Source organism: Novosphingobium sp. ST904 (assembly GCF_001298105.1).
Lineage (GTDB): Bacteria > Pseudomonadota > Alphaproteobacteria > Sphingomonadales > Sphingomonadaceae > Novosphingobium.
In genome coordinates, this window is record NZ_LGJH01000123.1 from 1 (window position 1) to 48,478 (window position 48,478).

The window sequence follows — 48,478 nt, forward strand, 5'->3', positions numbered from 1 at the left end:
TTGATCGAAGAAGGCAATCCGCAGTGGCGCGATCTCGCCATCGACTTTGGCTTCGAAGCGTTGCGTTGACTGGATTCCCGCCTTCGCGGGAATGACGAATATCTGGGTGCGGATTTGGCATCAGCAACTGGTGTTTTAAAATCCGAACCCGACAGTCCGCTATCCACCCGTTTTCGCCATTCCCAGCGGTGAGCGCTGCGCTCTATAGCCGTCCGTCCGGTGCTCGCCGCTCTCGAAGAAATGCAGCCTGACCCGACACGCCCCTGTGAGGACATTCGAGTGGCTTGCTGAATTACCGGAAAGCGGCCAACATCACGCACATGGTTCGCAGGTGAGTGAGATGAAAGCAGCATTCTGGCGGTTTGCGCATAAACACTATCACAGCAAATCGCTGTCGAGCCTGACAGACCTCGCAGCGCTAACGTGGGTGCTGTTTTTTGTTCTCGTTTACGGCACGGCCTTGCTGGCGGGTTGGTCGCCAAACGTTTCCGAGGCGATGGTAGGTGTCAGCCTAATTGGCGTTCCGCTGATGTTCGGTATCGCGCATCGACGTATCCGACTTGAAGCGTCTAAGGGGCCGACCGCCCTTTATCGTAAGAGGGTGGAGACAAATCGGTAGGGCCGCTTATCCGGGCCGCGATGCTCAAAGCCGCTATTCAGGTTTCCACCCTTTCCGCCGCTAGTAAGTGTCTACCCCATAGCGGAAGTCGATTCATGCCGGATCACCCACCGCGCAGAAGCTGCACGCCCCAGTCGCGCTCGAACAGGTAGAGCAGCAGCCGTGCCGCCTCTCCGCGCGGTCCAGCGAGGCCGCCGTCGCGCTCGATCAGCAGGCGCGCATCGTCGTGAGCGAGCGGCAGCAGCTTGGTGATCTGTTCGAGGCTGGCGATGCGGAAAGGCGTGTCGCCCGACTGGCGGGTGCCGAGCAGTTCGCCGCCGCCGCGCAGTTCCAGATCTTCCTCGGCCAGCCGGAAACCGTCCTGCGTCTCGCGCATGAGGGCGAGGCGCTGGCGCGCGGTTTCGCTGAGTTGCTGGCCGCGCAGCAGCAGGCAGGTCGATTTCTCACTGCCGCGCCCCACCCGGCCGCGCAACTGGTGAAGCTGGGCAAGGCCGAAGCGCTCGGCCTGCTCGATCACCATGAGCGTGGCATTGGGCACGTCCACACCGACCTCGATCACCGTCGTCGCCACCAGCACCGCCGCCTCGCCGCTGGCGAAACGCTCCATGCCGGCGTCCTTGACCTCGGGCTTGAGCTGGCCGTGGACGAGTGCGACGCGGTCTCCGAAGCGTTCCTTCAGCGCCGCGTAGCGTGCCTCGGCCGCGGCGAGGTCGTCGTTCTCGCTTTCGCTGACCATCGGGCAGACCCAGTAGGCCTGCTGCCCGGTCTCGATATGGCGGGCGATGGCGCCGGCCACATCGTCCATGCGCTCGACCGAGACGACGCGGGTATCGATCGCCTGCCTGCCGGGCGGGAGTTCATCAAGCTTGGACACTTCCATCTCGCCGTACTGGGCCAGAGTCAGCGTGCGGGGGATCGGCGTGGCGGTCATCGCCAGGGTATGCGGCGTGCGGCGCCCCTTCCGCGCGAGCATGAGACGCTGGCCGACGCCGAAGCGATGCTGCTCGTCGATCACCACCAGCGCGAGATTGCGGTAGGAGACCGTATCCTGGAAGATCGCATGGGTGCCCACGACGATATCGATGGCGCGCTCACCAGCCCCATCAGGATCGCCTCGCGGGCCTTGCCCTTGTCACGCCCGGTCAGCAGCGCGATCTCTACCCCGGTTCCCGCGAGCATCCGCGCCAGAGTCTCGTAATGCTGGCGGGCGAGAATCTCGGTCGGTGCCAGCAGCGCCGCCTGCGCGCCGGCTTCCACCGCGATCAGCATGGCATTGAGCGCCACCACCGTCTTGCCCGCGCCGACATCGCCCTGAAGCAGGCGCAGCATCGGCGCGTTCTGGCCGACGTCGCCCTCGATCTCGTCGATGGAACGCTTCTGCGCGCCGGTCAGCGCGAAAGGCAGCTTCAGTTTCGCCCGCAGCGAACCGTCGCCCTTCAGCGGCGTGCCCGATTGCTTGCGGTTGCTCTCACGCACCAGCATCAGCGCCAGCGCGTTGGCGAGCAGTTCGTCATAAGCCAGCCGGTCCCGCGCCTGGGCATGGACGCCGCGATGCACCTCGCGGACGGCCTCGTGCCAGACCGGCCACTTCATGCGGTCCACCAGGCTGGCCTCGGTCCATTCGGGCAGTTCCGGCAGGGCCTTGAACGCCTGCTGCACGAGCCCGGCGACGCGCCCCTGCGTCAGCCCTTCGGAAAGCGGGTAGATCGCCTCGCAAAGCTGGCCGACCGGGGCGGCGCTGTCCTCGGAGACATGCTCGGGATGGACCATCTGGAGCATCTGCCCGTACTGGTCGAGCCGCCCGGCCACCCAGCGGGTCTCGCCGATCGGAAGCTGCTTGCGGGCGGTGAAGGACGAGCGGCCGAAATAAGTGAGCGTGCAGACGTTCCCGGCGGCATCCTCGGCCAGCACGCGAAACGGGCCGCGCCCGGCCGGCGCGCGGTGATCGCGCACGGTGAGCTGGACGATCACGTTCTCGCCCACGCTCGCCTCGTCCAGATCGGTGATCGCGCGGCGCTCCACGAAGCGGTCGGGCAAGTGGTAGATCAGGTCGCGGATACGGGTAAGCCCGAGTTTTTCCAGCGGACGCTTGAGCTTGGGGCCCACGCCATCAAGGGAATCAGTCTCGGTGAACAGGCAATTCAGTGCTTCGGGCCGCATGAGCAGCCTCTTAGCGCGAGAACGGCTCGTTTCGCCAGACCGGCGGGGAACGGATTTGCGGACAGCCACGTTGCCTTGGGTGTTCCCACCCCAGCATAGGAGAAATGCATGCTTCTTCCGCCCGGAACCGTGTTCGCGATCGTCGATGGTGAAAACTTCGAGCTCTATCGCAACTCGGGACGCGAAGCCGCACCAAGGCTCACTTCGCTGGAGACGCCCGATCTGGAGGCGACCAACTTCAGCGCCGGTTTCCGTCGGCATGACGCGCAAAAGCGCCATCAGGCCCGCACCGGCGACGGCAGCAACGATGCCCTGGACGAAAGCGCCCATGCCGCCGCGGTGGCGGGCTGGCTCAACCAGCAGGTACTGGAGCGCGAGATCGATCAACTGGTCATCGTTGCCGACCCGCGCTCGCTGGGCGAGATGCGGCGGCATTATCACAAGGAGCTTAAGGGCGCCCTCCTCACCGAAGTGCCCAAGACGATGACCGGGCGTCCGGGTGACGAGATCATCAAGGTGTTCCAGAGGTAGGCACCCAAAACTTGCTCATGACCGCGCCGTATCGTAACGGCGCGGTCATGACCGAACTCACATCCCAGGGGCAGGCCCGGCTGGCCCGCCTCAAGTTCCGCGCCTGGCATCGCGGCACGCGCGAGGCCGACTACATGATCGGCTGCTACTTCGACCGCTTCCACGCCGAATGGTCCGAAGCCGAGATCACCCTCTTCGAAACGATGATCGAGGAAGAGGATGTCGACATCATGGCATGGGCGCTCGGCACGCAGAGCATTCCCGAAGAATATCGCGGCCCGCTGCTCGACCGCATGATGAAGCTCGATTACGTCGAGATTCCGCGCTGATGCTGCGATTCCCCGACACGTTCGGGACTCTGCATGCGCGGAGAATGAAGCACACTCCCGAACCCGCTCAGCCCGAGCCTGTCGAAGGCCCCGCACGACACGCATGATCGACCTCAATCGCATTCTCGCGGCGACCACGCCCCTCACGCTCTCGTCGGTAACGCGGGGTGCCCAGCCGCTGGTCATGGCCGACATAGCCCGGGCGGCCGATGCTTCCGCGAAAGCCGGCCGCGCGGTCTTCATTGCCGACAATGAAAGCGCCATGCGCGCCGTGGCGGATGCCGCCCAGTTCTTCGCGCCGGAACTGGATGTGGTCGAGTTTCCCGCGTGGGACTGCCTTCCCTACGACCGCGCCAGCCCTGCCCTTTCGGTCAGCGCCCGCCGACTGGCCGCGCTGCACCGGCTCCAGCTGAAGCGTACCGGCCCGCAGCTTCTGGTCACCACGGCCAATGCCGTGCTCCAGCGCGTGCTGACGCCGTTCCGCATCCGCGAATCGGTGCGGTTGCTGAAGCCGGGCCTCGATATCGGCCACGAAAGCCTGATCGCGCTGCTGCGCCGCCAGGGCTACCAGCGCAGCGACACCGCGATCGACGCGGGCGAATTCGCGGTGCGCGGGTCGATCTTCGATATCGTGCCTTCGGGGCTGAATTCCGAAAACGGTTCGGGCGGCCTGCGGCTGGATTTCTTCGGCGACGAGCTGGAAACGCTGCGCCTGTTCGACACCGGCACCCAGCGTTCCACCGGATCGGTGCCCGAACACCTGCTGCTCCCGGCAAGCGAGGCGCTGGTCGACGACGACAGCGTCAAGCGCTTCCGCAGCCGCTACCGCGAGATGTTCGGCGCCAATGCCACGGCAGACCCGCTCTATCAGGCGGTCAGCGACGGCCGCCGCCTTGCGGGCATGGAACACTGGCTGCCATTGTTCGAGGACCGGCTGGTCACGCTGTTCGATCACCTTTCGGACGACGACCTGCTGGTGATCGACAGTCCCGCGCTCGGCGCCGCGGACGAGCGTTTCACCGACATCGCGGACTATCACAAGGCCCGTCTCGAAACCTCGGGCCAGAAGGCGGGATCGTACCGCCCGCTGGCGACCGATGCGCTCTATCTCTCGCGCGAGGAATTCGAGCAGGCGGTATCCGCCTTCCCGGTCCACCGCGCCGATCCCTTCGCGCAGCCGGAAAGCGCCAGGGTCATCGATTTCGGCTTCGGCAATGCCCGCGACTTCACGCCGGAGCGTGCGCGCGGCGACAATGCCTATGAAGCGGCGTCCAGGCATCTCCATGCCGTGGCGAAATCCGGCCGCAAGGCGATCCTCGCCGCCTATTCCACCGGCAGCCGCGCGCGTCTCGTCTCGATCCTTGGCGAGGCACAGGGCCCGGAACCCAAGCTGGCGGATACCTGGCAGGAAGCGCTCGGCCTCGCGGTTCAAGGCCGCAGCGCCGCGCTGGTGCTGCCGCTGGAAACCGGCTTCTCGAGCGATGCCGTCGAAGTCGTCACCGAGCAGGACATTCTCGGCGACCGTCTCGTGCGCCGCAAGAAGAAGCGCAAGGATTCCGACGCCTTCCTTGCCGAACTGGCGGCGCTGACGCCCGGCGACCTGATCGTCCACATGGACCACGGCATCGGCCGCTACGAAGGTCTCCAGTCGATCCCGGTCGGCAAGTCTCCCCATGACTGCGTGATGCTGACATATGCGGGCGGCGACAAGCTCTACATCCCGGTCGAGAATCTCGACGTGCTCTCGCGCTACGGCAGCGAGAGCGAAGGTGTCGCGCTGGACAAGCTGGGCGGCGAAGCCTGGCAGAAGCGCCGCGCAAGACTCAAGGAACGCATCCGCGAGATCGCGGGCGAACTGATGAAGACCGCCGCCGAGCGCGCCTTGCGCGTCGCCCCGGCGCTGCTGCCCGAAAAGTCCTCCTACGACCAGTTCGTGGACCGCTTCCCCTGGCAGGAAACCGAGGACCAGGAACACGCCATCGACGACGTGCTGGGCGATCTGGCCGAGGGCAAGCCGATGGACCGCCTGGTCTGCGGCGATGTCGGCTTCGGCAAGACCGAGGTGGCCCTGCGGGCGGCCTTCGTGGCCGCCATGGCCGGCCAGCAGGTTGCCGTGGTCGCGCCGACCACCCTGCTCGCGCGCCAGCACTATTCCGGTTTCGCCGAACGCTTCGCGGGCTTCCCGCTCGAAGTCGGCCGCCTTTCGCGCCTCGTGACCCAGAAAGGAAGCCAAGAACCCGCGACGGGCTGACCGCAGGGACCATGGACGTGGTCTGCGGCACCCATGCGATCCTCTCGAAATCGGTGAACTTCAAGCGCCTCGGCCTTGTCATCGTCGACGAGGAGCAGCGTTTCGGCGTCAATCACAAGGAGCGCCTCAAGCAGCTGCGCGCCGACGTTCACGTCCTCACCCTCACCGCCACGCCGATCCCGCGCACGCTGCAGATGGCAATGTCGGGCCTGCGCGAACTCTCGACCATCCAGACCCCGCCGGTGGACCGCCTCGCGGTGCGGACTTACGTGATGGAATGGGACGATATGGTCATGCGCGAAGCCCTGCTGCGCGAACACCATCGCGGCGGCCAGAGCTTCATCGTCGTGCCGCGCATCACCGACATGGCCGAAGTCGAGGAATGGCTGGCCAAACACGTCCCCGAGGTGAAGGCCATATCCGCCCACGGCCAGATGAGCGCCGGCGAAGTGGAAGAGCGCATGAGCGCCTTCTACGAAGGCAAGTACGAAGTCCTGCTGTCGACCACCATCGTCGAGAGCGGGATCGACATTCCGCGTGCCAACACCATCATCATCCACCGCGCCGACCGCTTCGGCCTGGCCCAGCTCTACCAGCTGCGCGGCCGGGTGGGCCGGTCCAAGCTGCGCGCCTACGCCTATCTCACCACGCCCGCAGGCCGCGCGCTCTCGGAAGTGGCGGAGAAGCGCCTCAAGGTGCTGAGCGACCTCGATTCGCTGGGCGCGGGCTTCCAGCTTGCCAGCCACGATCTCGACATTCGCGGCGCGGGCAACCTGCTGGGCGACGAACAGTCCGGCCATATCCGCGAAGTCGGCTTCGAACTCTACCAGTCGATGCTGGAGGACGCGATCCTTGCCGCCGCGCGGCGGCGTGGGGCTGGGAGAAGGACACTTCGGGGCTGTCTCCGCAGATCACGGTCGAAGCGCCGATCATGATCCCGGAGGAATACGTTCCCGACCTTGCAGTGCGCATGGCGCTCTATCGCCGCCTCAACGATGCCGAGGGCAAGGACGAGATCGAATCGCTCTCGGCCGAGATGATCGACCGTTTCGGCCCGCTGCCCTCCGCCACGTCGAACCTCGTGAAGCTCATCCAGATCAAGCGGCAGGCGATCGAGGCGCATATCGCCAAGATCGACGTCGGCCCGCGCGGCACGCTGGTCAGCTTCCACAACGACAGCTTCCCCAACCCGATGGGCCTCATCGCCTATGCCGAGCGCCTTCAGGGAACGGTGAAGCTGCGGCCGGACAACAAGCTGGTGGTGCAGCGCGCATGGGGCGATCCCAAGTCCCGCCTCAACGGGCTGCTGCAACTGACGAAGGGCCTCGCCTCCATCGCGCGCAAGGCCTGAGCCTCAGGCGCCCGGTATACGATTTTCGGGAAAACCGGTCTTTTCCCTGCGGCGAAGCCTTGCCCGCGTGAGGCGGGCCGTTAGGAAAAGCAGCTCGGTTCGCGAAAAAACAAAGGAATTTCGATGAGGCTTCCCTCGCCCCTGGCCCCCGCAACCCTCGCTTTCGCTTCGCTGATCGCGCTGGCCCAGCCGGCGCTGGCCCAGAAGTCCGACGCTCCCGACGCTGCCAAGCAGCACGCCGAGAAAACCGCCGAAGCGGTGGCCGCGAACTGGGCCAGCGCCCCGGTCGAGGAAGTGACGAAGACCAGCAAGGGCACCGCCCGGGTCGACGGCAAGGCGATCGCCTATACCGCCACCGCCGGCACCCTCACCATCCGCGACGCGCAGGGCAAGCCCACCGCGAGCGTGTTCTACACCGCCTATACCGCGCCGGGCAAAAACCGCCCCGTCACCTTCTTCTACAACGGCGGCCCCGGCTCGGCGAGCCTCTGGCTGCGCATGGGCAGCTTCGCGCCCGACCATGTGCGCACCGGCAACCCCGAAGCCGTCCGCCCCGCGCCCTTCGACGTCGGCCCCAATCCCGACAGTCTGATCGGCAGCACCGACATGGTCTTCCTCGACGCGGTGGGCGCCGGCTATTCGCGCGCCCTGGGCGATGCCAAGCCTGCCGATTTCTACGGTGTCGACCAGGACGTGGATGCCTTCGCCAAGGCGATCATCCGCTACACCACCAAGAACGCGCGCTGGGGCAGCCCCAAGTACATCTTCGGCGAAAGCTACGGCACGACCCGCTCGGGCGCGCTGGCCTACCAGCTTGAGGATCGCGGCATGGCGCTGAACGGCGTGGTGCTGCTTTCGTCGATCATGAACTACGGCATCCGCCAGAGCGGCTTCGACAATATCTACGTCGGCTACCTGCCCACCTATGCCGCCGTCGCCTGGTATCACGGCCGCGTGGCGGATCGTCCGGCGACCGTGGACGAGTTCGTCGAACAGTCCCGCCAGTTCGCCAACGGCGCCTATGCCGCCGCGCTCGCCAAGGGCCAGGACATCACCCCGGAAGAGGAAGACGCCGTAGCCCGCCAGCTCAGCCGCTTCACCGGCCTTTCGGTGGACTATGTGAAGCAGGCGAACCTGCGCGTCGATCTCGGCCGTTTCCGCAAGGAACTGCTGCGCGGCGGGCGCGAGACGGTGGGCCGCTTCGACGGCCGCTACAAGGGTCTCGATGCCGATGCGGCCGGTGAAAGCCCCGAGTACGACCCTTCGGACACCGCGATCAGCGGCCTCTATGTCGGCAGCTTCCTTGACCAGCTGACCACCACGCTCGGCTACAAGACCGATCTCGACTACCGCCTGAGCGCGCGCGAGGGCGGCCCGGTGGACTGGGACTGGACGCATGAGCCCCCCGCCGGACGCAAACAGAACGTCGCCGACGTGACCGCAGACCTCAGCACCGCGATGCGCATCAACCCGCACCTGCGCGTGCTTTCGCTCAACGGCTACTACGACATGGCAACGCCGTTCTTCTCGACCGAGCGCGACCTCAAGCACATGATGCTGGCGCCGGCGCTGCGCCAGAACCTGCAGTTCAAGTACTATCCGGCAGGCCACATGGTCTACCTGAACCCCGAGGCGCTGCACCAGATGCGCCTCGACATGGAGCGCTACTACGCCGAGGGCGCGCGCTGACATCCTCTTGCGGGGCGGCGACGATCCGCCGCCCCGCTCTCCCCCCGATTTCCCTCCATCCCGAACGCCGCGGCGGTGACTGGCGCATGGAGGATTGCCCCCGCCCGCATCGCCCGCTACCAGCGCTTCCGCCCGGATTCGTCTGACGAGCCGGGCGAATGATCGCGTCGGTGCCTCGAAAGAGGCTTAATAGGGAACGCGGTGAGAGGGCTTTGCCGCCCTCGAATCCGAGGCTGTCCCTGCAACTGTAAGCGGCGAGCGCGATGTACATCACGCGGCGGGCAAGGCGCCCACGCCGCAGCCACTGGGCCGGACGCTAAATCCTGCGAGGCCTGGGAAGGCCGTGCATCAAGCGATGACCCGTGAGCCAGGAGACCTGCCGGCGTCCGGTCGCTCTTGCTTTGGTCCAGGGGATGGCCGGGGCACGGTGATTTCTCCGTCTGAGCGACGAACGAGCGGCAGGGGCCGCACGGTGCGCTGAACGGTCGCCTTTCCACGGGCGCCCGGCCGGTCGGTGCGCCGGCCGTTCGCAAACGGCAGTCCCCTGCTTCGGATCGCTGGCGCCCGGCAGGGGAATGAAGATGAATTTCGCAAAGGTTTCGCACGCGGCGCTTGCCGCGGCGCTGGCGCTCGCCTGGTGCACGCCGGTTTTCGCCGGGGAACGCGCCGACGGCGACGGCGAGGATGGCGCCATCGTCGTCACCGGCCAGAGCCTTGAGGAAACGCTGCCGCAGGAACTTTCCCGCTACGGCAACGACATGGCCGTCGTGGAGGGCACGCAGATTCGCGACAGCGGCGCAGTGGACGTGGTGAAAGCGCTCGATTCGGTGCCCGGCCTCTACATTCGCGGCCGCAACGGGCCGTTCACTTACGTCGATGTCTCGCTGCAGGGTTCGCGCACGCAGGACGTGCTCTGGACGATGGACGGCATCCGGCTGAACAACCGGCTCTACGGCAGCACCTCGCCCAACGACACCCTGCCCGCCAGCATGATCGAGCGGATCGAAGTGCTGCGCGGCGGCGAGAGCCTGTTCTACGGCACCCAGGCCTCGGCCGGGATCATCAACGTGGTGACGCGCGGCTTCACGGACGACTTCAACGGGCAAGTCAACGCCTCGGTCGATTCGTGGGGCGGCACCAGCTTCGACGGCTACCTGCGCGGCGCGGCGGGCGGGCATCGGTTCGTGGCCTATGCCTCGCGCAACCGCTCCGAGGGATACATGCCCTACAGCGCCTACCAGCCCAGCCTTACCGATCGCCGGCTCGGCTACGACTTGTGGTCCGCAGGCATCAAGTACCAGTACGACCTCGCCCCCGATCTCGCGCTCAATCTCCAGTACCAGCACACCGAGGCGAAGCTCGACAACCTTTCGCCCACCCGCATCCGCGAGAGCCGGAACGACCGCAACGAGGAGATCGCCAGCGCCCGGCTGGACTATACCGGCAGCGACACCGTGCAGTTCTTTCTCAAGGGCTATTTCCACGACTGGAAGACCGCCTACATCCAGATCCGCAACTCCCTTCCCGATCACGATCCGCAAGTGATCTACCCGGCAGGCACGTTCTGGGGCTACCGCGACTGGGGCGGCAGCGCGGTGGTCAAGCTGCATCCGCACCGGGGCCTGGAGTACCTGCTGGGCTACGACTTCCAGAACTTCTCCGGCCGCGACGACGTGCTGCTGATCGCGCCGACCAGCGAACAGGTCCACGCCGCCATCGCGCAGATCCGCACGACCGACGAGATATCCTCGAAGGGCCGGATCGCCGCCGGGCTGCGGCATAACCGCACGGACGGCGCAAGGAAGACGATCTGGAACGTCTCGGGCCGCTACGATTTTGCCGAAGCGCTTTATGTGGAGGCGAATGGCGGCACCTCGTTCGTCCTGCCCGACGCCTCCCAGCTCTACGGCAACGACCCCTGCTGCGAAACCGGCAACCCGAACCTCAAGCCCGAGCACAGCGTGAATCTCAACGCATCGCTGGGCGGCGCGGCGACCCTGCCGGGTGTCCGCTTCGGCTGGAAGGCGACCTACTTCAACCGCAGCATCACCGACCTCATCGATTCGACTTACGACGATCCGGCCTATCCCAACGGCACCTACATCAACGTGCGCGACAAGGTCCGTTCGCAAGGGGCCGAAGCGGAAGTGACGGCGCAGTTGGAAAGCGGCTGGAGCCTCGCGGCAAGCTACACTCATGCCCGCGTCCGCAATGAGGGCAGTTCGGTCCAGCGGGACCGCAATCCCGCGCAATATGCCAAGGGAACGCTGGCCTATTCCCCGGAAGGCCGGCCATTCGGCGCCAACCTGGCGGTCAACTGGATCGGCGATGTCTGGTCCACCGCATCAGGCTTCGGGCGGATGAACTACGGCAACTACGTGCTCGTCGATCTCGGCGGCCACTTCTACGTCGACGGCGAGGCGCGCCGGAATCGCTTCGGCATCAATGTCGAGAACCTGTTCGACAAGGCCTATGCCACGCGCGGCTATGCCTCCGCCGTCACCGATGCCGGCGCGCTTGACGGGAGCAACAGCCGCTTCCTCTACTTCAACCGTGGTGTGCCGCGCACGCTGCGGGTGAGCTACGGGCTGAGCTTCTAGGCCATGCCCCGCGCTGTCCTGATCGCGCATCGCTGGCTCGGCGTCTTCGTCGGCCTGCTGATGACGCTGTGGTGCCTGTCCGGCTTCGTGATGATCTACGTGGATTATCCGAGGCTCGATCTCGGAGCGCAGGTGCGGGGGCTCGCGCCCCTGCGCCTGCCGGCGCAGGTCGCCTTGGGAGCGGTGGATATTCCCGCAGACCTCCCGATAACTTCGGCGCGCGTGGAAATGCGCGCCGGTCGCCCGGTCCTGCGCGTGGTTCCGGCCGCATCGGCGGATCGCCCGATCCCGCAGATGAGAACCACGCCCGCCGCCTTCGACCTGGAAACCGGCCGCCCGCTCGGGCCGCCATCGCCTGCCGAATTGCGCCGGATCGCCGCCGACTTCGCGAAAGGCCACGGAATCGCCTCGTCCGCCCAGCCCCCGACCGAAACCGGGATGGACCAGTGGACCGTCCAGACCTATCGCCGCAACGCCCCGCTTTACCGCGCCGATTATGGCGATCCGGCCGGAACCGAAATCTACATCTCCGGCACGTCGGGCGAAGTGGTGCAGCAGACCACGCGGTTCCAGCGGTTCTGGGGCTGGCTGGGCGCGGTGCCGCACTGGCTCTATCCCACCATCCTGCGGCAGGACGGCGCCTTGTGGAGCCAGGTCGTGATATGGACCTCGCTGGCCGGATGCTTTCTCACCATGACCGGCATCTGGGCCGGTATCGTGCGCGTGCGGCGGCGGCGAGACGGCACGATCGGATCGCCCTACAAGGGCCTGTGGTGGTGGCACCACGTGTTCGGGCTGTTCTTCGGCCTGCTGACGCTGACATGGGCGGCAAGCGGACTGCTATCCATGAACCCATGGGGCCTGCTCGACAGCATGGGCGGCTTCGCAGAGCGCCAGCGCCTTGCCGGCACGCCGCGCTGGAGCGAGATGCGCGGCGCCCTTTCCGCCGCCGCCAAGGTCTCGGAACAACGGGCCGGTACCGCGGTGCGGATCGAGACCGCGCCGCTCGGCGGGCGCATGTTCCTCCTTGCAGTGAACGCCGATGGCGAGACCCGCCGCTTCGACGCGAAGGGAACTGCCGCGCCCCTGCGCGAGCAGGAACTGCGCGCAGCGCTGGCGGGCACGCCGCAGCTCGGCTCGCTGGACCTGCTGGCTGAGGAGGACGCCTACTATTACGGCCGCAAGTCCCCCGCCCGCCTGCCGGTCTGGCGTGCGGTGCTGAAGGACGGCGAACAGACGCGGCTCTACATCGATGCCGCCTCCGGCCAGTTGCTGCGCGCTTTCGATCGCAACGGGCGCAGCTACCGCTGGCTCCAGGACGGCTTGCACAGCCTGGACTTCCCGGTGCTGCGCAAGCGTCCCTGGTGGGATCTCGTGGTGCTTCCCCTGCTGGCCGCCGTCACTCTCGTCTGCGCGACGGGGACGTGGATGGCATGGAACAAGGTCCTTCGCGACTGGCGCCGCTGGCGCCGACGCAGACTCCCCGCCGGATCTCGCTAGGCTTCCACCCGGGCGAGCTTGGCGAACATCGCCGTCGACATCGGCTGCGCGCGCAGGAACCCCTGATAATAGGCGCAATGCTCACGGGCGACGACCTTGCGCTGGGCCTCTTCCTCGATACCCTCGGCGATCACTTCGAGGTCCAGCGCCTTCGCCATGGCGACGATGGCGCGCAACACCGCCACGTCGCGCTTGTCGGTGGTGATGCCGTCGATCATCGCGCGGTCCAGCTTGAGATAGTGGATCGGCAAGACCTTGAGATAGCGGAAATTGCAGAAACCGGCGCCGAAATCGTCAAGCGCGATGCGGATACCCTGCGAGGAGAATTCCGCCATCATCTGCGCCGTCTGGGTAACGTCGGCGATCAGGGACTGTTCGGTGATCTCCAGCGTCAGCCGCCGGGGGGGGAAACCGCTTTCGCGGATCAGGTCCAGCATCTGGCGAACGTAGGTGCCAAAGGCGAGGTCGGCCGGGGTGACATTGATCGAGAGACGCAGGTTCCCCGGCCAGCCCCCTGCCGCCGCCAGAGCCTTGGCCGCGATATGGCGCGAAAGCGGTCCGATATGGTCCGCCCGCTCGGCAATGGCGAAGAGCGCACCGGCACCGATGCGGCCGAGTTGGGGGTGATTCCAGCGGGCCAGCGCTTCGGCCCCGGTCAACGAATCGTCGATGAGGCTGAACTGGGGCTGGAACAGGATCTCGATCTCGTCCCGGTCGATCGCGCCGAGCAGGTCCGCTTCGAGCTGCGCCGCCGAACGGCCCGGCGGCGTCACTTCGCCATCCGCCCAGCCCAGCCGCGTGGCGGTCTGGTCCTGCGCATCGTGAAGCGCGTGGCCAAGCCGGTCGAGCATCGAATCGACGCTTTCCTCCGTAAGCGCGCGGATCAGCGCGATACGGGGCGAGAGGCGCAGCACGCCGGTCGGCAGCGCGATCGGCCGGGCGATGGCATCGGCAAGCTGGTCCGCCACCAGTTGCCAGCGTTCCCGGCTGCACGCCTCGTTGGCGACGAGCACGAAGGAACCGCCGCCCGCCCGCGCCAGCAGCCACGGGCCGTCCAGTTCCTCGCCCGCGAAATGGGCCACGCGGTTGGCCACTTCCTCAAGCGCGCCGTCACCGGCCGTTTCGCCATAGGCCATGTTGATGGCGTCCAGCCGGCGCAGGGCCAGCAGCATGGCGTGGACGTGAGCATGTTGCGGCGCGCTTTCGGCATCGGCGCGCCATGCGTCGATCCGTTCGCGCACGGCATCGAGCCCGGGAATTCCGGTCAGCCTGTCCTCGAGCCTGCGGGCATGGCGCTGCGGCCGCCCCTTGCGTCTTTCAACCATCGCCCCCGCTATAGCCAAAGCCCTTGCCAAACGATGCAAAATTCGAAAGGTCCGCAGCGTGAAAAACCGCATGAAAATGGGACAGGTGCCCGCAATCCGGGCCTTGACCGATCCCGCCGGACGAAATGTTGCTGGGGAATTCGATGGCTGACGAACCGAAACTGGCGCTTATCGTGTCGGACAGCGCCAAGGCCCAACTCGGGTCCGCGCAGCTTCGCCGCTCGCACCCCTGGGTTGATCCAGTGGAGGCGGACATTCTCGTCGTCGTCGGCGGAGACGGCTTTCTTCTCCACGTCCTGCACGAAATGCTCGACCGCGACGTGATAAAGCCGGTCTACGGCATGAACCTGGGCACGGTCGGCTTCCTCATGAACGGCCCGCATGACGGCGTGGCCATCGCCGAGCGCATCGCCGAAGCTCACGAGGTTCCGGTGCGCCCGCTGCAGATGCATGCCACCAGCCACGATGGCCGCGAATTCGTCTACTACGCGATCAACGAGGTCTCGCTGCTGCGCGAAACCCGCCAGACCGCCAAGCTGGAAGTGACGATCAACGGCAAGGTCCGCATGGAGGAACTCGTGGGCGACGGTGTGCTGGTGGCCACGCCCGTGGGATCGACCGCCTACAACCTTTCCGCCAACGGCCCGATCCTGCCGCTGGGATCGCGCATGCTGGCCCTCACCCCGCTCAGCCCGTTCCGGCCGCGCCGCTGGAAGGGCGCCATCCTGCCCGAAAGCGCCGAAGTGGAATTCCGCATCCGGGAACCCGGCAAGCGCCCGGTCGCCGCCGTGGCCGACCAGAAGGAAGTGCGCGACGTGCGGACCGTGCGCATCGTTGCCAATCCCGAGAAGGAACTCACCCTGCTGTTCGACCCCGGCTTCACGCTGGAGGAACGCATCTTCGCGGAGCAGTTCCAGGTCTGAGGAATTGCCCGAATGGGGCGCCTGCCCTGTGGAAAAGTTTTCTCGACATTTTCCGCACAGAGCGCTTGCCAACCCGGAGGACCCCTTTTATAGGCGCACTCCTGCCCGGCGGTGGAAACACTGACAGGCTGCTCCCCGATAGCTCAGCGGTAGAGCATTCGACTGTTAATCGAATGGCCGTAGGTTCGAATCCTACTCGGGGAGCCACTTTCTTCTCCTTCCACGGAAGGCATGAAGAAAGGGCTCGGCGCAAGGCGCGCGTATCAAAACGTTTCCCACACATCACTCCGCATTGACGAACGGCCTCTCCGGTGAGAGCGCTGATTTCGGGCGTCGCCGCAGATCGCGTATAAGAATCGGGCGCTCTGCGAGAGGAATGGTGTTGCCCCGAATCAGTTTTCCGCGTCTTGCGGTTCTAGCCGCCGTGGTTTTCCTGTCGCTGGGCGTGGTCCAACTCGTGGGCAGCCTGCTGCTCTACCAGGCCATCGACCGCCAGACCCTGCGCGCAGACCATGCCCGCCGAATCGCCGAACTCATCGTCGTCAGCGATCGCATCCACGCGCTTCATCCCGATCTTGCCGCACCGATCATGACAACCGGCCACCTCAAGGCCGAATTCGCCCCCGCACCCGCCGTTTCCGTCACGACGGATTCGGACACGCTGGAGCGAATCGCCGGGCAAGTCATCGAATGGGAACCCTCGCTCGCCGCGCGGCAACTCCATCTCGCCACTTCCGACGCTCACGGCGGCAAACGCGATCTCGTCGGCTCGATCCGTCTCGCCGACGGCAAGTGGCTGAACTTCCGCTCGCGCGACATCACGTCCATGTAGCCGATCGCCCTGCGCGCCAGCGTGCTGATGCTCTGCACCGCGCTGGCCTGCATCGCCATCGGCCTCGTCGCGCTGCGGCTGCTCACCAACCCGCTCCGCCGCCTGACCCAGGCCGCCGATGCCATCGGCCACGGCCAGCGCGTGGAAATCCGAGAGAGCGGCCCCGAAGACCTGCGCGACCTCGCCCATTCGATGAACATGATGCAGGAGCGCATCGCGCGCCTGCTGGAAGACCAGGCCCGCTCCTTCGAAGCGATCAGCCACGACCTTCGCACGCCCCTTTCCCGCCAGCAGATCGCCACGGACCTGATCGAGGACCGCGAGATCGCCGACATCATGCAGTCCAGCATCAATGAGATGGAAGGCCTGCTCGCCTCGCTCCAGGGCTACCTGCGCGCGCAGCACCTCTCCTCGGAACCGGAACCTGTGGACCTGGACCAGCTCGCCGCCGCCGCCATCGCCCCTTACGAGGATCGCGCCAGGCTGACTCCGGCAGGCGGCGCCACGGTGGAGACGTTCCCGGAACCGCTCTCGCTGGCGGTCGGCGCGCTGGTCGAGAATGCGATCCGCTTCGGCGGCCGCGCAGACCTCACCGTCCGCCACGAAGATCGCGGCTGGATCATCGAGGTGGAGGATGCCGGACCCGGCATTCCGCCCGGCCATTTCGAGGATGTGCTCACCCCGTTCTTCCGGCTCGACGAGGCGCGCACGCGCGATACGCCGGGCTTCGGGCTGGGCATTCCCACCGCGCACCGGCTGATGATGCGGTTCGGCGGCCAGCTTTCCTTCGCGACATCGCCCTGCGGCGGCCTCATCGCGCGGATCCGGGTGCCGGTGGCCTAGGCGGCGAGGCAGGTCGCGAGGGTTCCTGTAGGCGGAAACGATAACGGCCCGGCATCGAGCGATGCGCGTTATCGTTTCATCGTCACAGGTCAGGTCCGAAACGGCGACAGATTCGCCGCGCCGGACCCTTCACCGCCTCAGGCGAGCGCGCCGTGACAATGCTTGTACTTCTGCCCCGAACCGCAGGGGCACGGCGCATTGCGGCTGATCGGCAGGTCGGCATAGGGGTTCTCCCCGGTGCCACCGGCTCCCACGCCGACACCGGCCTGCGGGCTGCCCGCCAGCGAACCGAACAGTTCGGGCATGAAGGCCGAACCGTCGCCGTCGTTCGAATTGTCGAGACCGGTCAGCGGGTCGATGTGGCCGGTCAGGAAGTCCGGCAGTTCGGGCAGCGCGGCCGGTTCCGGGATGCGCAGTTCGCTGACCGACAGGATGCGCGTCACGTCTTCGCGAATCTGGTCGAGCATGCGCTCGAACAGGCTGAAGGCCTCGGTCTTGTACTCGTTGATCGGGGTCTTCTGGGCATAGGCCCGCAGGAACACGACCTGACGCAGCGCGTCGAGGGTGGAAAGGTGCTCCTTCCAGTAGTGGTCAAGACGGTCGAGCAGGATCGACTTCTCGACCTGGCGCCAGATCGCCGGATCGTCCTGCAGCATCTTCGCGTTCATGTGCTCGGCAGCCATGGCGGCCACGCGCTCTTCGACCAGCTCGGGATCGACGCCGCTTTCCTCGATCCAGTCCTCGATCGGCACTTCTATGCCCAGAACGTCGAGCGACTTGGCCTTGAGTGCCTCGACGTTCCAGTGCTCGGGATAGGAGCCGGCCGGGCAGGCATCGGCGACGATGGCGTTGACCGTGTCGTTGCGCATGTCGACGACGACTTCGTCCACCGTCTCGGCATCCATGATGTCCGCGCGCTGTTCGTAGATGACCTTGCGCTGGTCGTTCATCACGTCATCGTATTCGACGACCTGCTTGCGGACCTCGTAGTTGCGCGCCTCGACCTTCTTCTGCGCGGTCTCGATGGCCTTGGACAGCCACTTGGAACCGATCGCCTCGCCATCGGCAAGGTTGCTGTTCATCATCTTGGCGAAGAGCGTGTCCGGGCCGAAGATGCGCAGGAGGTCGTCCTCCAGGCAGAGGTAGAACTTCGAAAGGCCGGGGTCGCCCTGACGGCCCGAACGGCCGCGCAGCTGGTTGTCGATGCGGCGGCTTTCGTGGCGCTCGGTGCCGATCACGCAGAGGCCGCCGGCTTCGAGCACGAGACGCTTCTGCTCGGCGACTTCCATCTTGATGCGGGCGATGGCCTCGTTGCGCTCCGGCCCCTCGGGCATGTCGCGCAGTTCGTCCTCGACGCGGAACTCGACGTTACCGCCAAGCTGGATGTCGGTGCCGCGACCGGCCATGTTGGTGGCGATCGTCACGGCTCCAAGCGAACCGGCCTGCGCAACGATATGCGCTTCCATCTCGTGGAAACGCGCGTTCAGCACCGAGTGCTTGACGCCTTCCTTGTTGAGGAAGTCCGACAGCAGCTCCGACTTCTCGATCGACACGGTGCCGACGAGGACGGGCTGGCCGGTTTCGTAACGCTCGCGGATGAGCTTGGCGATGGCGCCGAACTTGTCGTGGGTGTTCTTGTAGAACTCGTCTTCCTCGTCCACGCGCTGCACCGGCACGTTGGTGGGGATGGTGACGACGTTCATCTTGTAGATGTCGTAGAATTCCGGCGCCTCGGTGGCGGCCGTGCCGGTCATGCCCGAAAGCTTGGGGTACATGCGGAAGTAGTTCTGGAAGGTGATCGAGGCGAGCGTCTGGTTCTCGGGCTCGATGCGGACGCCTTCCTTGGCTTCCACCGCCTGGTGCAGGCCGTTCGACCAGCGGCGGCCGTCCATCATGCGGCCGGTGAACTCGTCGATGATGACGACCTTGCCGTCCTTGACGATGTAATCGATGTCGCGCTTGAACATGACCACGCCCTTGAGGCTCTGGTCGAGGTGGTGGACCACCTGCGTGTTCTCGACGTCGTAGAGGTTCGAGCCGACGAGCAGGCCGGCGGCTTCGAGCATGCGCTCGGCCTTCTCGACACCGTCCTCGGTCAGGCTGATGCTCTTGGTCTTCTCGTCGGTCTCGTAGTCCTCGGGAACGAACTGCTTAACGACCGCGTCGACCTGGATGTAGAGCTCCGACTTGTCGTCGGTCGGGCCGGAAATGATGAGCGGGGTGCGCGCCTCGTCGATCAGGATCGAGTCGACCTCGTCGACGATCGCGAAGTTGAAGGGGCGCTGCACCATCTGGCTGCGCTCATGCTTCATGTTGTCGCGCAGGTAGTCGAAGCCGAACTCGTTGTTGGTGCCGTAAGTGATGTCGGCGCCATAGGCTTCGCGGCGTTCGTATTCGTTGAGGTTCGGCACGATCACGCCGATCGTCAGGCCGAGGAAATTGTGCAGCTTGCCCATCTGCTCCGCGTCGCGGCGGGCGAGGTAATCGTTGACGGTGACGATGTGCACGCCCTTGCCCTCAAGCGCGTTGAGGTAGGTGGCGGTGGTCGCCACCAGGGTCTTGCCCTCGCCCGTGCGCATTTCGGCGATCTCGCCGCGATGGAGCACGATGCCGCCGATCATCTGCACGTCGAAGTGGCGCATGCCGAACACGCGCTTCGAGGCTTCGCGCACGGTGGCGAAGGCTTCCGGCATGATCTGGTCAAGCGTGCTGCCATTGGCCAGCAGTTCGCGGAACTTGACGGTCTGGCCGGCCAGTTCCTCGTCGCTATAGGCTTCCAGCACGGGCTCGAAGGCGTTGATCTGGCCAACGACCTTATCGAGCGACTTGACGTAACGGTCGTTGGACGAACCGAAAATGGACTTGGCGATGGCGCCGAACATGGCGGGAATCCCTGTTTTCGTGAAGGCTTATGTCGGATGGACGCACCCGCATGACGCGCGGGCACGTGAAAAGGTTTTCGCGAGGTTGCGAATGCCCGGCGCGCTTATTCGCGCGCGCGGTCTATCCCGGTGAGCACCGTGGGTACCGCCGGCGATTCCGGCACCGCGACAAGCGGCGGCGCATGGCGGCGGGTATTGCGCAGGCCCGGTTCGGGAAGCTGTGCAAGGGCGACCGGCGCGCGCGGTGCCTTGGCGGCGACGGCGGCTTCGATCAGCACGACCTGCAGGCTGGCAACCTGCGACGCGCGCGCGTCGGCAGGGCCGATCTGCGCGGCGAGGCCCGTCAACAGGGCCAGCAGGGTCAGGAGCAGGCGGTTTGCCATGGCGGATCAGATAGGGGGCGCAGGATGAATAGTCCACAACCCATCGCGCATCGCCGGATTTAGCGCACAGCCCGCGGCGTAAAGCCCAAAACGCCGCCTTAACGATTGGCGCGCTATTCCGCAGTTGCAGGTCCATCACGAAGCGAGCGCAGTGAAAACCGATCCGGGCGAAAGACTCTTGCTGCTTGACGGACTGCGCGGATTCGCAGCGATCGGCGTGCTCGTCTTCCACGCCCGGCTTTCCGCCCCCTTCCCCGCCTTTACGCGCGGCTACCTTTTCGTGGACCTGTTCTTCCTGCTTTCCGGCTTCGTGCTGACGCTGGCATTCGAACCCCGGTTCGGCGCGGGAATCGATGCGATCACATTTCTGCGCCGGCGCTTCCGCCGTTTTCTGCCGATGGTGGCGGCCGGAGCGATTCCCGGCGCCTTCGCCCTGTTCGGCGCGACCGGCAACGGCGGCCTCGCGCTTGCGGCCTTCGTGCTATCCCTCGCCATGGTCCCGATGCTGACCGGCGGGATGACGTTCCCCGCCAATACGCCGCAATGGTCGCTGTTCGCCGAACTGGCTCTGAACCTGCTTCATGGTATGAAGCTTCATCGCCTGACCGACGCGAAGCTTGCGCTTCTGGCCCTGGCCTGCCTGGCCGGGCTGGTCATGCTGATGGCCCGCGCGGGTGACGGCGACCTCGGCGGGGACCTGCGCCAGTTGCCGGCCGGATTGCTGCGAGGGGGATGGTCCTACCTGCTGGGCATCGTCATGGCGCGGCGGTTGCGCGCCCGCAGGCCCGCAGGCGCCGCCGACTGGCGAATCGCGCTGCTCATGCCGATCGCCGTCGTGGCGCTGCTGCCGCTTGTTCCACTGCCGGTCTGGATCGCGACGCCCTTGTGATTTCGCTCGGGTTTCCGCCGCTGTTCTGGATTGCGGCGACCGCCACACCACCGCGCATCGCCGAACGGCCGCTCGCCCTGCTCGGCAGCCTGTCCTTCCCGCTCTATGCCGTTCATTTCCCGATCCTCATGCTGGCCAGCCAACTCGGCGGCGGCGAGCGAGGACGGCTTTTCGGGATTTTTCCGGCTCTGCTGGCGGCAGCCATCCTTGCCCTGTCATCCGCAAGACGCCGCAGGACGGCACCCTATCCTCGCGCCAGCGCCAGGGACGAAACGCGCCTCGCCTAGTTCGTAAGCGTCACATGCCCGGGAAACTCGCTCTCGATTGCCGCACCCCTGGCGTCACGGGCCGGATCGAACCGCGCGCCGCGTCACTGCCGGGCAGATCGCCTCAAACCATTCTTCCGACGCTTGACCTGTCACACCCACGCGCTAGTCGCTTTGCCCATGGCCTATCCCACTTCACCGCTCGCCTCGCCCTTCCCCGCCATGTCGCCGATCGCCGGCGTCACGCCGCACGTCGTGCGCGCCGGGTACAAGGACTGGGGCCGATGCGACCTGACTTACGTGGAACTGGACGAAGGCACCGCAGTTGCGGGCGTGTTCACCCGGAACCTGTGCTGTTCCAGCGAAGTCGAACTGGGGCGTGACAATGTGAAGCAGGGTTTCGCCCGCGCGCTGGTGGTCAATGCAGGCAACTCCAACGCCTTCACCGGCTACCGCGGGCGTGAGGCGTGGAGCAGATCATGGACCAGGTCGCAGCGCACATCGGCTGCCCGCGCGAACAGGTCTTCGTCTCCTCCACCGGCGTGATCGGCGTGCCGCTGCCCAAGGACAAGGCGCGCGAAGGCGTGGAGAAGGCGCTCACCGCAGAGCCCTGCTCTTGGGAGGACGTTGCCAACACCATCTCCACCACCGATACCTTCGCCAAGGGCGCGACGGCCACGGCGATGATTGGCCAAACCAAGGTGACCCTCGCCGCCGTCATCAAGGGATCGGGCATGATCGCGCCGGACATGGCGACGATGCTCGGCTACATCTTTACCGATGCCGCCGTGGAGCCTGCCTTCCTGCAGGAATGCCTCTCCGCCGCGAACTTCCGCACGTTCTCGTGCATCACCGTCGATTCGGACACCTCCACCAGCGACACCGTGCTCGCCTTCGCCACCGGCAAGGCCGGCAACGCGCCGATCTCGTCGATCGCCTCGCCCGGCGCCCATGCCTTTGCCGCCGCGATTCATGACGTCTGCCGCCAGCTGGCCCACCTCGTCGTGCGCGACGGCGAAGGCGCGCAGAAGTTCATCGAGGTTGCCGTTACCGGCGCCGTCTCCGACGAAAGCGCGCGCAAGGTCGGCATGGCCATCGCCAACTCCCCGCTGGTGAAGACCGCCATCGCCGGGGAAGACGCCAACTGGGGCCGCGTCGTCATGGCCGTGGGCAAGGCAGGCGAACCGGCGGACCGCGACAAGCTCTCCATCGGCTTCGGCGGCACCTGGGCCGCGCGTGAGGGCCTGCCGCTCGCCGACTATGACGAAGCGCCCGTCGCCGCGCACCTCAAGGGGCAGGACGTCACTATCGAGGTCGACCTCGGCCTTGGCGAAGGCGCCGCCACCGTGTGGACCTGCGACCTGACGCACGGCTACATCTCGATCAACGCCGACTATCGGAGCTGACGATGGCCGGGCCGCAATTCACCATCTGGGGGCGCCTCAACTCCCACAACGTCAAGAAAGTCGCCTGGTTCGCCGAGGAACTGGGCCTGAACTACGTGCGCCACGATATCGGCGGTTCGTTCGGCTATACCGAGGAGTACCTCGCCAAGAACCCGAACCGGCTGGTGCCGATGATCGAGGACGGCAAGCTCGTCCTCTGGGAATCGAACGCGATCCTGCGCTACATGGCGGCCGAATACGGCGGCGATCGCTGGTTCCAGCCCGATCCCATCGACCGCGCGCTGGCCGACCGCTGGATGGACTGGCAGATCACCTATGCCGACGCCCAGCGCCTGCCCTTCCTTTCGATGGCCCGCACCCCGCAGGACCAGTGGGACATGCCCGCTATCGAGCGTGACGTGAAAACCTGCGCCGCGCACCTTGTCGTGCTGGAACGCTACTTGTCCGAAAAGCCCTGGCTTTCCGGCGGGGAGTTCGGCCTGGGCGATATTCCCATGGGGGTATACGCCTATACCTGGTTCTCGCTCCCGTTCGAGAAGCCCGAGTTTCCCGCGCTGGCCGAATGGTACGCCCGCATTCGTGAGCGCAAGGGCTATGCCCGGCAGGTCATGATCCCGCTCACCTGATCCTCCGTCAAAAGGCCTCCTGCATGATCACCTCCACGCTCAACATCGCGGTCGAAACGATCATGCGCGAAGTCTCTCGCGATGTGATCCTGCCGCACTACCAGTCGCTGTCGAGCGAACAGATCGTGAGCAAGGCGGTGAACGACGTCGTCACCGTGGCCGACCGTGAGAGCGAGGCGATCCTGACCGAGCGCCTTATCACCCTCCTCCCCGAGGCTTCGGTCGTGGGCGAGGAAGCGACGTTCGCTGACGAGAACGAGCTGCTCAAGCTCAAGGACCGGCTCTGCTGGATCGTCGACCCGCTGGACGGCACCAACAATTTCGCCTCGGGCAAGGCCCCGTTCGGCATGCTGATCGCGCTGGCAGATAAGGGCGAGACGCTGGGCGGCTGGATACTCGACTGCCTGACCGGCCGCTTCTGCCGCGCCTCGGCGGGCGGCGGCGCCTGGGTAGACGGCGAGCGCCTCACTGCCCGCGCCACGGGCGAAACGCCGCCCGTCGCCGCGATCTCGCTGATCTTCACCGAGGAATCGCGCCGCGAACGCCTGCGCACCGAAGTCGCCCCGCATTACCGCATGGTAGACATTCCCCGCTGCGCCGCAGAGCAATACCCTCGCCTCGCCCTTGGCCAGAACGACGTCGCGGTGTTCGAGCGCACCCTGCCCTGGGACCATGCGGCGGGCGCGCTGTTCCTCAACGAGGCGGGCGGGAAATGCGCCCGCCCGGACGGCTCCGCTTACCGGGTGGACGAAATCGGCCGCAAGGGCCTGATCGGAGCGGCCTCGCCCGCCCTGTTCGAAGCGCTGGCCAACCGCCTCACTGCACTGGAAGACTGAAGCTTTTCAGCGGCCTGCCAGCCAAATTGAGCGGTGGAGAACGCTTCACCGTGCCCGTACGATTGATCCCGGATCGGCGCTGCCGGGAAATCGGCAGAACTGCCGCCCTGTTCCCCTGCGCGCGATAATCAGGGCGCCCCGACACCTCACACCACCGCCGCGCAAACGGCCCGCCTTGCACGCGGGCCGCTTCATCGATCCGGCGGGAACAATTCAGGAAATTGCTCCAGGCTTTAAATTCAACGCTTTAAGAACTCGTGCAAGATAATTTCCATTTAAATCAATACTCGCCAACCAAGACCACGCCAAACAGAGTTCATCACGACAATACATCGGGACAGATAGGACATACATCGCGCCGTGCGATGGATCACTGCCCTCCTATCCATCAACTCGCCGCACAGGAAACTCGAATTACCGTCACGGCACTGCTGGCGCAAAACATGTTCATGCAGCGGAAAGGTGAACCTGAACACGCAGGCTTTCCATGAAGTTCAAGTGCGGCAAATCTGCCGCATGCCATTGAAACGAGATGGAGGGGGTTCCGACGGTGGCCAGGCTTTTTCGAAGCGGCTGCGGTCGGACGAAAGCTGCGATCACGCAGGCCTGACAGGTCGAGTTTTAAGGAGTCGCCGCAATGAGTGTCATTACCAAAAGCCCCAAAGTCCTCCTGCTGGCCGCAATGCTGACCGGCACCGCTTCCGCCAGCCTGGCCGCGCAGTCGCAGGAACCGCCCGAAGCCGACGTTTCCGCCAGCTACAGCGCCCCCGCGCCGGAAGCTGCCGAGATGACCGAAGGGCCTGACGTCGAAGGCATCATTTCCGCGCGCAGCGGCGACCGGATGCAGGTTACCGCCGCCGATGGCACCAACACCGTGATCGCCGTGAACGACGCCACCCGCATCAGCGCCAGCAAGGGCCTGTTCGGGCTCGGCCGCAACAAGCTGGTCGCCAGTTCGCTGCTGAACGGCCTGCCGGTTTCCGTAAAGACGATGCAATCCGGCGGCGGCCTCGTGGCCAGCCAGATCAAGCTGCAGAACAAGGATCTCAAGACCGCGTCGATGATCCACAACGGCACGGACCAGCGCTTCGCCGAACAGACCGCGGCCACCGAAGCGCTGCGCGGCCGCATGGGCGACATCGACCAGTACAACGTCAAGGGCACGACGAACGTGAACTTCGACACCGGCAAGGCAGCACTGTCCCCCCAGGCGAAGAACGACCTCTGCGCCGCGGCCTCGGCCGCCGAGGGCATGGACAACGCCCTGCTGCTCGTGGTCGGCTACACCGATTCCACCGGAAGCCCCGATTTCAACCAGACGCTCAGCGAAAAGCGCGCCGGCAGCGTCGTCAATTATCTCCAGCAGGCCTGCCACTGGAAGCCCTACCGAATGCTGACGCCCACCGGCATGTCCGAGGCCGACCCGCTGGCGGACAATACGACCCCGCAGGGCAAGGCGCAGAACCGTCGCGTTGCAGTGAATATCCTCGTCAGCAAGGGCCTCGACGGCCTGTAAGGCCGCCTGCCACGCCGACGGGGCACCTGCCCAAGACGCACGAAAAAACCCCTTCCACCTTGATGGTGAAGGGGCTTTTTTGTTCCTGCCGGAAAAGCGGCCTTGCCGGACTGGCCGGTTCAGGCCCCCGGTTCAGGCCGATGCGAACCTCAGAGTTCGCCTTCGATCCAGCCCTTCAGCGCGCTCTTGGGAGCAGCGCCAAGCTTCTGGGCGACCGGCTTGCCGTCCTTGAACAGCACCATCAGCGGGATCGACTTCACGCCGATCTCGGCGGGGATGCCGGTGTTGGCCATGATGTCCATCTTGGCGATGGTCACCTTCTCGGACAGCTCGTCGCTGATCTCTTCCAGAGCCGGGCCGATCATCTTGCAGGGACCGCACCAGTCGGCCCAGAAATCGACGAGCACCGGCTTGTCGGACTTCAGAACGTCGTCTTCGAAGCTGGCGTCGGTAACAGCGATGGTCGCCATGAATTGAAACTCCTTGGGTATCTCGGTTGAACGCAATCTAGGGACGAATTGTCTCGAGGCAACGCCTGCCCCGGCATAGCTTTACTGGGCCGGGGAAAAGTCCGGCTTGTGAACAGCCAGCACTTCGGCGGGAACCTCGATCAGGCGCGGCACCGTGGTGTAGAGCAGCGCCACTTCCACGGCGCGGCCGGGAAACGCCACTTCCAGCGCGGCGGCATAGGCACCCATCTGGCGCAAGACGCCGCGCGGCACCTGCTCCAGCCGCTCTGGCGGGCGGCGTGCGGTCTTGTAATCCACAAGGCGGATACGCTCAGGCTCGACCACGAGACGGTCGATCGTGCCCGCCACCACCTGCCCGCCGACTACGGCCGCCACCGGCACCTCGGCAAGGCTGGCCGGGCCGAACAGTTCCGCCCAGTCCGGGTTTGCAAGCACCGCCATCGCGCTCGCCAGCATGGCCTCGCGCGTGTCTTCCGGCAGGTCGGCAGCATTGCGGGCCAGCCATTGCCAACCCGATTCCTCGCGCATGTCCGCTTCCACTTGCGGCAGGCGTTCAAGCAACTTGTGAACCAGCGTGCCGCGCCGCAAGGCATCGCGCCCGGCACCCGGCGGGAAAGGCGGATCGGGCGCATCGTCCTCCCCCAGCGAGGAAGGCGCCAGCGGGCGCGGCGGGCGCGGTTCGGCGGGCGGGGCCCGTTCCAGCCAACGCGGCAGCGGCTCGCGAAGCGGCAGTTCCACCGAACGGACTTCGGCGGGCAGCGGCGCAGGCGGCGGGCCATGTTCGCACCGCGTGCCCCAGATCGGATCCTCGACTTCGGCCTCAGCCGGGAACAGCGCGCGCAAGTTCGCGTACCAGCTCTTTTCGGCAGGACCATCCCTGTCGCGCCGACCGAGCGCGCCGCCGATGAACAACGCTTCCTCGGCGCGGGTCATGGCGACGTAGAGCAAGCGCCAGTGCTCCTGCTCGTCCCCCTCGCGATTGGCGGCGATCTGCGCGGCGATGCGGCCGACCTTCTCTTCCTTCGAGAGCGGAGGCAGCGGCACCTTGCGGCGTTCATCGCGCGGATCGGAGAGATCGAAACCCCGATCGCGCGCCGCTTCCGGGTTGCCGGTGGCGTCCGCCAGGATCACGATGGGTGCCTGCAGCCCCTTCGAGCCATGCACCGTCATCACCCGGACCAGACCGGAGGCCGCATCCGCCTCGCGCTTCAGCTCGCCGTCGCCCGCGTCGAACCAGGCGAGGAAGCCCGCAAGGCTGGGCGTGTCCGTGGCGACATAGGCTTGCGCGGCGTTGACCAGTTCGTCGATCGGGTCATTGGCCTCGCTGCCGAGCCGTGCAACCAGCTTGCGGCGTCCCTGCCAGGGGCCGACCAGCAGCCAGTGCAGCAGCGCCAGTGGCGGTTCGTAATCCGCCAGCGCCAGCAGTGCCCCAAGTTGCTGGAGAACGGCCGCGATCTCCGGGCCCGATTGCGCGCGCAGATGCTCCCACAGGCGGCGGTTCCTGTCCCGGTAGCCATGTTGCAGCAACTGGGCCTGGCTCCAGCCGATGAGCGGTGAAACCAGCAGCGCGGCAAGGTTGAGATCGTCGAGCGGCTGCACCGCGAAGCGCAGCGCGGCGATCAGGTCCTTCACCGCCAGCGGCGCGCCCAGACGCAGACGGTCGACGCCCGCCACCGGCACGCCCGCCGCATGAAGCCGCGCAACGATCAGCCCGGCAAGCTCCTTGCGCTGGCGCACCAGCACCATGATGTCGCCCGCACCCGCACGGCGAGGACTACCCTTGTTCAGCGTAAAGCCCGGCCCGGATGGATCGAGCCACTCGCGCACCTGCTGCGCGATGCGCTCGGCCATCTGGCGGTCCGGTCGCGAAAGCCAGTTGGGCTGCTGCCCGTCGTTGTCGTCGCCTTCGAGAGGCTCGTCATCGTCTTCGCCGATCTGCTCGGAGACAGGCTTCCACAAGGCGACGTAGCCCGGCCTTTCCTGCCCGACGTGCCGCCCGGCCGGACGGTCGAGCCCGAAGCTGGCATGGCCGATGCCGGAGATGGCCTGATCCACGAAATCGAGGACGTGCTGCGCGGTGCGGAAGCTGCGGTCCAGCCCCAGTTCCATGAGCGGCCGCGCGGCTATACCGCTGCGCAACATATCCGCATTGTCGGCCGCCTCGCGCATCTTGCCGCGCACCCGGTCCGCGGCCCGGCGGAAGTTCTCGGGGCTGGTGCCCTGAAAACGGAAGATCGCCTGCTTGTAATCGCCCACGACGAAGAGTGTGCGCATGAGGTTCTGGGGATGGCCTTCGCGCTGCCCCTCGCCTGCCCAGAACTCCTCCGCCATGGCGAAGACGATGTCCCACTGCGCGGCATTGGTGTCCTGCGCCTCGTCAACCAGGATATGGTCGAACCGGCGATCCAGCTTGTAGCGGATCCAGTCGGCAGAGGCCTGTCCGCGCAACAGGTCGGCGGCGCGGCGGATCTGGTCGTCGAAATCGATCAGCCCTTCGCGCTGCTTGGCCTCGTCCCAGGCGAGCGCGAAGGCACGGCCGAGCCGCAGCGCGGGCACCAGCCTCTCGGCAAGGCCCAGCAGCGCCTTGGTCTCGCGGATTCGCGCAACGCTCTCGCCTACGCGCAGGGCATAGCCTTCGTAGTCCGGATCGCGCTTGGACAAGTGGTTGAGGCTGCGAACGCCATCGTCCTTGGTGAACAGCGCGGCGTGGAGATCGTCGATCCCCTCCGCCCGCTTCGCCGGGCTCCAGGTGAGCCACGGAACCAGGACGTCGGTTGCCTTGTGCGCGGTGGCGGTGTTCCATTCGGCCAGAACCTCGCAGCATTTGCGCAGCGAGCGGACGTCGAAAGCATCGTCGCTGCACATTTCGGCGAGCAATTCGTCACCCGCTTCCTCAGGCAGGCCAAGCAGGCGCAGGACGTGGCTGCGGATATCGCCGGCCTGCCACGATCCCGGTCCGAACCAGGCCTCACGTGCGCCTGCACAGCGGAGCAGGAAATCGACCACCGAGTCCGGCCCGTGACGCAGCGAAAGCTGCGCGATGGCACCCAGCAGCCCCGGCCCGTCGAAAGGATCGTTCTCAGCCGAAACGAGCAGATCGGCAAGCACCTGCCGGGCCAGCAACGCCCGTTCGCGGTCTTCCATCGGCCGCGTGCCGGGCACAAGCTGCGCTTCAAGCGGGAACGTCGCCAGCAGCCACTGCGAGAAGGCGTGGATCGTGTCGATCCGCAGGCCACCGCCCGGACTGTCGAGCACGGCGGTGAACAGGGTGCGTGCACGCGCTCTCGTGTCAGGATCGGTCGGCGCGCGATCGCGTCCAGCCGCTGGAACAGCAGGGTGTCCTCAAGCCGCACCCATTCCGCCAGCGTGCCGTTGATGCGCGCGGCCATTTCGGTGGCGCCCGCCTTGGTGAACGTAAGGCACAATACCTGCGAAGGCTCGACGTTCTCCTGCAACAACAGCCGCAGCACGCGCGAGGAAAGCACCTGGGTCTTGCCGGTGCCGGCCGAAGCCGAAAGCCACACGGTATCGCGCGGGTTCACCGCCAGCATCTGGTTGCCGTGCAGCGGATGGACGGCGGCGGGACCGCTCATGCCTCATCCTCCCCGCCCGCGCGTTCCCGGCCGCCGAGCGAGGTGATCCATTCGTCGAGACGCATCAACTGATCGTAATCCGCATAAGAGCCGAGTTCGGGATTGAGGCGCGCGGTGAAGGGTTCGTTCCCGAGAATCCAGCGGTCGAGCGCATCGTTCAGGTAGCGCTCGGTCTCGGGCAGGAAATCGTCCGGTTCGATGCCCGAGCGCCGCTTGCCGACCTTGAGCGGCGTGGTGTCGTAACCGATCCGCCCCTTGTCCTTGGCCATCGACCAATATTCGAAGCCGCTGGCCTCGCCCGCGATCTCAAGGCCCTGCATGTCCTTGAATCCGCCGCCTTGTGCGATCAGCGCGATCAGGCCAAGCTGCAGCGCAAAGCCTTCCTCCACCCGGCGCGCCGTGGGCGGCGATCCGGTCTTGTAATCCACCACCGCCAGCGAGCCATCGGCCAGCCGGTCGATACGGTCGGCGCGGCCATGGATGCGGATGTCGCGGTGGCGCATGTCGCCCCATGCCTCGCTGGCTATCACCTTGCGGCCCGCGGTCTTGTGTTCGAGCACCAGATCCCGGAAGGTATCGAGCGCAGCGGAAAGGCGCGGCCACCACAGGGCGCGCATCAGCGGGTGCGCGTTCTTCTCGGTCAGCACGGCCTGTGCGATCGCGTGAAGCCCGTCCACCGGTTCGCCCGCCTTGTGCCAGTCCTCCAGGATCTTGTGCGCGACTTCCCCCTTCCACGCCGCGCTCGGCTCGGCATCGAGCGCGTCGAGCTTGCGCAGGCGCAGCACGGCATTGGCGTAGAATTCGTAAGGGTCTCCGCGCAGCCGGTCGAGCCCGGTCACGGCCAGATCGACACGCCGCTGTTCGGCCGAAGGCATCGGCTGCGGGCGCGGATGCGGCGGCACCGGTACGGCATCATCAAGCATACGGGCCAGACGCAGGGCCTCGCTCTCGACATGGCGGTCGCCCTGTTCGCCAAGCAGCGCCTTCACGCGCAGCACGAAGCGCGAGGGGATCACCGGCCCGCCCGCATCGCGCAAGGCCCAGCTCAGCACCACTTCGGGCGCCCCCAATGCCGCTGCAAGATCGTGCGCGGCCAGCCCGATGCGGAAGTCCGCTCCGGGAACGCCGAGCGCGCGCAGCACGGCAGGCGGCAGCAGCGCGTCCTGCGAGGGCGAAGCCGGCCAGACACCTTCGACGAGACCGCCGCAGATGACGAGATCGGCGCGGCTCATCCGCGCTTCCAGCAAGCCGTAGATCGACACGCGCGGATGCCCGCCCCAGGGCGGACGCACTGCAGCACGGTCCATCACGTCGCGCAGCATGGCATGAAGTTCGCGCGGGTCGAACAGCGTGCCTGCGGAACCCGCCGCCGCGCGCAGTTCCTCGACCATGGCGCTCAGCGCGCGGCCATCGGCGCCGGCCCAGATCGCCTCGCCGCACAGTGTCTCGGCAGCATCCACCAGCTTGCCAAGGAGGAATTCGAGCGGCTCGGCCTCACCCAGCGCGAAGAGCGGCGCGAGCACGGCTTCGACTTCGGCCCACCACTCGCCCAGCTTTTCCTGCTCCGCCAGTTCGGCGAGAGGGGCAAGACCCGCGCCGGGACGCGGCCCCCGCAAGGCAAGATCGAGCTTGCGGGCACTTTCCAGCCAGCGCGGACGCCCTTCGCCGCCGCCAGCCAGCGGATGCACCAGAAGCGCCATGAGCGGCACCGGCGCCGCCTGTTCGGCCAGAACTTCAGCCAGCAACAGCATGAGCCGTCCTGCGGCTGTCTGGGCGAGCGGACGTCCCGCCGTATCGTCCGCGGTGATGCCCCAGCGTTCAAGATGGGCGACGACCCTCCCGGCAAGGCCGCGATCCGGGGTAATGAGCGCCACCCGCCGTTCCGGCACTTCCAGCGCCTCGCGCACCATCACGGCAATGGCCTGCGCTTCCTGCTCGGGATGCGTGCTTTCCATCAGCCGCCCCCCTGCCAGGCGACGTTTTTCGGCGGGAAGGCTGACCCAGGCCGCCGAAGCGCGCGGCGGCAGGAACAGGTTCGATATCACAGTGCTGCGCTCGGCCGGAGAGGCGCCGTAGCCGGAGCGATGCCAGGCCGCGACCTCGTCCCGCGCGATCCCCATGCGGTTGAGCAGGAGCTTGAGGTGGTACTGCGGATGCGTGACCGCATCGGCCCGGCCGAACGGAGGATCGTCCGGTTGTTCAGGCTTGCCTGCCGTGCCGAGTTCGTCCCAGACTTCCGGCGGAAGCGCCAGGTCGAAGTCCGGCAGGACCACGCTGCCGCCCGGCAGCTCGCTCACCACGCGCAGCATTCTTGCCAGCGACGGCGAAGCGCTGGTCACGCCGGCGGCGACGACAGGATATGCGGGCGGTGTAGCCTCCCATTCGCGGGCGGCGTGTTCGAACAGCAGGTTGCGGCGTTCAGGCGCGTCGATCTCGCCGCGTTCCGCCAGTTCCGCGATCCAGTATTGCTGCACTTTCAGGAAGGTGCGCGTATTGTCGGTCCAGTGACCGGCAAGATCGCCGACGATGCCGATCACGCGCTCGCTGATGAGGTCGATCGGCGCGATGCCCTCTACCAGCAGCCTGTCCATGGTGCGGCCCAGTTCCCAGGCACGGCGCAGCAGGGCGGCCCCCTTTCCGGCCTCGTCTCCCTCCACCTCGCGCAAGTAGTGGGCAAGCCGCAGCCAGCGGCGCGTCGGATCGGCAGCAGGCGCGATTTCGGCCGCGCCGAGCGGATCGAGCAGCGGGCCCAGCGTTTCGTCGAGATCGAGATCGCCCACCACGACCATGCGCGGCAACAGCATCCCCGGCCGATCCGTCGTGCCCGAATGGCGGACGAACGCCTCGGTAACGGTGCGGATCGCACGGCGGCTCGGCAGCAGCAAGGTCAGCCGCGCGAGGCCCAGTTCACCTTCGGAATAGCGCGGCACCAGCCCCGCGACCAGGGCGTCGGCGAAACCACGGTGCGCAGCAATGGAATAGATTTTCGGGCCGTGCCGCTCAGGCACGGGGCAGCCATTCCTCGGTCGGCCTGATCGCGGAAGGTTCGCCCACCTCGAACCAGAGGCCGGTATGCGAGATACCGTAGAGGCGGCCCTCCTCGATCGCGCGGCTCCACAGCAGGTTGGTCGAGAACGGGCCTTCGGGCGCTTCGCGCAGCAGCCGCTTCGACACGATCTGGATGCCGGAATAGATGAACGGCGCGACATGGCCGCGCTTGCGGCGCGTCACCCGGCCCACGGGATCGAGATGGAAGTCCCCGTCGCCCCGATAATTCATCGCGCGCGGATGCGGCACCATGAGCAGCAACGCGTCCATCCTTTCGGCATCCCAAGCCAGCGAAAGCTCGTGGAACACGTCCACCGGCCCGTCGAGCCAGATGTTGTCGCTGTTGAGACAGAAGAAAGTCTCGGGCAGCAGCGCCTCGGCCTTGACCATGCCGCCGCCGGTTTCGAGCAGGCAGTCACGCTCGTCCGAGACCGTGATCGCGGGGCCCTTGCGCCGCACCTTGAGATGGCCTTCCAGCGCGTCGGCAAGGTAGTGGACGTTGACCACCGCCTTTTCGATGCCCGCCGCATCGAGCTTGTCCAGCGCGTGGTCGATCAGCGACTTGCCAGCGACGCGAACCAGCGGCTTGGGCTGGGTCGCGGTAAGCGGGCGCATGCGCTTGCCGAGACCGGCGGAAAGCACCATCGCCGTATCGCTGGCGAGCTTCACCTCGTTCATGCAGCGTAGCTCCCGCCATTGGCCTGGCGCAGATGCGCCGGGATGTTCGCATCGAACCAGCGCGCCACCGGTTCCAGCGCCGGATGGGCGAGGTCGCGTTCGAGCATGGCCCAGACGCGCGGGATGAGATCGAGATAACGCGGCTTGCCGTCACGCCGCCAGAGACGCACGAAGATACCGATGATCTTGGTGTTCCGCTGCGCGCCGAGGCGGGCGTAATCGGCCAGGAAGGTCTCGGGATCGACGCCGGTGAGTTGGAGATAATGGTCGAACATCTCGGCCTCCAGTTCGGGCGAGACATCGCGGCGCGCATCCTGGAGCAGCGAGACGAGATCGTAGGCCGGGTGGCCGATCAGCGCGTCCTGGAAATCGAGCAGCCCCTGCTTTTCCAGGGCGCCGAGCAGCATGATGTTCTCTGCGTGGTAGTCTCGCAGCACGGTCACGCCGGGGCGCTGGCGGGGGAGCAGTTCGCCCATAACCGCTTCCCATGCGGCAACGAAACCGGCGGAATCGACGTAGAGGTTCTGCGCGGTGCAGTACCAGTCCACGAACAGCCGTACCTCGCGCTGGTACTCGCTCATCGAATAGTCGAGGAACGGTCCCGGCGGCAGTTCGCGAAGCTGCGCCAGAACATCGACCGCGCCCTTGTAGACGGCGGTTTCGTCGTCCGGCCACTGGTCGAGATAATCGCGCATCCGTGCGTGGCCGAAATCCTCGATCAGCACGAGGCCGCGGTCTGCCCAGTCGGCAAGGATGCGGGGGGCCCGCAGCCCGTTGGCATCGAGCCAGCGCGCGGCACGCAGGAAAGGCGTGGGATCCTCGTTGGGCGGCGGCGCATCCATCAGCATCGCCGTCTGCCCGTCCGCGCGCGTCACGCGGAAGTAGCGCCGGAACGATGCGTCCCCGGCAAGCGGTTCTACGGCGGCGCCAGCCCAACCCGCCTGGGCGAGGAAGGGTGCGAGGTCAGCGGGAAGGTCTGCGAGGTTCGTGCTCATTTCGGCTCCCGCCCTAGCCAATCAGCCCCCGGCTCGACAATGGCGATCCGCCCCTCATCCGCAACTTCCAGCGCGATTGAAAGGCAGCCCGGCTCATGTGCGAAGCCTCCGGCATGATCCGGCCATTCGGCGAGCAGCGCAGCGCCCTGCCGATAGTCGTCAAGGCCGATCTCGTCGGCCTCGGAAGGATGGGACAGGCGGTAGAAGTCGGCATGGACCAGCGGCAGGCGCACGCCCGATTGTCCGGGAGGGGCCGGATCGTAGACCTCGACGATGGCAAAACTCGGCGAAGGCACTTCACCCTCATGCCCGAGTGCGGCGATGATTGCGCGCGCGAGCGTGGTCTTACCGGCGCCGAGGCCGCCGGTCAGCGCCACCACGTCATCAGGGCGAAGCTGTTCGGCGATGGCGCGGCCGAAACGCTCCATCGCGGCGAGGTCGGGCAATGCGATCTTCACGGAAGCTCCACCAGAGCGCTGGTCCCCTTGCCCGGTTCGGAAACGAGGCGCAGCGCGCCGCCATGCGCTTCCACCAATTGACGCGCGAGCGGCAGACCCAGACCCTGGCTGCGCTCCACCGACTTGCCGTCGGCACTCGTCTTCATGCCGTCAAGCGCAAGGGCGACGCTGCGGGTATCCATGCCCTCGCCCTGGTCCTGCACCAGAATCTGGAGCCACTCCCCGTCGCCCGATTTGCGGCGGCCGAGCTGCACGAGCACGCGCTGCCCCCGGCGCGAGGCGGCAATGGCATTGTCCACGAGATGCCCGACCGCGCGAGCAAGTCGCTTGCGATCACCGGAAATCGGCCGCAGCAATCCGCTGGCCTGAAGATCCAGCACCAGCCCCGCCTTCTGGAGCCGCGAGGCGCGCTCCTCCACCACGGAGCGGATGAAGGGCATGGGGTCGATTTCCTCTTTCTTGAGCGGAAGCAGCCCGGCCTCACCCTGCGACAGGTCCAGCAGGCTGTCGATGTGATCGCCAAGCTGTTCCACCGAAGTCAGGATCGCGCCGACATATTCGCGCCCGCTGTCGGAAAGGTCGCCGCCGACGCCCGCCTCCAGCAGTTCGGCGAAACCGCCGATCGATGTCAGCGGCGTGCGCAATTCGTAGCTCATCTTGGCAAGGAAACGGGTCTTTATCGTGTCCGCCTCGATCAGCGCGGCATTGCTTTCGCGAAGCGCGGCCTCGGCCTTCTGGGAATCGGTAATGTCGAGCACGGCGAGCAGCCCGTTACCGTCCGGCAGCGGCACGCCCGCGAATTCCAGCATGCGGCCATCGGCAAGCGCGATGCGGCCGCCCTTCTGCGCGCGGTCCAGCGTCGCGGTGCGCACGACGCCGCCGACCATCTCCGCCTCCGCCGGGCGCTTCAGGCGCGGCGCGATCTTCTTGAGCAGATCCTGCATGTGCGGGTGCGTGTCGAGGAAATCGCTGTCCAGCCCCCAGTCGGCGGCGAAGCGGCGATTCCAGATTTGCATCCGCCCGTCCGGCGCGAACACCGCGATCGATTCGAACAGACTGTCGAACGTGGCGGTGCGCGTCCGCAGCAGGGTGTCACGCACGGCGGAAAGACGCAGTTGCTCGGTGCGATCCTCGGCGATCAGCATGAGCCCGCCGTCCGGCACCGGCTGGGCAACGATGCGCAGATGAGTGCCATCCGCCAGGGTCCAGGCTTCCTCGCTCGCATCCCCAGAGGCGAACCAGGCGGCCTTCTCCCGCCGCCAGGCGGGGAAATCGCGCGCTTCGGGCACGCGCCCGGCATCGCGCGCGGCATCGAGCAGACGCTCGAACGCGGGCAAATCCTGCATGGTGTGCGCCGAAAGCTTGAACAGGCGCTGGAACGGCTGGTTGGCAAAAGTCAGCCGCTTCTTGGCGTCGAACTGGGCGACACCGGCAGAAAGCTGGTCAAGCAGGCCGCGCTGCGCCTCGCGGAACGCGCGGAACGAGCGCGACATTTCCTCAAGGTCTTCGATATCCACGGCATAGCCCGCCACCCCGTCTTCGCCGAGCGGCAGGTCGCTGACGCGCATCGCGCGGCGCTGGCCGTTGATCGTGGTGGAGACGATGCGCTGGATCGGCGCACCCTTTTCGGCAGCGACGCGGGCGACCTGCGCGGGGGTGAGCCCGTCGACGTTCTCGATCAGTTCGGTGCCGCTGGCGACCACGCCCTGCGCACTGTCCCCGCCCACGGCGGCGACATAAGCGGAGTTGACCAGTTGCAGCTCGCCATCCGGGCGGCGGAACCACATCGGCATCGGCGCAGCCTCGATCAGGGAGACCAGCGCAGTGAAGTCCCCCCTCGCCCGTGAGGCTTCGTCACGCAATCGGGTAAGTTCGGTCTCGCTGTCGGAAAAATCGAAGACCCAGACCAGCGCCGCGCCGCCCGGCGAGACCTGCGGATCGGCGAGATGGCCGCGCAGCGCCAGCGAACGGGTGGACCCGCGCGGCGTAAGGACCATGCGGAAAGGTGCGGCGGTCTTCTGGGTGCGGCGAACGGCTTCTGTCAGTTCCTCCAGCTTTTCCGCCGGAAGGCCGCGTTCGCCGGTATCGAGTTCGGAAAGGAACTGTGGCACCCCGTCCAGTCCGAGCCACTGCGCCAGGCGCGGGCTGGCCTCGATCCTGCCGTCGGAACGGACGAGCAGCGGCAGGGCGGGCGATTCCTCGACCATGCGGCCGAGCCGGCGCGCGGAACGAAGCTGGTTCTCGGCCCGCTTCTGCCGGCTGCGCGCGGAGAGCACGCCAGGCCGCCGCCAGCATCCAGACAGCGAGCAGAAGACCGATCAGGAGGGGTACGAGGCGATCCTGGTCCATTCACCAACGGCTATGATGCGGGGACGCGTTAAACACAATGGGGAGACCACCATTGTCGGTGCGCTCGTCACATCCGTGACGAACTTGCGGCACGCCGCTCCCTCACCCGACCTCCCATCAAGGGTTCACTCGTGGAAGGTCAGGTGAGGGAGCGGACCGGTGCCGCATCGAATGCCCGGATGGGCATTCCCGACCAAGCAAATCAGTAGCGGTAGTGGTCCGGCTTGAACGGCCCTGCTTCAGGCACGCCGATATAGTCGGCCTGCTTCTTCGAAAGCTTGGTGAGCTTCACGCCCAGCTTTTCGAGGTGCAGCGCGGCAACCTTTTCGTCGAGGTGCTTGGGCAGCACGTAGACGCGGTTCTCGTACTCGTCGTTCTTGGCGAAGAGTTCGATCTGCGCGAGCGTCTGGTTGGTGAAGCTCGACGACATGACGAAGCTGGGGTGGCCGGTGGCGCAGCCCAGGTTCACCAGGCGGCCCTTGGCGAGCACGATGATCTGCTTGCCGTCCGGGAAGGTCACGAGGTCGGTTCCGGCCTTCACTTCCTTCCACTCGTAGTTGTCGAGCGCCGAGATCTGGATCTCGCTGTCGAAGTGGCCGATGTTACAGACGATCGCCTTGTCGCGCATGGCTTCCATGTGCTCGCCGGTGATGACGGCTTCGTTGCCGGTGGCGGTGACGAAGATGTCGCAGCGCTTCACCGCGTCTTCCATGGTGACGACTTCATAGCCTTCCATGGCGGCCTGCAGAGCGCAGATCGGGTCGATCTCGGTGACCATCACGCGGGCGCCGCCGTTGCGCAGCGAAGCGGCCGAACCCTTGCCGACATCGCCGAAGCCGGCAACGCAGCGACCTTGCCGGCCAGCATCACGTCGGTGGCGCGGCGGATCGCGTCAACCAGCGATTCCTTGCAGCCATAGAGGTTGTCGAACTTCGACTTGGTGACCGAATCGTTCACGTTGATCGCGGGGAACGGCAGCTTGCCGTCCTTGGCGAGGTGGTAGAGGCGGTGGACGCCGGTGGTGGTTTCTTCCGAAACGCCCTTGATCGCGTTGACTGAGCGCGAGAGGTAGCCCGGCTTGGCCTTGAGGAAGGCATTCAGCGCACGGACGAACTCGATTTCCTCGGCGTTCGAGGGTTCGAAAAGCGGCTCACCGGCTTCGACGCGGGCGCCCCAGAGCGCGAACATCGTGGCGTCGCCGCCGTCGTCGAGGATCAGGTTGGCGGTGAGGTTGGGATCTTCGTCGGTCGACCAGTCGAAGATCTTGCCCACGTAGTCCCAGTAGTCGGCCAGCGATTCACCCTTGATCGCATAGACCGGGATGCCGGCGGCGGCGATGGCGGCAGCGGCGTGATCCTGGGTCGAGAAGATGTTGCAGGTGGCCCAGCGCACTTCGGCGCCGAGCGCGACCAGCGTCTCGATCAGCACGGCGGTCTGGATCGTCATGTGCAGCGAGCCGGTGATGCGCGCGCCCTTGAGCGGCTGCGACGCGCCGAATTCCTCGCGCAGCGCCATCAGGCCCGGCATTTCGGTTTCGGCGATGGCGATCTCGGTACGGCCGAAATCGGCCAGCGAGATATCGGTAATGGCGTAGTCCTGGGCGGCGGTCTGGGCAGTGGCCACGGGAAGCTCCTGATGCTCTGGGTATTGCAAGTTGCAGGGAGACGCCGGGCCGGGCCGCAGGCCCAGGCCCGGCGTCTCGAATGCAACGTCCCTACCCGGTCAGCATTCGCGACGCAAATATAAAGATATCTTTATATGCCTCGCCGAAGCCTTGGCAGGGCAATCCGCAGCCCCCGTTTCAGTGCAGATCGAAACGATCCGCATTCATGACCTTTACCCAGGCGGACACGAAATCCCTGAGGAACCTCTCCCCTCCATCGGCGCAGGCATAGACTTCGCTGAGCGCGCGGAGCTGAGAATTGGAGCCGAACACCAGATCCGTCCGCGTGGCTGACCATTTCGGCTGGCCCGAAGCGCGATCGGTGCCCACGAAGGTTTCGTCTCCCGCATCGTCCACCTGCTTCCAGGCGGTGCCCATGTCGAGCAGATTGACGAAGAAGTCGTTAGTAAGTTGCCCCTCGCGGGTCGTGAAGACACCGTCCCTCGTCCCGCCGTGGTTCGCACCCAGCACGCGCAGTCCCCCGACCAGCACCGTCATTTCGGAGGCGCCAAGGCCCAGCAGTTGCGCGCGATCGATCAGCAGTTCCTCGGTCGGGACAGTGAACGGCACCTGGAGGTAATTGCGGAAGCCGTCGACGCGCGGCTCCAGCACGGCGAAGCCCTCGATGTCGGTCTGCGCCTGAGAGGCATCGGTCCGACCCGGCGCGAACGGCACTTCCACCGGCGTTCCGGCGTCGGCCGCCGCCTTCTCGATGCCGACACCGCCGCCCAGCACGATGAGGTCGGCGATGCTCACTTTCCTCCCGCCTGCAGCCGAACTGTCGAAATCGGCCTTGATACGCTCGTAGACGCTCAGGATCTGCGACAGCTTTTCCGGCTCGTTGACGTCCCAGTCCTTCTGCGGCGCAAGGCGAATGCGTGCACCGTTGGCGCCGCCGCGATGGTCGGACCCGCGATAGGTCGATGCCGAAGCCCAGGCGGCGGAGACAAGTTCCGCAACCGTCAAGCCGGAGGCCCGAATCCTCTGCTTCAAGTCCGCCACGTCCCCGGCCTCTATCGCCGGATGGTCGGGCGCGGGGAGTGGATCCTGCCAGAGCAGGTCTTCTGCCGGAACCTCCGGGCCGAGGTAGCGGGATTTCGGCCCCATGTCGCGGTGGCAGAGCTTGAACCAGGCACGCGCGAAAGCATCGGCGAAGTGATCCGGGTCGGCCCGGAAACCTTCAAGAATCCGCCGATATTCCGGATCGACCTTGAAGGCCATGTCGGCGGTGGTCATCATGGTCGGCACGCGCCGCTCGGGGCTGTGGGCGCCCGGCGCGAGATCCTCCAACCTCTGCCCCACCGGCTGCCACTGCTGTGCGCCCGCCGGGCTGCGGACCAGTTCGTATTCGTAATCGAGCAACATGTGCAGGAAGCTCATGTCCCACTTCGTCGGCGTGGGCGTCCAGGAGCCTTCGAGCCCTGAAGTGATCGTGTGGTCGCCGAAACCGCTTTCATGGCCGCTCTGCCAGCCGAGACCCTGCTGCGCGATGTCCGCGCCTTCCGGTTCCGCGCCGACCTTGGCGGCATCGCCCGCGCCGTGGCACTTGCCGAACGTATGTCCGCCCGCTGTCAGAGCAGCGGTTTCCTCATCGTTCATGCCCATGCGCGCGAAAGTCTCGCGAATGTCGCGGGCCGAGCCGACGGGATCAGGCTCACCGCCCGGCCCTTCGGGATTGACGTAGATAAGACCCATCTGGATCGCCGCCAGCGGGTTTTCGAGCGCCATTTCCCGCTCCGGCTGGATGCGCGTTTCGGCGCCCTGCCCGACCCACTGCTCCTCGGTGCCCCAGTAGACGTCCTTCTCCGGTTCAAAGATGTCCTCGCGCCCGCCACCGAAACCGAACGTCGGCCCGCCCATGGACTCGATGGCGACATTGCCGGCGAGGATCAGCAGGTCGGCCCAGGATAGCTTCGCGCCGTATTTCTGCTTGATCGGCCAGAGCAGGCGACGTGCCTTGTCGAGATTGGCGTTGTCAGGCCAGGAATTGAGCGGCGCGAACCGCTGGTTGCCGGAAGAGGCCCCGCCGCGCCCGTCGCCGGTACGGTAGGTGCCCGCGCTGTGCCAGGCCATGCGGATGAAGAACGGACCGTAATGGCCGTAATCGGCGGGCCACCACGGCTGGCTATCGGTCATCAGCGCGGTAAGATCGGCCTTCACCGCCGCATAGTCGAGCGACTTGAACGCCTCGGCATAGTTGAAGCCAGTGCCGAGCGGGCTGGCGCCGCTGACGCCCAGGATGTCGAGGGAAAGCTGGTTGGGCCACCAGTCCCGGTTGGTGCGGCCCAAGAGCGATCGTACCGGCTCGCCGTGCATCGGGCAGCCGCTGGTCTTCGCATCCATGTCATTCTCCTTCCGGTCGGTCCTGTCAGTCCGCCCTGTTCACCGGGCGGTTCCAAAAACTCCGCATTCGGCCACGGGCGCTGTTCGGCGCATCGCAGGAGGCCTGTCGCGGCTCCGGGAAGCTTGCCAGATGCAGGCGCGCGATCAAGGGCGAGGAACATCGTCGCTGACGGAAATTTCCGATCATCGACCGGGATGAAACTGATAAGGCTGCGACGCCGGCCCACCAAGGAAGCAACTGATTATTCCGCTCCTGCCACGCTCGGTGGGGGGATATGGACAGGAGGCGGAATTGGCTACGGAAGGCCTAAAGCCCGCCGTTGCACATCTTGAAGGAGAGCCCTGCTCTCCTGAATGGCTGCGTGAACGCCTGGCCTGCTCGCCCTGCCAGACAGGACACCGGAGCCGCGCGGCTGCGGCGCATCATGGGATGGAAGTCAGCCATTTCAGTCTCACCCTTGAGCGTTCCGCTTGTCATGACCGAACACGATATCGCTCAGAAATATTGCACAAGCAAGACACAATACTCAATACATAATAGGCAACCCGCCCAACCTGGTTACTTGTTTACTTAACCATAAACAGGATGAACGATTGCAGCAATTTTCGCAGACATTGAAAAAGAAACGAAGTTTTTGGAATAAGTTCTGACGATCCTCACCACACACAGCACGGATTTCAGCCCATCGCCCACTGCGCGGCAAGCACGATAACCCCTCCCGCCGCCGCATAAGCCAGGCAAACCGGTGCGGTGCGGGACAGAGCCTCGCCCTCACGCCCCACCAAGCCGACTGTCGCGGTGCCTGCCACGATATTATGCGGGGCCACGATGTTCCCGATCGCCGACCCCACGCTCTGCCCGGCAAGCGCCAGCCAGTGCGGCAGCGTCACCGCATCGGCGGCGGCGATCTGGAAGTTGGCGAAAATGATGTTCGAGGCCGTCGCCGAACCGGTCACGAACGAGCCCAGCGCCCCCACCAGCGGGACGGCCAGCGGCCAGGCCTGTCCGAACAGGCCTGTCGCGCCGACGGCCAGCGCGTCGATCATGCCGCCGTGGACCATGAACCGCGCGAGCGTCAGCACGGAAACCAGCGCGATCGCCACTTGCGGCAGTCGCCTTGCCGCCGCCGTCATGGACTGGGCAACGAGACGCGGGCTGGACCGATTGACCATCGCGGTTATCGCAAATGCCAGGACCAGCATCGTACCGGGATGATAGAGCGGCATCAGCGTATCGCCGAACCCGTTGCCGTAGGCCCAGTCGAACCGGTGAGCGCGCAGGCTGATGCGAAGCGGGTCGATCAGCCGGGTCGCAAGGATCAGCGTTACCAGTACGGCATAGGGCAATGCCGCGGACAGCAGCGCCCTGCCCGCAATTCGCTCGGTCCGTTGCACCGGCGGCGAGCCCCGTCGCAACCAGACGATGAACAGCCCTCCGCCCAGCAGGGCGCCGCCCAGTGTCGGCAATTCAGGCCCGGCCAGACCGGCGATGAGCGCCGCCGCCGGAAAGAAGCAGGCAGCCGCCATGACCGCCACCTGCCACGAAGCCGCACCGTCCAGCCGCGCCCGCACGCTGCCCTGCCTGACGACGATCAGCGCCAGCACCCAGCCAAGGCAGGCATGGATCAGCAGTATCGCAAGCGAGAGCCTGCGCTCATCGACGTATCCCGCTTCGACGAGCGGCACCATCGGCGCCCCCACCGCCCCGAACGATACGCCCACGACATGGCCCATCAGCGCGACCAGCAATGCGCGCGCAGGGGGAACGCCCAGCGAGACCAGCATCGGCGCAACGATCGCCACCGGCGTCCCGAAACCGGAAGCACCTTCGAGGAACATCGCGAAGAACCAGCCCACCAGCAAGGCGGTTGCCGCAGGGTCGGAAGAGATCGACTTCAGCCAATCCCCGATCACCTCGGTCGCGCCGGTCCGCATCTGATACTCGTGGATCGAAAGCGCGGGGAAGATGATCCAGAGGATCGTCGCCGCCGTGAACATAGCCTCGAGGCACGGCCCCGCCAGGTCAGCCGGTGTCTCTCCGAACTGGAACGCCGTCACCGCCACCACCGCGGCGATCACCGCCGAAACTGTCCCCGCCGCTGCCGCCGACCAGCGCAGCACGGTCATCAGCAGCACCAGCGACAGGATCGGGGCTATCGCCAGCCCGGTCACGGCATTTAGCCCCGTCGCTCTACCTGGACGGGATAGAGAGGCGCGCCCTCTTTCTCGAAGGCGGTGATGTTGGAAATCGTCGTGCCGGCGATCGCGGTCATCGCCTCTCGCGTGAAGAAGCCCTGGTGGCCGGTGATGAGGACGTTGGGAAAGGTCATGAGCCGCACGAAAACGTCATCACGGATGACCTGCTCGGACAAGTCCTCGAAGAACAGGTCTTCCTCCTCCTCGTAAACGTCGAGCCCGACATAGCCGACCTTGCCGCTCTTGAGCCCGGCGATCACCGCGCGCGCATCCATCACCGCGCCGCGGCTGGTGTTGATGAGCATGGCTCCGGACTTCAGCTTGGCGATTGCGTCCCGGTCTATCAGGTGGCGCGTAGTCGGCGTCAGCGGGCAGTGCAGGCTGATGATGTCGCATTGCGCGAGCAATTCGTCGATCGGAACGTATCGCCCGCCAAGCGCGCCGAGTTCCGGCGCCTCGAACGGATCGCTCGCCAGCACCTCGCAGCCGAAGCCCCTGAGAATGCGGGCGACGTTGATGCCGATCTTGCCGGTGCCGATCACGCCCGCGACCTTGCCCTTGAGGTCGAACCCCAGCAGCCCTTCGAGTGCGAAATTGCCTTCCCGCACGCGGGCGTAAGCCTTGTGGATCTTGCGATTGAGCGAAAGGATCAGCGCCACCGCATGTTCGGCGATCGCATCGGGCGAATAGGCGGGAACACGGCCGATCCCAAGGCCCAGCTCACGGGCGGCATCGAGATCGACATTGTTGAAGCCGGCGCTGCGAAGGGCAATCAGGCGCGTGCCGTTGGCGGCGAGGATTTCCAGCTCCTTTCGCCCCAACTGGTCGTTCACGAAAGCGCAGATACAGTCATGGCCGGCAGCAAGATGGGCCGTATGCGAATTGAGGCGCATCTCCAGATAGAACAATTCATGCCCGGATCCGCTCAGCTCGTTCGCACCGTCAAGGAATTCACGATCGTATGGACGGGTGCTGAAGACCGCAACTTTCAAGGAAGCCCTCCTGTCGTCGGGATAATTTCAGAGTACCACGGGATGACGGCAAGCTGCGAAACCGGTCAGCCCTACCGGAGCACGGATAATCGCTTCACGGGACGGGATTGACTGCGTCGATCACCGTGAGCCTTTCGAGCGGGCCGTCGGCCACGCGTGAATTGGTCACGAGAATCGTGGTGCCGGGCTTCAACTGGGCCTTCACTTTCTCGTAGAACGGACGCGGCACCCGCAAGCGGTTGATGACCGCCTCGTCTACTATGGCCCCCTCATCCTCTCCGTGGCCTGGCAGGCCGACGTAGACCCACTCCGGCTTCCCGCTGCGCGTCGTCAGGGTGATGACGTGGGAACCGGGATCCTTGTCATTGACCTCGGCCACGCTGCGACCGATCTCGATCCCGTTGCGCAGCACGACGACACGCTGGTCGAGCTTGGAAACGATGATGGAAAGCGGCCCGGAACGGGCAAGCTCCGGCCGCCAGCGATATTGCTCGCCGCCGCTCAGCGGATGTCGTTCGACCACCTTTCCGGTAGCGTCGAACGGTGCCAGCAGGCTGTTGTCGCTGGTGCGGACATGCGCCTCGGCATTGCCTTCGACGACGACCGTCACGCCGAGCTTGGTAATCTCGAACAACTCGCGCGCGAAACCGTAGGGCAGGTGAACGCAGCCGTGGCTTTCGGGGTAGCCCGGCAACCCTCCCGCATGAAGCGCCACCCCGTCCCATGTCAGCCGCTGCTGATAGGGCATGGGAGCGTTATTGTACGTGCTCGACCGGTGCTTGGCATCTTTCTGAAGGATGGTGAAGACTCCGGTCGGCGTCGCATAACCGGACTTGCCGCTGGACACCGTGGTCGCCGCAATCCGCACGCCGTTGCGATAGACGAGACCGATCTGCCGCGAGAGATCGACATAGATCAGCACCGGCCCACTTGGCGCAACGGATGGCGCCCAGACCCATTCCCCCGGCTTGAGATGCTCGACCCTGCGGGCAAACTCGGGCGGCGAAGTTGCCCGGGCTCCCTGCGCCACGGCGGGCACCGCCGTGAACGAAAACACCCCGAGAACCAGCGCCGATATCGCCGATCGCACCGCCAACATGCCTGCCCGCATGAAAATCCCTGCAATATCCGCGAGAACCGAAAGCCGCGCCCGCCTGAGCCGAAGCGCAGCGCCTGTCGATCAGCGCACCCGGCCGCGTTGCACCAGGTTGACGATGGCCAGCAGGATAACCGCTCCGAGGAAGGCGACAATCAACCCGACGATGGAGAATTCCTGGACCGATCCGACGATGCCGAACCGATTGGCCACGAAATTGCCGATCACCGAACCGACGCAGCCCACGACGATGTTCCAGATAACACCCATCGAGGCATCGCGGTTCATCACGAGACTGGCCAGCCATCCAGCGATGCCGCCAACGATCAATGCGATAATCCAGCCCATAACGTTCTCCCGACCAATTGTCCGCATGGTGCGGAAACAAAATGCAATGTCGTATCAGCAAACCTGAAGTGGAATGACATTCACCGCCTGAAGCCGTTCGTCAGCAATGCTGCGCCTGCTGTCGGTAAAGGTCAACCGGCACATGCGCAATTCTACCTAATATCCCTGCCGAGGCTCGACTTATTCATCGCCCGGCGTGGAATAGAAAACTCACATGATGCATGGCGATGCAAAGTATCCGGCCATTTCCGGACCACATGTCTTGCCTAGGGTCAGGACCCATTAATCACGCCTGCGAGGTTTGAATCAAAATGGCTCAGAGCGAGGAAGGAAGGCGTAGTAATATGTCTATATTTCAAGCCTTTCTGACGCTGCACTGGGCCATTTTGATCAAATCCCTCCGGGACACCGGAATGGCTTCCATCTCGAACCAAAGCGGCTTGGACGGGCAACCAGCCCGCCCGGCAGCCGCTTTGGCCCGATATGTTCGCCATTCCGGTGCCTCGCAGGCGTGATTAATGGGTCCTGCCCCTAGAAGTCGGGAGGCCTGTCGGCGACCAAAGCGCCGGCTCCACCAAAAAACCTAGCCCGCTTCCCCGCGAACTATCAGCGTATCGGGCCGGATCGTGGTCAGCAAGGATGAGGAGAGGCTGCCGATCACCGCTTTTCGGAACCCGGATTCGCCATGCGCGGCGAGCACCACGAGATCGGGGGTTTGTTCATTGATGGCGCGATCGATGCAGCCTTCGGGTTCACCGTAGCTGATCCAGCCTTCCAGTCGCGATGTCCCGAACTCGGCAAACCGAGGGTCGGCGAGGAACGCATCCATCTGGGCTCTGGCCTCGACTTCGGTCTCATCCCGGACATGCGCGGAAACGCCCCAGCCCTCGAAAGCGACGTGGAAGGCATGAACAACGTCGATGCGCGCCTTGGGAAAGAGCCGCGCGGCCGCCAGGATTGCCGCTTTCGAGTTCTCGGAAAAGTCGGATGGCGCAAGAATTCGCGCATAGGGACGGCGAAGGCGCTGCTTCACCACCAGCACCGGCGCTCGGGCATGGTGCACGAGATAGTCCACCGCCGTGCCCAGGGCATAGTCCGTGACATGATTGAAGCGCGCTACTCCCACCACGATCAATGCGGCGCCCTGCTCCTCGGCGACGCGGGCAATCGTGGCGGGCGGAGAGCCCACGGGCAGGAAGATTTCCGCGCCTTCGCTCTGCTCCGGCAACGTGTCGCGAACCTCCTGGTCCAACGCCCGCGGGGGCAGCCGGGCATCCCCTTCCGCCTTGAGGACATGGACCACCTTGACCTGCAGCCCCAGATCGCGGCCCAGCGCGAAGGCACGATCGATCGCCCGGTCGCTCCGCGCGCTGAGATCGCTCGCGGCGATGATGGACCCTTGCAGCATGAACGGCTCCCGCTGAAAAAATGGACCTTATGCGAGTGGCCTATCCCAAGTCTCCGCCAAGGTCACGCTTGCAAGTGCAGTGAAGGAATGCTTGCATCCATACGGCGAAATACCTGCAAAAGCCGGTGCATATCGTGCCAGACATTGCCGCATGGGAATCTCATGACCGATCCAGAGCGCGACAGTTCGCAAATCCCGCCGCCGGTCGGCCGCAAGCAGGCGCTGGTAACTTACGCGATGCTGGCCGTCATGGCCTTCGAACTGGCGACGCTGCTCTGGACAGGTCGCTGGCCCCATGCCGTGCTTGTGCTGGGCCTCATGGCGATCATCGGCCTGCCGGTGTTTCACCGCCGCGGCGTGATCGCTCTGGTGCCGGTCGAAATCCAGGTCTGCGCCGTGATCTTCATCTTCGCGACGCTGTTCCTTGGCGAGGTTCGCGATTTCTACATCCGCATCTGGTGGTGGGATCTGGTACTCCACACCAGTTCCGGCGTGCTGCTGGGGCTGCTGGGCTTCCTCATGCTCTACCTGCTCAACGAGAGCGAAACCGTCGGCTTTGCGCTGAGGCCCGTGTTCCTTGCCTTCTTCGCCTTCTGCTTCAGCGTGGCGCTCGGCGCGCTTTGGGAGATTTTCGAGTTCGCGATGGACCAGATCTTCGGGATGAACATGCAGAAGCCGATGCTGAACGATCCATCCGGGCTGACCGACACGATGTGGGATCTCATCGTCGATACGATAGGCGCGCTCTTCGCCAGCCTTGCCGGGCTGCTCTATCTGCTGCGTGCCCGCAAGGAAGGCCGCAAGGACTGGCTCCAGCGTTTCGTCGAACGGTATCCCAGGGTGTTCGGGGCGGATAAGTCCTAGGTCGTAAACCTAGGTCGTAAACTCATAAACGGCACCATCGAGGTTTGAGGCAAAATGGCTCAGCGCAAGAAGGGAAGGCGATGGAATATGTCGATATTTCAAGCCTTCCCGACGCAGCGTTGGGCCATTTTGGTCAAATCCCGAAGGGACGCCCAAATGGCTTCCATCTCGGACGAGACTGCCTTGGACGGGCAACCAGCCCGCCCGGCGGCACCTTCGG

Annotated in this window: 29 protein-coding genes, 1 tRNA gene, 6 pseudogenes and 1 riboswitch; of the genes and pseudogenes, 18 read left to right on the plus strand and 18 right to left on the minus strand. The window is 65.7% G+C overall.

The genetic code is table 11. The annotated features are described in order from the left end of the window. Positions 1–340: 340 nt before the first annotated feature. On the plus strand, positions 341–619 hold the full coding sequence (locus ADT71_RS31185) for a hypothetical protein (RefSeq protein ID WP_132469896.1): 279 nt from the start codon (positions 341–343) through the stop codon (positions 617–619). A gap of 103 nt (positions 620–722) precedes the next feature. On the opposite strand, the pseudogene recG reads toward ADT71_RS31185, so the two are convergent. Beyond that, positions 723–2,779, minus strand: a pseudogene (gene recG / locus ADT71_RS06410) (ATP-dependent DNA helicase RecG). A gap of 108 nt (positions 2,780–2,887) precedes the next feature. Here recG and ADT71_RS06415 point away from each other — a divergent pair. The 6 genes and pseudogenes from ADT71_RS06415 to ADT71_RS06440 all read left to right on the plus strand — a co-directional run bounded on the left by ADT71_RS06415 (position 2,888) and on the right by ADT71_RS06440 (position 13,030). Beyond that, complete coding sequence (locus ADT71_RS06415; protein WP_054435844.1) at positions 2,888–3,310, plus strand: host attachment protein; 423 nt, start codon at positions 2,888–2,890, stop codon at positions 3,308–3,310. A 47-nt stretch (positions 3,311–3,357) separates the two neighbouring features. Then, a complete protein-coding gene (locus ADT71_RS06420) occupies positions 3,358–3,639 on the plus strand; it encodes a succinate dehydrogenase assembly factor 2 (RefSeq protein ID WP_054435866.1) in 282 nt (93 codons plus the stop codon). 103 nt (positions 3,640–3,742) lie between these two features. Further along, a pseudogene (mfd, locus tag ADT71_RS06425) lies at positions 3,743–7,241 on the plus strand (transcription-repair coupling factor). 123 nt (positions 7,242–7,364) lie between these two features. Continuing rightward, complete coding sequence (locus tag ADT71_RS06430; RefSeq protein WP_054435845.1) at positions 7,365–8,930, plus strand: S10 family peptidase; 1,566 nt, start codon at positions 7,365–7,367, stop codon at positions 8,928–8,930. A 151-nt stretch (positions 8,931–9,081) separates the two neighbouring features. Beyond that, a riboswitch (cobalamin riboswitch) is annotated at positions 9,082–9,329 on the plus strand. Positions 9,330–9,511: 182 nt separating this feature from the next. Next, a complete protein-coding gene (locus ADT71_RS06435; protein WP_054435867.1) occupies positions 9,512–11,530 on the plus strand; it encodes a TonB-dependent siderophore receptor in 2,019 nt (672 codons plus the stop codon). 3 nt (positions 11,531–11,533) lie between these two features. After that, positions 11,534–13,030: a PepSY domain-containing protein gene (locus ADT71_RS06440; RefSeq protein WP_054435846.1), complete on the plus strand. Its 1,497-nt coding sequence runs from the start codon at positions 11,534–11,536 to the stop codon at positions 13,028–13,030. Here ADT71_RS06440 and ADT71_RS06445 read toward each other — a convergent pair. Continuing rightward, positions 13,027–14,355: a bifunctional diguanylate cyclase/phosphodiesterase gene (locus ADT71_RS06445; protein WP_054435847.1), complete on the minus strand. Its 1,329-nt coding sequence runs from the start codon at positions 14,353–14,355 to the stop codon at positions 13,027–13,029. The genes ADT71_RS06440 and ADT71_RS06445 overlap by 4 nt on opposite strands. Before the next feature lie 143 nt (positions 14,356–14,498). Here ADT71_RS06445 and ADT71_RS06450 point away from each other — a divergent pair, with 143 nt between their 5' ends. The 4 genes from ADT71_RS06450 (at position 14,499) to ADT71_RS33075 (ending at position 16,953) form a co-directional block, all read left to right on the plus strand. Continuing rightward, positions 14,499–15,278, plus strand: a complete 780-nt coding sequence (locus ADT71_RS06450; RefSeq protein ID WP_054435868.1) for an NAD kinase — start codon at positions 14,499–14,501, stop codon at positions 15,276–15,278. Positions 15,279–15,410: 132 nt separating this feature from the next. Beyond that, positions 15,411–15,485 (plus strand) — tRNA-Asn (locus tag ADT71_RS06455). A 175-nt stretch (positions 15,486–15,660) separates the two neighbouring features. Continuing rightward, complete coding sequence (locus tag ADT71_RS33070; protein WP_231635656.1) at positions 15,661–16,110, plus strand: hypothetical protein; 450 nt, start codon at positions 15,661–15,663, stop codon at positions 16,108–16,110. 27 nt (positions 16,111–16,137) lie between these two features. Further along, complete coding sequence (locus tag ADT71_RS33075) at positions 16,138–16,953, plus strand: HAMP domain-containing sensor histidine kinase (RefSeq protein ID WP_231635658.1); 816 nt, start codon at positions 16,138–16,140, stop codon at positions 16,951–16,953. A 137-nt stretch (positions 16,954–17,090) separates the two neighbouring features. On the opposite strand, the gene secA is transcribed toward ADT71_RS33075, so the two are convergent. Both secA and ADT71_RS06470 read right to left on the minus strand, forming a co-directional pair. Continuing rightward, positions 17,091–19,835 (minus strand): preprotein translocase subunit SecA, encoded by a 2,745-nt coding sequence (gene secA / locus ADT71_RS06465; protein WP_054435848.1) that lies wholly within the window; start codon positions 19,833–19,835, stop codon positions 17,091–17,093. A gap of 104 nt (positions 19,836–19,939) precedes the next feature. Beyond that, complete coding sequence (locus ADT71_RS06470; protein WP_054435849.1) at positions 19,940–20,218, minus strand: hypothetical protein; 279 nt, start codon at positions 20,216–20,218, stop codon at positions 19,940–19,942. Positions 20,219–20,369: 151 nt separating this feature from the next. Here ADT71_RS06470 and ADT71_RS06475 point away from each other — a divergent pair, with 151 nt between their 5' ends. The 6 genes and pseudogenes from ADT71_RS06475 to ADT71_RS06500 all read left to right on the plus strand — a co-directional run bounded on the left by ADT71_RS06475 (position 20,370) and on the right by ADT71_RS06500 (position 25,757). Further along, entirely contained in the window at positions 20,370–21,107 is a 738-nt protein-coding gene (locus ADT71_RS06475) for an acyltransferase family protein (RefSeq protein WP_197282931.1), read from the plus strand. Then, positions 21,104–21,394: a hypothetical protein gene (locus ADT71_RS06480; protein ID WP_054435851.1), complete on the plus strand. Its 291-nt coding sequence runs from the start codon at positions 21,104–21,106 to the stop codon at positions 21,392–21,394. The genes ADT71_RS06475 and ADT71_RS06480 overlap by 4 nt, the downstream gene beginning before the upstream one ends. A gap of 159 nt (positions 21,395–21,553) precedes the next feature. After that, positions 21,554–22,779 (plus strand): annotated as a pseudogene (gene argJ / locus ADT71_RS06485) (bifunctional glutamate N-acetyltransferase/amino-acid acetyltransferase ArgJ). 2 nt (positions 22,780–22,781) lie between these two features. Then, positions 22,782–23,405, plus strand: a complete 624-nt coding sequence (locus tag ADT71_RS06490; protein WP_054435852.1) for a glutathione S-transferase family protein — start codon at positions 22,782–22,784, stop codon at positions 23,403–23,405. A 23-nt stretch (positions 23,406–23,428) separates the two neighbouring features. Beyond that, the gene (locus tag ADT71_RS06495; protein WP_054435853.1) at positions 23,429–24,241 is read left to right on the plus strand and encodes an inositol monophosphatase family protein; all 813 of its coding nucleotides are present in this window, start codon (positions 23,429–23,431) and stop codon (positions 24,239–24,241) included. 637 nt (positions 24,242–24,878) lie between these two features. Continuing rightward, the gene (locus tag ADT71_RS06500) at positions 24,879–25,757 is read left to right on the plus strand and encodes an OmpA family protein (RefSeq protein ID WP_054435854.1); all 879 of its coding nucleotides are present in this window, start codon (positions 24,879–24,881) and stop codon (positions 25,755–25,757) included. 149 nt (positions 25,758–25,906) lie between these two features. Here the strand turns inward: ADT71_RS06500 and trxA are convergent, their stop codons facing one another. From trxA to ADT71_RS06570, 14 genes and pseudogenes are all read right to left on the minus strand, one after another. Continuing rightward, on the minus strand, positions 25,907–26,227 hold the full coding sequence (gene trxA / locus ADT71_RS06505) for a thioredoxin (RefSeq protein WP_054435855.1): 321 nt from the start codon (positions 26,225–26,227) through the stop codon (positions 25,907–25,909). Positions 26,228–26,308: 81 nt separating this feature from the next. Then, positions 26,309–29,820, minus strand: a pseudogene (addA, locus tag ADT71_RS06510) (double-strand break repair helicase AddA). Next, positions 29,817–32,828, minus strand: coding sequence for a double-strand break repair protein AddB (addB, locus tag ADT71_RS06515; protein WP_054435856.1), 3,012 nt, complete (start codon positions 32,826–32,828; stop codon positions 29,817–29,819). The pseudogene addA and the gene addB overlap by 4 nt, the downstream one beginning before the upstream one ends. Further along, positions 32,821–33,546: a nucleotidyltransferase family protein gene (locus ADT71_RS06520; RefSeq protein ID WP_054435857.1), complete on the minus strand. Its 726-nt coding sequence runs from the start codon at positions 33,544–33,546 to the stop codon at positions 32,821–32,823. The genes addB and ADT71_RS06520 overlap by 8 nt, the downstream gene beginning before the upstream one ends. Beyond that, positions 33,543–34,541 carry an aminoglycoside phosphotransferase family protein gene (locus tag ADT71_RS06525; RefSeq protein WP_054435858.1) on the minus strand — a complete coding sequence of 333 codons (999 nt, stop codon included), beginning with the start codon at positions 34,539–34,541 and terminating at the stop codon, positions 33,543–33,545. The genes ADT71_RS06520 and ADT71_RS06525 overlap by 4 nt, the downstream gene beginning before the upstream one ends. Continuing rightward, entirely contained in the window at positions 34,538–34,999 is a 462-nt protein-coding gene (gene tsaE, locus ADT71_RS06530) for a tRNA (adenosine(37)-N6)-threonylcarbamoyltransferase complex ATPase subunit type 1 TsaE (RefSeq protein ID WP_054435859.1), read from the minus strand. Before tsaE ends, ADT71_RS06525 begins: the two co-directional genes overlap by 4 nt. Continuing rightward, positions 34,996–37,348, minus strand: a pseudogene (locus tag ADT71_RS06535) (PAS-domain containing protein). The gene tsaE and the pseudogene ADT71_RS06535 overlap by 4 nt, the downstream one beginning before the upstream one ends. A 202-nt stretch (positions 37,349–37,550) precedes the next feature. Beyond that, positions 37,551–38,971 (minus strand): annotated as a pseudogene (gene ahcY / locus ADT71_RS06540) (adenosylhomocysteinase). A 178-nt stretch (positions 38,972–39,149) separates the two neighbouring features. Further along, a complete protein-coding gene (gene katG, locus ADT71_RS06545; RefSeq protein ID WP_054435860.1) occupies positions 39,150–41,354 on the minus strand; it encodes a catalase/peroxidase HPI in 2,205 nt (734 codons plus the stop codon). Positions 41,355–42,032: 678 nt separating this feature from the next. Continuing rightward, positions 42,033–43,526 (minus strand): L-lactate permease, encoded by a 1,494-nt coding sequence (locus ADT71_RS06550; protein WP_231635657.1) that lies wholly within the window; start codon positions 43,524–43,526, stop codon positions 42,033–42,035. Between the two features lie 5 nt (positions 43,527–43,531). Then, the gene (locus ADT71_RS06555) at positions 43,532–44,542 is read right to left on the minus strand and encodes a 2-hydroxyacid dehydrogenase (RefSeq protein WP_054435861.1); all 1,011 of its coding nucleotides are present in this window, start codon (positions 44,540–44,542) and stop codon (positions 43,532–43,534) included. 94 nt (positions 44,543–44,636) lie between these two features. Next, on the minus strand, positions 44,637–45,653 hold the full coding sequence (locus ADT71_RS06560) for a L,D-transpeptidase family protein (protein WP_054435862.1): 1,017 nt from the start codon (positions 45,651–45,653) through the stop codon (positions 44,637–44,639). 69 nt (positions 45,654–45,722) lie between these two features. Continuing rightward, on the minus strand, positions 45,723–45,986 hold the full coding sequence (locus ADT71_RS06565; protein WP_054435863.1) for a GlsB/YeaQ/YmgE family stress response membrane protein: 264 nt from the start codon (positions 45,984–45,986) through the stop codon (positions 45,723–45,725). A 583-nt stretch (positions 45,987–46,569) separates the two neighbouring features. Then, positions 46,570–47,394, minus strand: a complete 825-nt coding sequence (locus tag ADT71_RS06570; RefSeq protein WP_054435864.1) for a universal stress protein — start codon at positions 47,392–47,394, stop codon at positions 46,570–46,572. Positions 47,395–47,556: 162 nt separating this feature from the next. On the opposite strand from ADT71_RS06570, the gene ADT71_RS06575 reads away from it, so the two are divergent. After that, positions 47,557–48,258, plus strand: coding sequence for a hypothetical protein (locus ADT71_RS06575; RefSeq protein ID WP_054435865.1), 702 nt, complete (start codon positions 47,557–47,559; stop codon positions 48,256–48,258). Positions 48,259–48,478: the final 220 nt, after the last annotated feature.

What these genes read in the sequence shown, in the direction of transcription:
- ADT71_RS06435 (WP_054435867.1), top strand. Translation starts at nt 9,512, where the DNA reads ATGAATTTCGCAAAGGTTTCGCACGCGGCGCTTGCCGCGGCGCTGGCG.
- secA (WP_054435848.1), bottom strand. Translation starts at nt 19,835, where the DNA reads ATGTTCGGCGCCATCGCCAAGTCCATTTTCGGTTCGTCCAACGACCGT.
- katG (WP_054435860.1), bottom strand. Translation starts at nt 41,354, where the DNA reads ATGGATGCGAAGACCAGCGGCTGCCCGATGCACGGCGAGCCGGTACGA.
- ADT71_RS06560 (WP_054435862.1), bottom strand. Translation starts at nt 45,653, where the DNA reads ATGCGGGCAGGCATGTTGGCGGTGCGATCGGCGATATCGGCGCTGGTT.
- ADT71_RS06450 (WP_054435868.1), top strand. Translation starts at nt 14,499, where the DNA reads ATGGCTGACGAACCGAAACTGGCGCTTATCGTGTCGGACAGCGCCAAG.
- ADT71_RS06445 (WP_054435847.1), bottom strand. Translation starts at nt 14,355, where the DNA reads ATGGTTGAAAGACGCAAGGGGCGGCCGCAGCGCCATGCCCGCAGGCTC.
- ADT71_RS06500 (WP_054435854.1), top strand. Translation starts at nt 24,879, where the DNA reads ATGAGTGTCATTACCAAAAGCCCCAAAGTCCTCCTGCTGGCCGCAATG.
- ADT71_RS06470 (WP_054435849.1), bottom strand. Translation starts at nt 20,218, where the DNA reads ATGGCAAACCGCCTGCTCCTGACCCTGCTGGCCCTGTTGACGGGCCTC.
- ADT71_RS06570 (WP_054435864.1), bottom strand. Translation starts at nt 47,394, where the DNA reads ATGCTGCAAGGGTCCATCATCGCCGCGAGCGATCTCAGCGCGCGGAGC.
- ADT71_RS06490 (WP_054435852.1), top strand. Translation starts at nt 22,782, where the DNA reads ATGGCCGGGCCGCAATTCACCATCTGGGGGCGCCTCAACTCCCACAAC.
- ADT71_RS06525 (WP_054435858.1), bottom strand. Translation starts at nt 34,541, where the DNA reads ATGAGCACGAACCTCGCAGACCTTCCCGCTGACCTCGCACCCTTCCTC.
- ADT71_RS06565 (WP_054435863.1), bottom strand. Translation starts at nt 45,986, where the DNA reads ATGGGCTGGATTATCGCATTGATCGTTGGCGGCATCGCTGGATGGCTG.
- ADT71_RS06415 (WP_054435844.1), top strand. Translation starts at nt 2,888, where the DNA reads ATGCTTCTTCCGCCCGGAACCGTGTTCGCGATCGTCGATGGTGAAAAC.
- ADT71_RS06575 (WP_054435865.1), top strand. Translation starts at nt 47,557, where the DNA reads ATGACCGATCCAGAGCGCGACAGTTCGCAAATCCCGCCGCCGGTCGGC.
- ADT71_RS06440 (WP_054435846.1), top strand. Translation starts at nt 11,534, where the DNA reads ATGCCCCGCGCTGTCCTGATCGCGCATCGCTGGCTCGGCGTCTTCGTC.
- ADT71_RS06430 (WP_054435845.1), top strand. Translation starts at nt 7,365, where the DNA reads ATGAGGCTTCCCTCGCCCCTGGCCCCCGCAACCCTCGCTTTCGCTTCG.
- trxA (WP_054435855.1), bottom strand. Translation starts at nt 26,227, where the DNA reads ATGGCGACCATCGCTGTTACCGACGCCAGCTTCGAAGACGACGTTCTG.
- ADT71_RS31185 (WP_132469896.1), top strand. Translation starts at nt 341, where the DNA reads ATGAAAGCAGCATTCTGGCGGTTTGCGCATAAACACTATCACAGCAAA.
- ADT71_RS06520 (WP_054435857.1), bottom strand. Translation starts at nt 33,546, where the DNA reads ATGAACGAGGTGAAGCTCGCCAGCGATACGGCGATGGTGCTTTCCGCC.
- ADT71_RS06420 (WP_054435866.1), top strand. Translation starts at nt 3,358, where the DNA reads ATGACCGAACTCACATCCCAGGGGCAGGCCCGGCTGGCCCGCCTCAAG.
- ADT71_RS33075 (WP_231635658.1), top strand. Translation starts at nt 16,138, where the DNA reads ATGCTCTGCACCGCGCTGGCCTGCATCGCCATCGGCCTCGTCGCGCTG.
- ADT71_RS06495 (WP_054435853.1), top strand. Translation starts at nt 23,429, where the DNA reads ATGATCACCTCCACGCTCAACATCGCGGTCGAAACGATCATGCGCGAA.